The organism is Enterobacter sp. KBR-315C3_2022 (assembly GCF_041399425.1).
Lineage (GTDB): Bacteria > Pseudomonadota > Gammaproteobacteria > Enterobacterales > Enterobacteriaceae > Enterobacter.
In genome coordinates, this window is record NZ_JBGKEB010000001.1 from 226,181 (window position 1) to 282,784 (window position 56,604).

The 56,604-nt window shown below is 57.6% G+C and carries 54 protein-coding genes, 2 pseudogenes and 1 riboswitch (1 of these 57 running past the window's edge); of the genes and pseudogenes, 31 read left to right on the forward strand and 25 right to left on the reverse strand.

Features of this window, described 5'->3' with window-relative positions; all coding sequences use genetic code 11:
- Positions 1-431, forward strand: partial view of a copper homeostasis membrane protein CopD gene (gene copD / locus AB8804_RS01170; RefSeq protein ID WP_371182170.1) — the final stretch only. It extends 439 nt beyond the left edge of the window; only the last 431 of its 870 coding nucleotides appear in the window; the start codon falls outside the window, past its left edge; it ends in the stop codon at positions 429-431.
- A 9-nt stretch (positions 432-440) separates the two neighbouring features.
- Entirely contained in the window at positions 441-782 is a 342-nt protein-coding gene (locus AB8804_RS01175; RefSeq protein ID WP_371182798.1) for a YebY family protein, read from the forward strand.
- A gap of 405 nt (positions 783-1,187) precedes the next feature.
- On the opposite strand, the gene AB8804_RS01180 is transcribed toward AB8804_RS01175, so the two are convergent.
- Positions 1,188-2,129 carry a VirK/YbjX family protein gene (locus AB8804_RS01180; protein WP_371182172.1) on the reverse strand — a complete coding sequence of 314 codons (942 nt, stop codon included), beginning with the start codon at positions 2,127-2,129 and terminating at the stop codon, positions 1,188-1,190.
- 165 nt (positions 2,130-2,294) lie between these two features.
- On the opposite strand from AB8804_RS01180, the gene AB8804_RS01185 reads away from it, so the two are divergent.
- Positions 2,295-2,510, forward strand: a complete 216-nt coding sequence (locus tag AB8804_RS01185) for a hypothetical protein (RefSeq protein ID WP_371182174.1) — start codon at positions 2,295-2,297, stop codon at positions 2,508-2,510.
- Positions 2,511-2,665: 155 nt separating this feature from the next.
- On the opposite strand, the gene AB8804_RS01190 is transcribed toward AB8804_RS01185, so the two are convergent.
- The 4 genes and pseudogenes from AB8804_RS01190 to yebS form a co-directional block, all read right to left on the reverse strand.
- On the reverse strand, positions 2,666-2,905 hold the full coding sequence (locus AB8804_RS01190) for a YebV family protein (protein ID WP_006176013.1): 240 nt from the start codon (positions 2,903-2,905) through the stop codon (positions 2,666-2,668).
- A gap of 102 nt (positions 2,906-3,007) precedes the next feature.
- Positions 3,008-4,450, reverse strand: a pseudogene (gene rsmF / locus AB8804_RS01195) (16S rRNA (cytosine(1407)-C(5))-methyltransferase RsmF).
- A gap of 77 nt (positions 4,451-4,527) precedes the next feature.
- Entirely contained in the window at positions 4,528-7,161 is a 2,634-nt protein-coding gene (locus AB8804_RS01200) for an MlaD family protein (RefSeq protein WP_371182176.1), read from the reverse strand.
- Positions 7,130-8,413, reverse strand: coding sequence for a membrane integrity lipid transport subunit YebS (gene yebS, locus AB8804_RS01205; RefSeq protein ID WP_371182178.1), 1,284 nt, complete (start codon positions 8,411-8,413; stop codon positions 7,130-7,132). Before yebS ends, AB8804_RS01200 begins: the two co-directional genes overlap by 32 nt.
- Before the next feature lie 132 nt (positions 8,414-8,545).
- Here yebS and AB8804_RS01210 point away from each other — a divergent pair, with 132 nt between their 5' ends.
- The 5 genes from AB8804_RS01210 to kdgR all read left to right on the forward strand — a co-directional run bounded on the left by AB8804_RS01210 (position 8,546) and on the right by kdgR (position 13,949).
- Positions 8,546-9,043, forward strand: coding sequence for a GAF domain-containing protein (locus AB8804_RS01210; protein ID WP_371182180.1), 498 nt, complete (start codon positions 8,546-8,548; stop codon positions 9,041-9,043).
- 96 nt (positions 9,044-9,139) lie between these two features.
- Positions 9,140-9,820 carry an RNA chaperone ProQ gene (gene proQ, locus AB8804_RS01215; protein ID WP_371182182.1) on the forward strand — a complete coding sequence of 227 codons (681 nt, stop codon included), beginning with the start codon at positions 9,140-9,142 and terminating at the stop codon, positions 9,818-9,820.
- Between the two features lie 19 nt (positions 9,821-9,839).
- On the forward strand, positions 9,840-11,888 hold the full coding sequence (prc, locus tag AB8804_RS01220; RefSeq protein ID WP_371182184.1) for a carboxy terminal-processing peptidase: 2,049 nt from the start codon (positions 9,840-9,842) through the stop codon (positions 11,886-11,888).
- A gap of 192 nt (positions 11,889-12,080) precedes the next feature.
- A complete protein-coding gene (htpX, locus tag AB8804_RS01225) occupies positions 12,081-12,962 on the forward strand; it encodes a protease HtpX (RefSeq protein WP_101737478.1) in 882 nt (293 codons plus the stop codon).
- Between the two features lie 195 nt (positions 12,963-13,157).
- Positions 13,158-13,949 (forward strand): DNA-binding transcriptional regulator KdgR, encoded by a 792-nt coding sequence (kdgR, locus tag AB8804_RS01230; protein ID WP_371182185.1) that lies wholly within the window; start codon positions 13,158-13,160, stop codon positions 13,947-13,949.
- Between the two features lie 64 nt (positions 13,950-14,013).
- Here kdgR and AB8804_RS01235 read toward each other — a convergent pair whose 3' ends face one another.
- A complete protein-coding gene (locus tag AB8804_RS01235) occupies positions 14,014-14,253 on the reverse strand; it encodes a YobH family protein (RefSeq protein WP_371182187.1) in 240 nt (79 codons plus the stop codon).
- Positions 14,254-14,411: 158 nt separating this feature from the next.
- On the opposite strand from AB8804_RS01235, the gene mgrB reads away from it, so the two are divergent.
- From mgrB to rlmA, 7 genes and pseudogenes are all read left to right on the forward strand, one after another.
- Entirely contained in the window at positions 14,412-14,555 is a 144-nt protein-coding gene (gene mgrB, locus AB8804_RS01240) for a PhoP/PhoQ regulator MgrB (RefSeq protein WP_371182189.1), read from the forward strand.
- 74 nt (positions 14,556-14,629) lie between these two features.
- Complete coding sequence (locus tag AB8804_RS01245; RefSeq protein ID WP_371182191.1) at positions 14,630-14,920, forward strand: YebO family protein; 291 nt, start codon at positions 14,630-14,632, stop codon at positions 14,918-14,920.
- Between the two features lie 23 nt (positions 14,921-14,943).
- Positions 14,944-15,933, forward strand: coding sequence for an MBL fold metallo-hydrolase (locus AB8804_RS01250; protein ID WP_371182193.1), 990 nt, complete (start codon positions 14,944-14,946; stop codon positions 15,931-15,933).
- A 526-nt stretch (positions 15,934-16,459) separates the two neighbouring features.
- Positions 16,460-16,604: pseudogene (locus tag AB8804_RS01255) on the forward strand (DUF2627 domain-containing protein).
- Positions 16,605-16,616: 12 nt separating this feature from the next.
- Complete coding sequence (cspE, locus tag AB8804_RS01260; RefSeq protein ID WP_001062678.1) at positions 16,617-16,826, forward strand: transcription antiterminator/RNA stability regulator CspE; 210 nt, start codon at positions 16,617-16,619, stop codon at positions 16,824-16,826.
- Positions 16,827-17,044: 218 nt separating this feature from the next.
- Positions 17,045-18,763, forward strand: a complete 1,719-nt coding sequence (gene ftsI, locus AB8804_RS01265) for a peptidoglycan glycosyltransferase FtsI (RefSeq protein ID WP_371182195.1) — start codon at positions 17,045-17,047, stop codon at positions 18,761-18,763.
- Positions 18,764-18,831: 68 nt separating this feature from the next.
- Positions 18,832-19,647 (forward strand): 23S rRNA (guanine(745)-N(1))-methyltransferase, encoded by an 816-nt coding sequence (rlmA, locus tag AB8804_RS01270; RefSeq protein WP_371182197.1) that lies wholly within the window; start codon positions 18,832-18,834, stop codon positions 19,645-19,647.
- Here the strand turns inward: rlmA and mntP are convergent.
- From mntP to manX, 5 genes are all read right to left on the reverse strand, one after another.
- Positions 19,644-20,210 (reverse strand): manganese efflux pump MntP, encoded by a 567-nt coding sequence (mntP, locus tag AB8804_RS01275; RefSeq protein WP_371182198.1) that lies wholly within the window; start codon positions 20,208-20,210, stop codon positions 19,644-19,646. The genes rlmA and mntP overlap by 4 nt on opposite strands.
- Positions 20,211-20,220: 10 nt before the next feature.
- Positions 20,221-20,409, reverse strand: a riboswitch (yybP-ykoY riboswitch).
- Positions 20,410-20,608: 199 nt separating this feature from the next.
- The gene (locus AB8804_RS01280; protein ID WP_371182200.1) at positions 20,609-21,067 is read right to left on the reverse strand and encodes a DUF986 family protein; all 459 of its coding nucleotides are present in this window, start codon (positions 21,065-21,067) and stop codon (positions 20,609-20,611) included.
- A gap of 53 nt (positions 21,068-21,120) precedes the next feature.
- On the reverse strand, positions 21,121-21,972 hold the full coding sequence (locus tag AB8804_RS01285) for a PTS mannose transporter subunit IID (RefSeq protein ID WP_006810994.1): 852 nt from the start codon (positions 21,970-21,972) through the stop codon (positions 21,121-21,123).
- Between the two features lie 12 nt (positions 21,973-21,984).
- Positions 21,985-22,785, reverse strand: a complete 801-nt coding sequence (manY, locus tag AB8804_RS01290) for a PTS mannose transporter subunit IIC (RefSeq protein WP_112012461.1) — start codon at positions 22,783-22,785, stop codon at positions 21,985-21,987.
- 47 nt (positions 22,786-22,832) lie between these two features.
- On the reverse strand, positions 22,833-23,795 hold the full coding sequence (gene manX / locus AB8804_RS01295; RefSeq protein WP_371182204.1) for a PTS mannose transporter subunit IIAB: 963 nt from the start codon (positions 23,793-23,795) through the stop codon (positions 22,833-22,835).
- A gap of 461 nt (positions 23,796-24,256) precedes the next feature.
- On the opposite strand from manX, the gene yoaE reads away from it, so the two are divergent.
- Positions 24,257-25,816 (forward strand): CNNM family cation transport protein YoaE, encoded by a 1,560-nt coding sequence (gene yoaE, locus AB8804_RS01300; RefSeq protein WP_371182206.1) that lies wholly within the window; start codon positions 24,257-24,259, stop codon positions 25,814-25,816.
- 264 nt (positions 25,817-26,080) lie between these two features.
- On the opposite strand, the gene sdaA is transcribed toward yoaE, so the two are convergent.
- From sdaA to pabB, 3 genes are all read right to left on the reverse strand, one after another.
- Positions 26,081-27,445, reverse strand: coding sequence for an L-serine ammonia-lyase (gene sdaA / locus AB8804_RS01305; protein WP_371182207.1), 1,365 nt, complete (start codon positions 27,443-27,445; stop codon positions 26,081-26,083).
- A gap of 184 nt (positions 27,446-27,629) precedes the next feature.
- Positions 27,630-28,208, reverse strand: a complete 579-nt coding sequence (locus AB8804_RS01310; protein ID WP_371182209.1) for a CoA pyrophosphatase — start codon at positions 28,206-28,208, stop codon at positions 27,630-27,632.
- A gap of 3 nt (positions 28,209-28,211) precedes the next feature.
- Positions 28,212-29,561, reverse strand: a complete 1,350-nt coding sequence (gene pabB, locus AB8804_RS01315) for an aminodeoxychorismate synthase component 1 (protein WP_371182800.1) — start codon at positions 29,559-29,561, stop codon at positions 28,212-28,214.
- A 61-nt stretch (positions 29,562-29,622) separates the two neighbouring features.
- On the opposite strand from pabB, the gene AB8804_RS01320 reads away from it, so the two are divergent.
- Positions 29,623-29,808, forward strand: coding sequence for a YoaH family protein (locus tag AB8804_RS01320; RefSeq protein ID WP_371182211.1), 186 nt, complete (start codon positions 29,623-29,625; stop codon positions 29,806-29,808).
- Positions 29,809-29,814: 6 nt separating this feature from the next.
- Here AB8804_RS01320 and AB8804_RS01325 read toward each other — a convergent pair whose 3' ends face one another.
- Entirely contained in the window at positions 29,815-30,159 is a 345-nt protein-coding gene (locus AB8804_RS01325; protein WP_371182213.1) for a RidA family protein, read from the reverse strand.
- 133 nt (positions 30,160-30,292) lie between these two features.
- Here AB8804_RS01325 and AB8804_RS01330 point away from each other — a divergent pair, with 133 nt between their 5' ends.
- The 5 genes from AB8804_RS01330 to rnd all read left to right on the forward strand — a co-directional run bounded on the left by AB8804_RS01330 (position 30,293) and on the right by rnd (position 36,671).
- On the forward strand, positions 30,293-32,203 hold the full coding sequence (locus AB8804_RS01330; protein WP_371182215.1) for an ATP-dependent DNA helicase: 1,911 nt from the start codon (positions 30,293-30,295) through the stop codon (positions 32,201-32,203).
- Between the two features lie 66 nt (positions 32,204-32,269).
- A complete protein-coding gene (gene tsaB, locus AB8804_RS01335) occupies positions 32,270-32,965 on the forward strand; it encodes a tRNA (adenosine(37)-N6)-threonylcarbamoyltransferase complex dimerization subunit type 1 TsaB (RefSeq protein WP_371182217.1) in 696 nt (231 codons plus the stop codon).
- A 37-nt stretch (positions 32,966-33,002) separates the two neighbouring features.
- On the forward strand, positions 33,003-33,584 hold the full coding sequence (locus AB8804_RS01340; RefSeq protein ID WP_371182219.1) for a Slp/YeaY family lipoprotein: 582 nt from the start codon (positions 33,003-33,005) through the stop codon (positions 33,582-33,584).
- Between the two features lie 203 nt (positions 33,585-33,787).
- Complete coding sequence (fadD, locus tag AB8804_RS01345; RefSeq protein ID WP_371182222.1) at positions 33,788-35,473, forward strand: long-chain-fatty-acid--CoA ligase FadD; 1,686 nt, start codon at positions 33,788-33,790, stop codon at positions 35,471-35,473.
- Between the two features lie 70 nt (positions 35,474-35,543).
- Entirely contained in the window at positions 35,544-36,671 is a 1,128-nt protein-coding gene (gene rnd, locus AB8804_RS01350; RefSeq protein ID WP_371182224.1) for a ribonuclease D, read from the forward strand.
- Between the two features lie 93 nt (positions 36,672-36,764).
- Here rnd and minE read toward each other — a convergent pair whose 3' ends face one another.
- From minE to minC, 3 genes are read right to left on the reverse strand one after another with little or no spacing between them, the layout of a single operon-like run.
- Complete coding sequence (gene minE, locus AB8804_RS01355) at positions 36,765-37,031, reverse strand: cell division topological specificity factor MinE (RefSeq protein ID WP_003859937.1); 267 nt, start codon at positions 37,029-37,031, stop codon at positions 36,765-36,767.
- Positions 37,032-37,034: 3 nt separating this feature from the next.
- The gene (gene minD, locus AB8804_RS01360) at positions 37,035-37,847 is read right to left on the reverse strand and encodes a septum site-determining protein MinD (RefSeq protein WP_253377603.1); all 813 of its coding nucleotides are present in this window, start codon (positions 37,845-37,847) and stop codon (positions 37,035-37,037) included.
- Positions 37,848-37,870: 23 nt separating this feature from the next.
- The gene (minC, locus tag AB8804_RS01365; protein ID WP_371182228.1) at positions 37,871-38,578 is read right to left on the reverse strand and encodes a septum site-determining protein MinC; all 708 of its coding nucleotides are present in this window, start codon (positions 38,576-38,578) and stop codon (positions 37,871-37,873) included.
- A gap of 123 nt (positions 38,579-38,701) precedes the next feature.
- Here minC and AB8804_RS01370 point away from each other — a divergent pair, with 123 nt between their 5' ends.
- From AB8804_RS01370 to AB8804_RS01380, 3 genes are all read left to right on the forward strand, one after another.
- Positions 38,702-38,977, forward strand: a complete 276-nt coding sequence (locus tag AB8804_RS01370) for a YcgL domain-containing protein (RefSeq protein WP_371182230.1) — start codon at positions 38,702-38,704, stop codon at positions 38,975-38,977.
- Between the two features lie 47 nt (positions 38,978-39,024).
- Positions 39,025-39,684 carry a fumarylacetoacetate hydrolase family protein gene (locus AB8804_RS01375; RefSeq protein WP_371182232.1) on the forward strand — a complete coding sequence of 220 codons (660 nt, stop codon included), beginning with the start codon at positions 39,025-39,027 and terminating at the stop codon, positions 39,682-39,684.
- A 93-nt stretch (positions 39,685-39,777) separates the two neighbouring features.
- Positions 39,778-40,218 carry a YcgN family cysteine cluster protein gene (locus AB8804_RS01380; protein WP_371182234.1) on the forward strand — a complete coding sequence of 147 codons (441 nt, stop codon included), beginning with the start codon at positions 39,778-39,780 and terminating at the stop codon, positions 40,216-40,218.
- A gap of 86 nt (positions 40,219-40,304) precedes the next feature.
- Here the strand turns inward: AB8804_RS01380 and dsbB are convergent, their stop codons facing one another.
- Positions 40,305-40,835, reverse strand: coding sequence for a disulfide bond formation protein DsbB (dsbB, locus tag AB8804_RS01385; RefSeq protein ID WP_371182236.1), 531 nt, complete (start codon positions 40,833-40,835; stop codon positions 40,305-40,307).
- 143 nt (positions 40,836-40,978) lie between these two features.
- Positions 40,979-42,517 (reverse strand): sodium/proton antiporter NhaB, encoded by a 1,539-nt coding sequence (nhaB, locus tag AB8804_RS01390; protein ID WP_371182239.1) that lies wholly within the window; start codon positions 42,515-42,517, stop codon positions 40,979-40,981.
- A gap of 172 nt (positions 42,518-42,689) precedes the next feature.
- On the opposite strand from nhaB, the gene fadR reads away from it, so the two are divergent.
- Complete coding sequence (gene fadR, locus AB8804_RS01395) at positions 42,690-43,409, forward strand: fatty acid metabolism transcriptional regulator FadR (RefSeq protein ID WP_371182241.1); 720 nt, start codon at positions 42,690-42,692, stop codon at positions 43,407-43,409.
- A 107-nt stretch (positions 43,410-43,516) separates the two neighbouring features.
- Here fadR and AB8804_RS01400 read toward each other — a convergent pair whose 3' ends face one another.
- Positions 43,517-45,049: a SpoVR family protein gene (locus AB8804_RS01400; RefSeq protein ID WP_371182242.1), complete on the reverse strand. Its 1,533-nt coding sequence runs from the start codon at positions 45,047-45,049 to the stop codon at positions 43,517-43,519.
- 323 nt (positions 45,050-45,372) lie between these two features.
- Between AB8804_RS01400 and AB8804_RS01405 the strand changes: the two genes are divergently transcribed.
- Positions 45,373-46,671: a D-amino acid dehydrogenase gene (locus AB8804_RS01405; protein ID WP_371182244.1), complete on the forward strand. Its 1,299-nt coding sequence runs from the start codon at positions 45,373-45,375 to the stop codon at positions 46,669-46,671.
- Positions 46,672-46,680: 9 nt separating this feature from the next.
- Positions 46,681-47,751 carry a catabolic alanine racemase DadX gene (dadX, locus tag AB8804_RS01410; RefSeq protein ID WP_371182246.1) on the forward strand — a complete coding sequence of 357 codons (1,071 nt, stop codon included), beginning with the start codon at positions 46,681-46,683 and terminating at the stop codon, positions 47,749-47,751.
- Between the two features lie 97 nt (positions 47,752-47,848).
- Here dadX and AB8804_RS01415 read toward each other — a convergent pair whose 3' ends face one another.
- Entirely contained in the window at positions 47,849-49,582 is a 1,734-nt protein-coding gene (locus AB8804_RS01415) for a potassium/proton antiporter (RefSeq protein WP_371182248.1), read from the reverse strand.
- A gap of 97 nt (positions 49,583-49,679) precedes the next feature.
- Positions 49,680-50,594 (reverse strand): muramoyltetrapeptide carboxypeptidase, encoded by a 915-nt coding sequence (gene ldcA / locus AB8804_RS01420; RefSeq protein WP_371182249.1) that lies wholly within the window; start codon positions 50,592-50,594, stop codon positions 49,680-49,682.
- Between the two features lie 106 nt (positions 50,595-50,700).
- Between ldcA and emtA the strand changes: the two genes are divergently transcribed.
- Positions 50,701-51,312, forward strand: a complete 612-nt coding sequence (gene emtA, locus AB8804_RS01425; RefSeq protein WP_371182251.1) for a membrane-bound lytic murein transglycosylase EmtA — start codon at positions 50,701-50,703, stop codon at positions 51,310-51,312.
- 35 nt (positions 51,313-51,347) lie between these two features.
- On the opposite strand, the gene AB8804_RS01430 is transcribed toward emtA, so the two are convergent.
- Complete coding sequence (locus AB8804_RS01430; protein ID WP_371182253.1) at positions 51,348-52,079, reverse strand: flagellar brake protein; 732 nt, start codon at positions 52,077-52,079, stop codon at positions 51,348-51,350.
- Positions 52,080-52,283: 204 nt separating this feature from the next.
- On the opposite strand from AB8804_RS01430, the gene AB8804_RS01435 reads away from it, so the two are divergent.
- Positions 52,284-52,538 (forward strand): GlsB/YeaQ/YmgE family stress response membrane protein, encoded by a 255-nt coding sequence (locus AB8804_RS01435; protein ID WP_112012487.1) that lies wholly within the window; start codon positions 52,284-52,286, stop codon positions 52,536-52,538.
- A 111-nt stretch (positions 52,539-52,649) separates the two neighbouring features.
- On the forward strand, positions 52,650-54,755 hold the full coding sequence (locus AB8804_RS01440; protein WP_371182256.1) for a TonB-dependent siderophore receptor: 2,106 nt from the start codon (positions 52,650-52,652) through the stop codon (positions 54,753-54,755).
- 127 nt (positions 54,756-54,882) lie between these two features.
- Here the strand turns inward: AB8804_RS01440 and AB8804_RS01445 are convergent, their stop codons facing one another.
- Complete coding sequence (locus AB8804_RS01445) at positions 54,883-56,565, reverse strand: alpha,alpha-trehalase (RefSeq protein ID WP_371182258.1); 1,683 nt, start codon at positions 56,563-56,565, stop codon at positions 54,883-54,885.
- Positions 56,566-56,604: the final 39 nt, after the last annotated feature.

The following is a 56,604-nucleotide window of genomic DNA, read 5'->3' on the forward strand; positions in this document are numbered from 1 at the left end:
GCCTGAACCATGCCGTTCACCTGATTTGCGCCGCCGCGTGGCTGGGGGGATTACTCCCGCTGCTGTTTTGCATGCGGCTGGCGAAGGGGCGCTGGCAGAGCGCGGCTATCTATACCATGATGCGCTTTTCCCGCGTGGGGCATTACGCCGTGGCGGGCGTGCTGCTCACCGGCATCTTCAACGCGCTCTTTATCCTCGGGTTTAGCGCGCCCTGGCGCACCGAATACGGCCAGCTGCTGTTGTTCAAATGTGCGCTGGTGGCGATGATGGTAGCAATTGCGCTGGCGAATCGGTATTTTCTGGTGCCTCGCTTTCGTCCGGACGCCGGACGGGCACAGCGGATTTTTATCAGGATGACACAGGCAGAGGTGGCGCTCGGCGCGGCTGTGCTGGCAGCGGTCAGCCTGTTTGCGACCTGGGAACCCTTCTGACAAGGTTTAATTATGAAAAAGACACTGCTTTCCCTTTTACTGTTAACCTGCGCGGGAAGCGCGCTGGCCGCGCCGCAGGTAATCACCGTCAGCCGTTTTGAAGTGGGTAAAGACAAATGGGCGTTTAACCGCGAAGAGGTGATGCTCACCTGCCGTCCGGGCCACGCGCTGTACGCGATTAACCCCAGCACCCTGGTGCAGTATCCGTTAAACGACATCGCAGAACAGCAGGTCGCCAGCGGCAAAAGCAACGGGCAGCCAATCAGCGTGATTCAGATTGACGATCCGGCAAGTCCCGGTCAGAAGATGAGCCTGGCCCCGTTCATCGAGCGTGCCGATAAGCTCTGCTAGCCTTCTGGTTTCCAATAAAAAACCGCAGTCGCTTGTGAAGGCGCTGCGGTTTTTTGTTTTTGTTGATGCTCTTACGCCTTTTTTCAGCACACTTTTACTGTGGACTGGAAAACCTGGCGTCGTCATCTATTCTTAAAGGGCAAGGCGATTGAGCCTGCATTAATGCCAACTTTTAGCGCACGGCTCTCTCCCAAGAGCCATTTCCCTGGACCGAATACAGGAATCGTATTCGGTCTCTTTTTATCTGTTTGAAAGTAAACGGTTAAATCCAATAACCGCTTTCCACAGAAGCCCGGCGTCCTGCACGGCTGTTTAAACCATATCACACTACGGCGGGCGAAAGTCCAGCCCTTTTTAACAGTTTTGTTAAATTTTTGTATCTGATTGGCAAAAGCGGCGAGGCGCTTAAAAACGCGACGTCACGGACGCTTCAATCTCATCAAGCAGCTCGAAGCGGCGGCGGTATTCGGCACGTTTTTTACTGGCGATCTCCTCAAGCGATTTACGCTCAAGCTGCGGCGGCAGCTGCCAGCAGAACGGCGACAGCTTTTTGCCTTCAAGAGAGTCCCAGAACTCGTCATAGCTGGCGTGGAAATGACGGCCCTTGCTCAGGCGGTAGCGCAGCGCGCGGAACACGTGGCCCTCATCGCCGACGGCGAAAATGGCGCTGATGTGAGACTGCGCCGCCAGCTGATAGACCACCTCCAGCAGAATGCGCTTGGGGAATAACCCGTGGCACGCGCGCGTTGCCTGCTTGATGGTATCCCGGGAGACGTCGCGACGAGGGCCCTGCAGGCCGCCCACGATCAGGGCAGACTGGCCGTTTCGGCGGGTGACGGTAAACGTCAGGCTGGCAAGCAGCGTGTTTTCGCTGTCGTGCAGCCAGAGCGTGCTTTCACCTTCACGCTCCGCCTTGCGGGCGGACGACGCGGTGACGCTAAAGCGGGCGTCGTTTTTCGCATGAAAATGCACAATCGGCTGTTCTTCCGGGCTCGTCAGGGCCTGCGCCAGAGAAGCGTTCTTCAGGCTGTCGATCCAGCAGTAGTGGCTGACGATAGCTTCCGCACGGTCGCGGGCGGTCATGCCGCGCATCAGATATTGGCGATGCGTTTTGCTCGGCAGCGTGATTTGGGAGGCCAGCAGTCGATCAAAGTCACTCCGGCTGGATAACGCGTCCAGCATGCGGTGGGTGGATGACCAGAAGATAAGCGTGCGTAGTAAGAATTTCAGGCGATAATCGCGCTTCTGCCAGATTGGGCCCGGCACGCGCTGTCCTTTTACCAGCTCAGAAATGATATTTGTGCGCGGGGCATATAATGCTTCGCTTTCTAATTGTGTGTTTGACACGTCAGGTCTCCTCCCTATTTTCACCGCTATTCTAATTGCGCCGCAAATGAGGGGTAATAGGTCTGGCGGCTTTATTCTCGCTTGGTTTACCCTTCGTTGGGATTTGTGAAGTTAAGTATTATCCGATGCGTGCTAATAATAACGCTAACCCACACGGGAGGCGTTATGGACCTGAATCCTGATGGCGGACAATGGCGTCATCTCTGGTGTGTAAGCGATGTTCACGGCTGCCATCCGTGGCTGATGGACGAACGGGCTCGCCGAAAGTTTAATTCAGAAGCAGACCTGCTTATTTCTACGGGAGAAATAATCATTCTCGGCAAAACAGCATTAAATGCCAGCGGCTTTTGCAGATTAAAGAGTTCGCGCCGTCCGCGGTAATCACGAAAATGGCGTTAAACAGCCTTGAACATTATGATTTTTCGCGTTGGATCCTGAACGGCGGTATTTGATTTTCTGTGCTGAGCGGCGACGAACGAAAAAAGAGAGGGTGTTACAGTAATAAATAACCCGCCTTCGGGCGGGTTCTCTTTGGGTCAGGCCAGACGCAGGACCCAGGCATCGGTTTTACTGTCGTAATGCTCGCGGTAAAGAACAGAGTGTTCGCCATCAAGAATTGCCGGGACGCTGGTATCGGCATCCCAGGCATCCAGCTGCATGCACAAATCCGGGTCGGATTTGCAGGGAATACTTAACGTTCGATCGCCCTGAGCTTCGCCGCGCAGTTCTGCGTCGTCGATCTCAAAAGCGCCAATCCGCACGCTGGTTTTCGTCATAATGCTCTCCGGGTTTGGGAAAAATCTGGTACGACCAGTATGGTCGCCCATTTTTTAGCGTAGACAAGGAGAGCAATATCGCCAGTAAAAAAGTGCGTTTTTTTACGCCGTACGATCGTTACCGGTAAACAGTTTGCCGTCGCGCACCAGCTCGCGCGGGTAGCTATTTTTCAGCCTTGAGCCGACTTTCTTCGCCAGTCCAAGGGGATGTCCCTGATAGGTCACGATAACCTCATCCTGCTGCGGCGCATGGTCAGGATAAACGTCCCGCCCGCGATACCACTCTTCCGCCTCCTGGTGGGTGAGGGCGAACGTATTATCGCTCCCTGCAAGGGCAATAACGGCCTCATGCTGCCAGCGATAGCCTTTGTTATGTACCTCCGCTAGCCGAATGCCCAGGCGCGAGAAGCGCACCTTGCCGATCAGCGGCTCAACGTTGGCCGGGAAAAGCCAAATCTCTTTGTCACGCGACCAGAGGTGCAGGCTATCGTCCCAGACCAGCCCGACCCTGCTGGCGGCGTCTTCGACCTGCGCCGCTTCCCGGCCTTTTAGCGGTACAAACGGGAATTTACCAACCTTATAGCCGGGCGCCGGCAGCGCGGGAACCGCGTGGGTTTTGCGCATGCGCGCAACAAAGAAGCCTTCGCAGTCATAGATTTGTGGGAAGACGTGAAGGAATCCTTCAGGTGTGACGGCCTCTTTTGCTGAGGTAAAAAGCTCGCTCAGCGGCAGAAACTCAACGGCATCGGGATACTGCGCCTTCAGCCACAGGCACACCGCTTCGTTCTCGTCGCGGTTAAGCGTACAGGTTGAGTAGACCAGCGTGCCGCCGGGCTTCAGGGCGTGGAACGCGCTGTCAATCAGCTCGCGCTGCGTAGAGGCGATCTCCAGATTGCTTGCAACCGACCAGTTCTTCAGCGCGTCCGGATCTTTACGCACCACGCCTTCACCCGAGCAGGGGGCATCCAGCAGAATGGCGTCAAACGCTTCCGGCAGCGCCGCGCCAAACACGCGGCCGTCGAAGTGGGTGAGGGCGACGTTGTGAATGCCGCAGCGGCTGATGTTAGCATGCAGAACCTTAACGCGGCTGGCGGAAAATTCGTTGGCGAGGATCGCACCGCGGTTGCCCATTCTGGCCGCGATTTGCGTCGTTTTCGAGCCCGGCGCGGCGGCAACGTCCATCACCCGCTCGGGCGCGGCGCCATCGGCGAACAGCGCCGTGACCGGCAGCATCGAGCTGGCTTCCTGAATATAAAACAGGCCGCTCAGGTGTTCGGCCGTGCTGCCCAGCGGCAGCGTATCCTCGTCGTCACGCTCGATCCAGAACCCCTCTTCGCACCACGGCACGGGCGCGAGCTACCAGCCGTAGGGCGACACCAGGTTCAGGAAATCATCGACGCTGATTTTTAAGGTGTTCACGCGGATGCTGCGGCGCAGCGGGCGCTGGCAGGCCGCGACAAAATCGTCGAAGGAGAGATGAGCGGGAAGCGCCTCGCGCATCTGCGCCAGGAATTGTTCAGGAAGAAATACGGAGTTTTGAGCCACGGGCACACCACAGGGAAAAATTCAGGTGCGCAGTGTAGCATAAAGGCTCCGGCGCGTTGACACCGGAGCCTTGCTGATTAGCGCGGCAGGGCGGTTCCCCACTCGCGCCACTCTTTCGGCTCGCTTTCCAGCAGCAGGAAGTGTTTGCCCGGCTGCGCCTTAGGTGCCAGCGGCGTGCCCGGCGGGGTAGCAAACGCGATCCCGCCGCGAATGAACTGGTTGAAGGTACCGGTTTTCACCACGCCGCCCGTCAGGCCGAAGTCCAGCGAATACCCGGAGGCCAGCCAGAACACCGAGTTATTGCGCACCAGATGCTGATAGCGCTGGCTGATGCGCATGCCCACCATCACGCGGTCGGACAGCGTGCCGAGCGTCAGGCCGGTGACCGTACCCACTTCGATGCCGCGGAACAGAACCGGCGTGCCGATATTCAGCGAACCGGCTTCCGGAACTTCCACCACGATGCTCAGGCCGTCAAGGTAGCGCGAGTCGGTAATGGTCGCTTCCTGCAGCTCAAAGTCGCGGCGGGCGTTGCCGCGCCCCGGCTCGACGTTGATGTACGGCTGCAGAATGGTATCGAGGTGCTCAACGCCCGCCGCGGAAATTTGCGGCGTAACGACCGAGAAGCGGGTGCCGTTGCGGGCAAACGTCTGGACGTATTCCGGGTAGAGCACGGCGGTGGCCTGCACTTCATTACGCGCGGTCAGCAGCGTCAGCTTCTGGATCTGACCGATATCGATGCCGAGATAGCGGATTGGCATGCCCTCAGCCAGCTTGCCCGCGTCAAACGCGTGGAGCGTAATCTGCCCGCCCACGGCGCGCGCAGCGGTTTCGGAAGAGTAGAGGATGCGCTTGTCGCCCTTACGGATGTTAGCGCCCGCGCCGCTCAGGTTATCGAAGCTGATTGCGCCGCGCAGGGCGCGGGAAAGCGGCGACGCCTGCACCGTTAAGCCGCTGCCGTTGAGCTGGACTTTCGCTCCGCCTTCCGCCCAGAACACGCTGTTTGGCGTGAGCAGCTTGCGGTACTCGGGCTTGATGTGCAGCTCAATATCGAACGCATCGGCGCGCGGGCGAACGACGATCACCTCGCCGACCTCAAACTTACGGTAGAGCACGACGGAGCCCGCCTGCACGTCCGGCAGGGTTTCGGCGCTGAGCGTGAGCGTGGTGGTCGGCATGTCGCTCATGCTGTTTTCAATCGCTTTATCGAGATTGGCGTAAAGCGGGTAGTTCTCCCGCATGGCGCCTTTATCGCCGGGCAGGATGCGAATACCGCCGTTCACCCATTCGCTGGCGCTGGCACCGAGGAACTCAACGCCGTCTAAGCCTACCTTCACGTCAACGCGGCTGTTGACCACGAATTTGGCATCGCCGTGAATCAGGTCCCGATACGTCGGATCGATGGCAACCGAGAAGTTGACTCCTTTTTCGGTCAGCTCGCGCTCAAGAACTTGTCCAACCTGAACGCCGTGTAAAATCAGCGGCTGGCCGGCTTCGATGCCGTAGCTTTCCGGGGCGTTAAGCGCCAGCGTCAGCACGCCGGGCTTTTGCAGCAGGGCTTTATCCGCCGGAGCAATGGTGAAGCTATTGCTCGGCTGGCCTTCGCCCGGAATTAACTCGAACGTGTTGCCGGTCAGCAGCGTGCTGAGGCTGGCATCGTTCAGCGACAGTTTCGGGCTGCGCATCTCAATGCGGGTTTTATCGCGCAGGAGATCGACAACGCTCGGGTCGACGGTCATTTCACCGGTCACGGATCCGCCCGGGTTGAGCGTCATTTTGGTTAACTGGCCGACCTGCAACCCTTGATACATCAGCGGGGTGGAGCCTGCTTTTAGCCCTTTGGCATCGGGAAGGGCCAGCTTGACGATCACGCCGCGCTGGCTGTGCGCCAGGTCGGCATACAGCCCGAACGTATCGTCGGCGGTAGCGGGGTTAGAGTTTTCCGGGGAGTCGAAGGCAATCGCGCCGTTAACCAGCGCGGCCAGGCTCTCAAGCTTCACTTTCGCGCCGCTCAGGCTCAGGTCCGCATCCACGCCGGAGACGTTCCAGAAGCGGCTGCCTTTCTTCACCAGGTTAGTAAACCGGCGCTCAATCAGCACGTCGATGGTGACGCCCTGTTTGTTCGGGTTAATGGCGTAGTCATAGACGCGCCCGACGGGAATTTTGCGGAAGTAGACCAGCGAACCGCTGTTCAGCGAGCCCAGATCGGGTGCCTGCAGATGGATCATCAAATCCCCGTTGTTCAGGCGATACTTCGGCTGGGTATCCAGCGCAACGAAATGATCCTGCGGCTCGCCTTTGCCCGGCATCATCCCGATGTAGTTACCGCCCACCAGCGCGTCCAGGCCGGAAACCCCGGCGAGAGACGCTTTTGGCGTCACCAGCCAGAACTGCGTTTCGCTGCGCAGCGCGTCCTTCATGTCGGATTTTATGCTGGCGCGGACCTGAATTTTATTCAGCCCCTTGCCGAGCGAAATATCCTGAACGGTACCGACCTCAACGCCCTGGAAGCGCACGGGCGTGCGTCCGGCGACGATCCCGTCAGCGGACTGGAAATCAATGGTGATGGTGTTTCCGCGATCCTCGTAGCTCGTCCAGATCAGCCAGCCAGCAATCATCAACGCGATGACGGGCAGCAGCCAGAAAGGTGAAATGCGGCGTTTTGTTTTAATTCTCGCTTCAGTCGGCGAAGCGGGCGTTTCCTGACTCATGTGCGTCCCAAAGTAAGCGGCTGTCAAGCCATTCAACTGCAAGAATAGTCAATATCACCGCTGAGCCGAAATAAAAAGCCGCGGGTCCCATAGTAAAGGCAAGTAGCTGATCGCGATTGATGAGCGACATCATCAACGAAATCACAAACAAATCCAACATCGACCAGCGACCTATCCAGGTGACAAATCGCAGGAGCAGAATGCGCGTTCTCAGTCCTTGCTCGCACTTAAAGTGAATGCTGATGAGCAACGTAAACATAACGATGACCTTGGTGAACGGCACCAGAATACTGGCGATGAACACAATCGCCGCCACGCCAACGTTGCTGTGAGCGAGGGAGATGATCCCCGAGAGTATAGTGTCTTCCTGGCGTCCACCGTTGACATAAATAATAGAAATCGGCAGCAGGTTGGCCGGGATCAGGAACACCAGCGAGGCAATCAGCGCGGCCCAGCATTTTTGCAGGCTGTTGTTGCGTCTGCACAGCAGCGGGATATGGCAGCGCGGGCAGCGTCCGCGCGCGTCGGGCAGGCCGGTGTAATGGCAGCCCAGGCAGACGCGGAGATTTTCATCCGGCCGGGTGGCGGGGCGCTGCGGGTAAAAGCGTTCCCAGAGCTGCTCAATGTTCAGGTGGATAAGCGTGAGAATGCTGAGCAAAACGAGCGAGATAAAGGCGAACAGTCCGATGCCGGGCTGTAAAAACGCGTAGTCCTGCACCTTGATGGAAGCAACGCCGACGCCGACCAGATAAATATCCAGCATCACCCACTCTTTGAGCTTCTCAAGCATCAGCAGGACGGGGCGCAGGTTCATACCCAGAATATTGCCAAACCAGAGGTAAGCGATAGCGGCAACCAGCACCAGCGGCGCGCCAACGGTGCAGAAAAGCACCATTGCGCCGGTCAGCGGATCGCCCTGGCGCGTCATCTGCCAGATCCCCTGCAGGACGTTGGCGTCGATGCGCTGGCCAAGCAGATGCAGCTTAAGCAGCGGCTCGCTCCAGGCAAAGGGCATCAGCAGCAGCATCGCCATGGCCATCGCCGCGAGACGGGTTAAGGACCAGTCGCGCCCGTCGCGGATTTTGGCGTCGCAGCGGGGGCAATAGGCGCTTTGATGCGATTTCATTTTTGGCAGCATAAAAAGCGTATCGCATTGCGGACAACGCTGATAATGTGCACGAGGCAACGCTTCGCTGACCGTGTGAACGGTAATTTTCTTTGCCGGCGTAAATCTGGGTGTTTTTAAGGCCATCGGTTGCACGAAGAAATGTATTGTTGATAGTTATAATAACTCATGAACGGATTCATCTTGAGCATGAGCGCATTTAATGCTTATTTTAATAGGCTGTGCGAAAAATTTGTAAGATAACTAAATGGTTTAAGAATGAGCAAAACAGAATTTTACGCGGATCTCAACCGCGATTTTAAGGCATTAATGGCAGGTGAAACCAGTTTCTTAGCGACTCTGGCTAATACCAGCGCGCTACTGTTTGAACGTCTTTCTGAGGTTAACTGGGCTGGCTTTTATCTTCTTGAAGGTGAAACGCTGGTGCTCGGACCGTTCCAGGGCAAAATTGCCTGCGTGCGCATTCCGGTTGGTCGCGGAGTATGTGGTACCGCGGTGTCAACGAAACAGGTTCAGCGCGTTGAAGATGTGCATGCGTTCGACGGGCACATTGCCTGCGATGCGGCCAGTAACTCTGAAATCGTACTGCCGCTGGTGGTTAAAAATCAGATTATTGGCGTTCTGGACATCGACAGTATCGCATACGGCCGCTTTAGCGCCGAGGATGAGCAGGGCCTGCGCGAGCTGGTGGCGAATCTGGAGACGGTGCTCGAAGCTACCGATTATCAAAAATTCTTTGCGAGCGTCGCAGGATAATCAACGGATAACGTAGCATTTACGGATGACGTCATTATAATGTCGCCTGTTCATGCCTGCGCGAGTTGGCAACGTCCGTTGTAATCAGGAAATTTCATGGAAAATCAACCTAAGTTGAATAGCAGTAAAGAAGTTATCGCATTTCTGGCAGAGCGTTTCCCACAGTGCTTCAGCGCTGAGGGTGAAGCGCGTCCCCTGAAGGTCGGTATTTTTCAGGATCTGGTAGCGCGCGTTGAGGGTGAGATGAATCTCAGCAAAACTCAGCTCCGCTCTGCTTTACGTCTTTACACTTCGAGCTGGCGTTACCTTTACGGTATTAAACCGGGCGCAACGCGTGTCGATCTTGATGGCAACCCGTGCGGTGAGCTGGATGAACAGCACGTAGAGCATGCCCGCAAGCAGCTTGAAGAAGCCAAAGCGCGCGTTCAGGCACAGCGTGCTGAACAGCAGGCGAAAAAACGCGAAGCCGCAGCGGCAAACGGCGAAGAAGCGCCGCGTCGTGAACGTAAACCGCGTCCTGCTCCGCGCCGTAATGAAAATAACGATCGTAAACCGCGTGCTGACAAACCGGCAAAAGCCCCGCGTGCGCCGCGTGAAGAACAGCAGCATACGCCTGTCTCTGACATCAACGCGCTGAACGTAGGTCAGGCGCTGAAGGTCAAAGCCGGTAACAATGCGATGGACGCCACCGTTATGGAAATCACCAAAGATGGCGTTCGTGTACAGCTGACTTCTGGTATGTCAATGATTGTACGCGCAGAACACTTGTTGTTCTGAAACGGAGGCCAAGCCTGGCATGAACACTTTTTTTAAGCTCACCGCGCTGGCTGGCCTGTTTGCTATAACAGGTCATGCTTTCGCTGTGGACGATATTACGCGTGCCGATCAGCTTCCGGTGTTAAAGGAAGAGACTCAGCACGCGACGGTGAGTGAGCGCGTGACGTCGCGCTTTACTCGTTCGCACTATCGTCAGTTCGATCTTGATCAGGCCTTTTCGGCCAAAATTTTCGACCGCTATCTGAACCTGCTGGATTACAGCCATAACGTGCTGTTGGCCAGCGACGTCGAACAGTTTGCCAAACGCAAAACCGAAGTGGGTGATGAGCTGCGCTCCGGCAAGCTTGACCTGTTCTATGACCTCTATAACCTGTCGCAAAAGCGCCGCTTCGAACGTTATCAATACGCGCTGAAAGTGCTGGAACGTCCAATGGACTTCACCGGCAACGACAATTTCAACCTGGACCGCAGCAAAGCGCCTTGGCCGAAAGACGAAGCCGAGCTGAACGCGCTGTGGGACGGGAAAGTCAAATACGACGAGCTCAGCCTGAAGCTGGCGGGGAAAGACGAAAAAGAAATTCGTGAAACCCTCAATCGTCGTTACAAGTTTGCCATTCGCCGTCTGGCGCAAACCAACAGCGAAGACGTGTTCTCCCTGGCGATGACCGCGTTCGCGCACGAAATCGACCCGCACACGAACTATCTGTCTCCGCGTAACACCGAGCAGTTCAATACTGAAATGAGCCTGTCTCTGGAAGGTATCGGCGCGGTGCTGCAAATGGACGACGATTACACCGTTATTAACTCGATGGTCGCCGGTGGCCCGGCCGCGAAAAGCAAAGCGATCAGCGTGGGTGACCGTATTGTCGGCGTCGGCCAAACCGGCAAGGGCATGGTCGACGTGATCGGCTGGCGTCTTGATGACGTGGTCGCGCTGATCAAAGGCCCGAAAGGCAGCAAGGTGCGCCTTGAGATCCTGCCTGCCGGCAAGGGCACTAAAACCCGTATCGTTACCCTGACCCGTGAACGTATCCGTCTGGAAGATCGTGCGGTGAAAATGTCGGTGAAAACCGTGGGTAAAGAGAAGGTTGGGGTCCTGGATATTCCTGGCTTCTACGTCGGCCTGACGGACGATGTGAAAGTACAGCTGCAGAAGCTTGAAAAGCAAAATGTCAGCAGCGTTATCATCGATCTGCGCACCAACGGCGGCGGGGCGTTAACCGAAGCGGTTTCCCTTTCTGGCCTGTTTATTCCGTCTGGACCGGTGGTTCAGGTGCGGGACAATAACGGTAAGGTGCGTGAGGATGCGGACACCGACGGCGTGGTGTACTACAAAGGTCCGCTGGTGGTCTTAGTGGATCGCTTCAGTGCGTCTGCCTCTGAAATCTTTGCCGCGGCCATGCAGGATTACGGACGCGCGCTGATCGTCGGTGAGCCGACGTTCGGCAAAGGTACCGTTCAGCAGTATCGTTCGCTGAATCGTATTTACGACCAGATGCTGCGCCCGGAATGGCCTGCGTTGGGTTCAGTACAGTACACCATTCAGAAGTTCTACCGCGTGAACGGCGGCAGTACCCAGCGTAAAGGCGTGACGCCGGACATTCTGATGCCAACGGGCACGGAAGAGACCGAAACGGGCGAGAAGTTTGAAGACAACGCGCTGCCGTGGGATAGCATCAACGCCGCGACGTTCGTGAAGTCCGGTGATATGACGCCGTTTGGTCCTGAGCTGATGAAGGACCATAACGAGCGTATCGCTAAAGATCCTGAGTTCCAGTACATCATGAAGGACATTGCTCGCTTCAATGCCCTGAAGGATAAGCGGAATATTGTTTCTCTGAACTACGCGCAGCGTGAGAAAGAGAACAATGAGGACGACGCGACGCGCCTGGCACGAGTCAACGATCGCTTCAAGCGCGAAGGTAAACCGCTGCTTAAGAAACTGGACGATCTTCCAAAAGATTACCAGGAGCCGGATCCTTACCTCGACGAAACGGTACATATCGCACTCGATTTGGCCCATCTGGAAAAAGATAAGCCCGCCGTGCAGCCCGCACCGGCAAAATAATCCCCCAACAGGCACAAGAAATTGTGCCTGTTTTTTTATTTCTGCATCGTCCCGTCAGTCCATGTTTCAATTGTGTAAAGTTGTGTCTTTCTGGTGACTTACGCCCCCTGAATCCTTGAAAATAGCCGTAATACCCATACGATGTGGGTAATCGCATAGTGCGTTTTGTTAAACAGAGGTTAAAAGAATATTATGATGCGAATCGCGCTCTTCCTGCTCACCAACCTGGCGGTTATGGTGGTCTTCGGGCTCGTGCTAAGCCTGACAGGAATACAGTCGAGCAGCGTTCAGGGCCTGCTGATTATGGCGCTGCTGTTTGGTTTTGGCGGATCCTTCATTTCCCTGCTGATGTCAAAGTGGATGGCCCTGAAGTCCGTTGGCGGTGAGGTGATTGAACAGCCGCGTAACGATATGGAGCGCTGGCTGATGAATACGGTCGCCCAGCAGTCCAAACAGGCTGGAATCGCTATGCCGCAGGTGGCGATTTACCATGCGCCGGATATTAACGCCTTTGCAACGGGTGCCCGTCGCGATGCGTCTCTGGTGGCAGTGAGCACCGGGCTGCTGCAGAACATGAGCCGTGACGAAGCTGAGGCCGTTATCGCCCATGAAATCAGCCATATTGCCAACGGTGACATGGTGACCATGACCCTGATTCAGGGCGTGGTGAACACCTTCGTTATTTTCATCTCGCGTATTCTGGCGCAGATTGCGGCAGGCTTTATGGGCGGCAACCGTGATGAGGGCGAAGAGAGCAACGGTAACCCGCTGATCTATTTTGCGGTGTCGATGGTGCTTGAGCTGGTGTTCGGCATTCTGGCCAGCATCATCACTATGTGGTTCTCCCGTCACCGTGAGTTCCACGCGGATGCGGGCTCTGCGAAGCTTGTCGGCCGTGAGAAGATGATTGCGGCGCTCCAGCGTCTTAAAACCAGCTACGAGCCGCAGGAAGCGAACAGCATGATGGCGTTCTGCATCAACGGTAAATCAAAGTCGCTGAGCGAGCTGTTCATGTCCCACCCGCCGCTGGATAAGCGTATCGAAGCGCTGCGCAGCGGTGAGTATTTGAAGTAACCGTAAACGTAAAGCAAGCCGGGCGACTGCCCGGCTTTTTTATGCCTGCCACAATCCCTCTGCTACAGCACGCTCCTGCACGTTATGTCGCAGATTTCTAACGAAGTCCGCGCAGACTGATTGCGGCTGAGTCCGCTTGAAATTATAATAAAAAATCGTTCTGATTTTTATAAAACACTCTCCATGAGGTGATAAATGGCAATTGCAGATTTGGATAAGCAGCCAGATTCTGTTTCTTCCGTGCTGAAGGTGTTTGGCATCTTACAGGCGCTCGGAGAAGAGCGTGAAATTGGTATTACAGAGTTATCACAGCGTGTGATGATGTCGAAAAGCACCGTTTATCGCTTTTTGCAAACCATGAAGTCGTTAGGCTATGTCGCCCAGGAAGGAGAGTCCGAAAAGTATTCCCTGACGTTAAAACTGTTCGAATTAGGCGCTCGCGCGTTGCAGAACGTGGATCTGGTTCGCAGCGCAGACATTCAGATGCGTGAGCTTTCTCGCCTGACGAAAGAGACCATTCACCTCGGCGCGCTGGACGAAGACAGCATTGTCTACATCCACAAAATCGACTCGATGTACAACCTGCGCATGTACTCACGCATTGGTCGCCGCAACCCGCTGTACAGCACCGCCATCGGTAAAGTGCTGCTGGCGTGGCGCGATCGTGAGGAAGTGAAGCAGATCCTCGAGGGCGTTGAGTATAAGCGCAGCACCGGGCGCACGATCACAACCACTGACGAGCTGTTAACGGTTCTCGATCAGGTCCGTGAGCAGGGCTATGGCGAAGACAACGAAGAGCAGGAAGAGGGGCTGCGCTGCATCGGCGTACCGGTGTTCGACAGGTTTGGCGTGGTGATTGCCGGCCTGAGCATCTCCTTCCCGACGCTGCGCTTCTCGGAAGAGCGTTTGCATGAGTACGTTGCCATGCTGCACACCGCCGCGCGCAAAATCTCGGAGCAGATGGGCTATAACGACTATCCGTTCTAAGCGCTGACGGACATAAAAAACGCCGCATTAATTGCGGCGTTTTTTATGCGTCTGGCTGGCAGAATTAGCCGTTATCATTCACAACGGATGTTTTACGCAGCACCGGGCAGTTGGTTAACCCGATGATGCCGCTGTCCGAATGAATATACTGCGCGGTGCTGATACCCTGCGCGGTCAAAAATTTGCACTGGATGCCTAAGCCTGCGGCATTTTCCGTGCTTCCCACAAGCACGCCATAGCCCGTTAACAGCAGGCCAATCCATAAAATAGCGACCGCGATAACGGCGCGAATGATTAAACGCATTATTGCCTCTTTCTCGTTGTTTTCATGCAGTAAGCGTAAAGCGTTTGATGCGGGAAACAAGTACATGATTCTGAAATGAGTCCGTTGGGTTACAGTTAGTTTCTGTTTAAGGTGACCGTGTTAACCTGGTCGCATCGGGTCATAAGACGGAGTGTGGAGTGAAAAAAATACGCTGGGTAGTTCTGATTATTGTGTTGATTGCATGCGTGATGCTGTGGACGCAAACGATCAACGTGATGTGCGATCAGGACGTACAATTCTTTAGCGGCGTTTGCGCAATTAACCAGTTTATTCCGTGGTAGCCAGCATTTTTTTTGCAGATGATTCTCTTCCTTCACGCCAGTGGTAAACTAGCCGTTTTTATTGAGGTGGTAAAATGGGTGAGTTAATCAATTCGGGGCTGCTGGGTCTGGCCTCCCTGGTCGTGTCGTTCGTTGTTCTGGTCGTTGGGCTGATCCTGTGGTTCTTTGTTAACCGCGCCAGTTCCCGTACGAATGAGCACATCGAGCTGCTGGAAGCGCTGCTCGATCAGCAAAAGCGTCAGACCGCTTTGCTTCGCCGTCTGTGTGAAGCGAACGAGCCGGAAGAGAAGGCTGAAGCTAAAGAGACAGTGACAGGCGGTGCAGAAGACGAAGACGATTTTATCCGCCTGGTGGCGGAGCGCTAATCTGTGTACTGCTGGAGGTGGCCGTGGTCTGGAAGAATCCCTGGTACGACCCCTCTCTGAAACATCATACCGCTGAGGGCTTTCGTAATACCGCGTCAGTCGGGCATCAGCCTGGCGACGTTGCACGGTGGCGCAAGGTACGTAAGGCCGCCGGGTTGCCAAATCCCCCCTCGCTGGGCTACGACGCGTTTCTTCAACGCTGGTGGCAGCCCGCAGCGCTTAATGATAACGCTGAGGACGGTGCATGGTGGCTAGGCCATGCCAGCGTGCTGCTGCGTATGGACGGCAACATTATCCTGACCGACCCGGTCTTCTCCCATCGCGCTTCCCCCGTGCCGTTTCTGGGGCCCCGGCGCAGAACGCCACCCTGCATCACCCCCGAGCGCTTACCGCATCTTGATGCGCTGGTCATTTCCCATAACCATTACGACCACCTCGATACCGCAACGGTGCGCCGACTCCTCAGGCGATTTCCCGACCTTACCGTTTTCGTCCCGCTTGGCCTGGCAGAGTGGTTTCGTCGTCGGGGAGCGAAAAATATCGTCGAGCTCGACTGGTGGCAAAGCATGACGTGGCAGGGGATGACCTTCACCGCCGTCCCGGCACAGCACTGGAGCATGCGCACGCCATGGGATCGTAATCGTTCCCTGTGGTGCGGCTGGGTATTTGAAGGGCGTCAGCGCCGCTTCTGGTTTAGCGGCGACACAGGGTATTCCCCCGAGCTGATGACCATTCCCGAGCGGCTGGGCAAGATAGGCGCCGCTGCGCTGCCGATTGGTGCATATGCACCGAGATGGTTCATGTCCGCACACCATATGGACCCGCAGAGCGCCGTGGCGCTATGGGAAGCCTTGGGCCATCCTCTGGCATTTCCCATCCACTGGGGCGTGTTCGAGCTGGGGGATGAGTCGCTTGATGAACCCGTAAATGAACTTACGCAGGCGCTGAAAGATTTAGCATCGGTTAAACATTCTTTCATGACACTGAAAATTGGCGAATATTTATCCTTGTAAATTACATGACATCCATCGCATATATTCTGTATTTGAAAACTTCAACGAGAAGTTTATTTTTATCGAAACGTTTTGCTTGCCTTTTTTTTGAGGCAGAGTCATAAAACTTTCATTATTTTAGTGCATAAGGGCTGTTATTAATCGCTGCTTTTTAATACAAATATTGCGTGTTTTATAGCGCACGGCTAACAGGCGCACATTTTCTTCGTATTGCAACTTTTACTGCATAACTTTTCACATTTTGTTCTAACTCAATCAGCGGATTAAAGAAACTTCTCATTTCGCCTGGACGGTTTGTAATGATTGAGCTATGGTAAAAATGTCTTAGATTACAGCGGTTGTGTATGCAACGGTTGGGCGGTCAGGGCTGGCAGCGTGAACCTATCCTGTGCGCATAAATGCGCAAAGTGGTACAGGGGAGTGCCAGAATTTGTGCGGCGGATCGAGACACGTTTAAAAATGGCTTGCCATATTTAACGTTGTATGTGATAACACGTTTTGGGTCAAACGAGGTACAGTTCTGTTTATGTGTGGCATTTTCAGTAAAGAAGTCCTGAGTAAACACGTTGTCGTTGAATACCGCTTCTATGCCGAACCTTATATTAGTGCCTCAAGCAGTAATGTCTCAGTTTTATCTAAGTTAATGCCTGCGGGCTAAGAAAACACTCTAAGGAATTTTGCAAATGGCAAAGATTAAAGGTCAAGTTAAGTGGTTCAACGAATCTAAAGGTTTTGGCTTCATTACTCCTGCTGACGGCAGCAAAGACGTGTTCGTACACTTCTCTGCAATCCAGGGTAACGGCTTCAAAACTCTGGCTGAAGGCCAGAACGTAGAGTTCGAAATTCAGGACGGCCAGAAAGGCCCTGCTGCAGTTAACGTAACTGCTATCTGATCGAATCGCTGCTGACTGAAGGGCGTAAGCGCTTCAATCTCAGACATAAAGCCTCGCTTAAGCGGGGCTTTTTTATGGCTGAATTTTTCAAAGTATGTCGAACGCCTCCCTCATTCGTACCTTGTTGCAAATGTGCGACGTTATTAGCATTGTCACATCCCCTTCATTAAGGTTTTTCTCGTTAAATCAGGGCGTTGATCAACAGTCCTGAGGTTCAGGTGAAAAAGAATACGATATTAAACACCGGAAGCTTCACGCCGGTGCGCTTTGCTCTGCTTTGTTTTGCTATTTTTTGCAGTCTGGCCTTCCTTTTGGGGCGTGTCGCCTGGCTGCAGATTATTAAGCCGGATAACCTGGTTAAGCAGGAAGATATGCGCTCGCTGCGTGAAGTGGCGATTGACGCACCGCGAGGCATGATTATTGACCGGGAAGGGCGGCCGCTTGCCGTGAGCGTGCCGGTCCGGGCCGTCTGGGCCGATCCCAAAACCGTGCTGGCGAAGGGGGGCGTTGGCTACGACGACCGCTGGCAGGCGCTGGCGAACGCGCTGCATTTGTCGCTCAGCACGCTGGCGGCGCGCATTAACAGTAACCCTCAGGGGCGGTTTATTTATCTGGCGCGGCAGGTCGATCCGTCTCAGGCGCAGTGGATCGACAAGCTTCGCTTGCCCGGCATCAACCTGCGCGATGAATCCCGGCGCTTTTATCCGGCCGGACACGTGGCGGCGAACCTGATTGGCTTCACCAATATCGACGGGCAGGGCATTGAAGGCGTAGAAAAAAGCTTCAACGCGCAGCTGACGGGCAAGCCCGGCGTCAGGCAGGTGAGGAAAGACCGCTACGGCCACGTGGTTGAAAACCTGACGGAAGTGGCTGCCGTTCCCGCGCATAACATCCAGCTCAGTATCGACGAGCGTCTGCAAACCATTACTGAAGACGCGCTGGATAACGCGGTAGCGTGGAACAAGGCCGAGTCCGGGGCGTCGGTGCTGATTAACATTCAGACCGGGGAGATCCTGGCGATGGCGAGCTTCCCGGACTTTAACCCTAACAACCGGGACGGCGCGACGCTGAATGATTTCCGCAACCGGGCGATCAGCGACACCTTCGAGCCCGGCTCAACGGTTAAGCCGCTGGTGCTGATGACCGCGCTTCAGCAGGGCCTGGTGCAGCCGGACAGCGTCATCGATACCCGACCCTATACGCTCGATGGCCACCGCATCCGCGACGTCGGCTATTATCCCGAGCTCACGATGACCGGCATTCTGCAAAAATCCAGCGACACGGGCGTTTCCCGGCTGTCGCTGGCGATGCCCATCCAGCGCCTGCTTGAAACCTATAAGAACTTTGGATTCGGTAGCAACACGGGGCTTGGCCTTACGGGAGAAAGCGGGGGGCTGTTGCCGCAGCGTAAATACTGGAGCCAGCTCGACCGGGCGACGTTTGCGTTTGGCTATGGCCTGATGGTGACGCCGCTGCAGCTGGCGCACGTCTACGCCACCATCGGCAGCTACGGTCTTGCTCGCCCCTTATCCATCACCCGCATCGATCCGCCCGTCATAGGGCAACGGGTTATGCCAGAGGAAATTGCCCATGAAGTGGAGCACATGATGGAAAGCGTAGCGCTTCCCGGCGGCGGGGGAATCAAGGCCGCGGTGCGGGATTATCGGGTGGCGGTGAAAACCGGTACGGCGAAGAAAATCGATGAAAACGGAAAATACGTCGACAAATACGTCGCGTACACCGCGGGCGTTGCCCCGGCGAGCAATCCGCGCTTTGCGCTGGTGGTGGTCATCAACGATCCGCAGAACGGCGCTTACTACGGCGGCGCCGTTTCCGCGCCGGTATTCAGCGAGATCATGGGCAACGTGCTGCGCCTGGAAAACGTTAAGCCTGACGGCCTTCCGGCAGATTCTGACCATCTGATCGTCATGCGCTGATCCAGCCGTTTATAACCCGGGCGAATAGCGTTACACTTTCGCCCTTTACATCACCTCCCGGAGTATTCATGTCTTTCAGCTGTCCTCTTTGCCACGCGCGCCTGACGCGCGCTGAGAAAAGCTTCACCTGTCCTGAAGGGCACCAGTTTGATATGGCGAAGGAAGGGTATGTGAATCTTCTGCCGGTTCAGCACAAGCGATCTCGCGATCCGGGTGACAGCGCAGAGATGATGCAGGCGCGCCGCGCGTTTCTGGACGCCGGGCATTATCAGCCGCTCAGGGATCGCGTGTCGACCCTGCTGGCGGAAAGGCTGACGGCAGGATCTGAAGCGCTGCTGGACATCGGCTGCGGCGAGGGCTATTACACCAGCGCTTTTGCGGCGGTGGCAGTTGAAAAGGGCGCGCAAACGTTCGGGCTGGATGTCTCAAAGGTGGCTATCCGCGCGGCGGCTAAGCGCTATTCAACGGTGACCTTCTGCGTGGCCTCCAGCCACCGCCTGCCGTTCGAGAACGCCAGCATGGAAGCCGTGGTGCGTATCTATGCGCCCTGCAAGGCCGAAGAGCTCGCGCGCGTTGTGAAGCCTGGCGGCTGGGTGATCACCGTTACGCCAGGACCGCGCCATCTCATGGAGCTTAAAGGGCTGATCTACGATGACGTGCGCCTGCACGCGCCGCACTCTGAACAGCTCGCGGGCTTTGCGCTAAGGCAGGAGCAGTCGGTAGCGTATGAAATGTGCCTGACGGGGACCGAGGCCGTTGCATTGCTGCAAATGACGCCGTTTGCGTGGCGGGCAAAACCGGAAGTGTGGGAAACGCTAGCGCTCAAAACAGAATTTCGCTGCCAGACGGACTTTAGCATCCACTGCTGGCAGCGCGAAGGTTAACCGGCGAAGTGTGACCAAAGGATCTGGGCGCCAATACCGATTAACACAATACCGCCCAGAATTTCGGCTCGCTTGCCCAGCAGTGGGCCAATAAAGCGGCCGACCATCATGCCCAGCGTGGACATAATGAGCGTCGCACAGCCGATGGCCAGCGCGGTCGCAATAATATTCACCTGCAGGAATGCCAGACCGACGCCTACCGCCATCGCGTCAAGGCTGGTGGCAATCGCCGTGGTGACCAGCAGCCAGAATCCGTGGCGATGCTGCGGCTCCTCGTCTTCATCACCGTTACCGCGAAAACCTTCGATCATCATTCGGCCGCCGAGGAAAATCAGCAGGACGAACGCGATCCAATGGCTCCACTCCAGCACGAACTGGCTGGCGAGCATACCCAGACCCCAGCCAATCAGCGGGGTGATGGCTTCAATTGCGCCAAAAATCAGGCCGGTGCGCAGCGCTTCTGAAAATTTAGGTTTGTGGAGCGTGGCGCCCTTGCTGATGGAGACAGCAAACGCGTCCATAGACATGCCGAAAGCGAGAAGAATTGTAGCGGAGATATTCATAACAGCATCCAGACCGGGAGATATCCATATGACACATCACTGCCCCCAGTAAACAGCAGTTGATGTATCTATGGTCTCGCCTGATCGCACTACACAAAAGGTGCCCGGTGCGATCCGTACGTGCCACGTTTTTCAACGAGTATGTTGACACGTACATTCCCTGCGAACAGGAAATCGGCTACTCCCCAACGACGGGCGCAACCTTAACATAATTTGAGAATATAAAACAATAAACGAGATAGTTTATTTTATCTTACTTATTGATAACGATTTTCATTAAGAGTTAAGGGTGAGTATATCGTTAATAAATATAAGTGAATTAATCGAAGGGTTATAGCTTTGGCTATATTTTTTACATCCACATGTCGGGAAATATAGCCAGTGCTATGAGATGTAACTTACTGAGTTTCAACCATTAATTTGTATATTTTTTCGAGGTCATCAATATTCTTAACGCGCACAAGCAGGCGGCGCTGCTCTAATTGCATCACCAGCACGCCGTCTTCAGATAAATTCATCTCTTTAATGCGGCGATATTCTATCCACGCATTGGCGAAGAAAAAGCCGCTGCTTTTGAAAATGATTTTGGGCGTGCGGATCCAGAAAAGATAAACGGCCATTAATGCCAGCGCACATAATAACCATGTGGTTAATATTGCACCGTGCGCGGTGACGTTATTGTAAATCAGAATGACGACCAGACCGGCGAAGATAAAACCGTCGACGCGGCTGCGGCGAAGAAGGGGAAGGGAGAGCAGCGTCTCGCCGTGGCGGCGGGGCATGATGAATTCGTCATAGATGGCGTAAGCCAGAAGGGCGGCAATAAATAAAACCAGTGCGAGGTCCGTGACAGTCATTCATCCTCCAGAAAAAAAAGACCGGGGGCATGCCCCCGGCTCATAACGCGTTCTTACAGGCCCAGCAGGCCGACAGCGTACCCGGCGATACCGATGACGAAGAAGCCAACGATGATCCACAGCGGGTTAACTTTCTTACGCAGCAGCCACATACAGGCGAAGGTCAGCAGCAGCGGCACCAGGCCAGGCATCAGCTGGTCCAGAATCGTCTGCACGGTGGTCACGCGGGTCTGACCATCCTGACCGGTGATGGTTGAAACCACCAGCGGGATGTTCACGTGCGTCCACTTGTTAACCAGCGCCCCCATGACAAACAGGCCGAGAATTGACGCCCCCTCGGTCAGTTTCTGCAGGAAGCCGCCGCCCATGTCCTTAACGATGTCCACACCTTTACGGTAGCCGTAAGCCACGCCGTAGTAGCGGGTCAGCAGGCGCACGGCGTTGAACAGAATGAAGAACAGCAGCGGGCCCAGCAGGCTGCCGCTCATCGCGATACCCGCACCTAATGCTGCAAATACCGGACGCACCGTACCCCAGAAGATTGGGTCACCCACGCCCGCCAGCGGCCCCATCAGACCCACTTTGATACCGTTGATGGCACCATCGTCAATCTCGGCGCCGTTTGCGCGCTGCTCTTCCATCGCCAGGGTCACGCCGAGAACCGGCGCGGCTACGTAAGGATGGGTGTTGAAAAATTCCAGGTGACGCTTAATCGCCTGGCGACGCGCTTCGTTGTTTTCCGGATACAGGCGCTTAATCGCCGGCACCATGGAGAAGCAGAAGCCCAGCGCCTGCATGCGTTCGAAGTTCCATGAACCCTGAAACAGGTTAGAACGGATGAACACGCCACGAATATCACCCGGAGTGAGTTTTTTCTCAGTGGTAGTTTTTGTCATATCAACCATGTCGCTCACCTGCTAGTCCAGTTCGTTATCGAGATCGTTATTACCAGCTGCCTGCGCCGGAGCACCCGCTACGCGGTTATATTTCGGGCTGAGCTGGATGTAGAGAATCGCCATGACCGCACCAATCACACCCAGCGCAACCAGGTTGAAGTTGGTGAAGGCCGCGGTAACGAAGCCGAGGTAGAAGAACGGCATCAGGTAGCCTGCGCGCATCATGTTGATCACCATCGCGTAACCGACGACGACGATCATACCGCCCGCGATGTTCAGACCGCCGGTCACCACTTCTGGAATGGCGTTCAGCATGCTCTGCACTTCGCTCGTACCGACGGAGATCGCAACGATAACCGCCGGGATCGCGATACGCATCGCCTGCAGGAACAGGGACGAGACGTGGAGCCATGAAAGCGCCGTCAGGTTGCCATTGTCCGCCGCCTTATCCGCCGCGTGCTGGAAAGCCACGGTAATAGTACGCACGATGATGGTCAGCACCTGGCCCGCAGCGGCCAGAGGGATGGCCAGCGCGATGCCTGCACCGATACTCTGATGCCCGGCGATAACCAGAACGGTAGAAATAATGGATGCCAGCGCCGCATCGGGCGCAACCGCCGCACCGATGTTCATCCAGCCGAGGGCGATCATTTCCAGGGTACCACCGATGATGATACCGGTTTTCATATCACCGAGAACGGCACCGATCAGCGTACAGGCCACCAGCGGACGGTGGAACTGAAATTCATCAAGTACGGATTCCATACCCGCAATACATGCGACGACGAACACCAGCACAATCTGAAGAGTGGTAATCTCCATTGTACTTCTCCTATTACATTATCTTTATGTGAAAAACCGGCGCGGGCTTATTTCCCCACTTTGCCGATCAAGTCCATCATTTTCAGCTTCTGATCGGTGGAAACCTTGCGGGCCTCCAGCTCGATACCGCGCGCATTCAGCTTGTTGAATGCTTCGATATCCTTCGCATCGACTGAAATGGCGTTGTTGACCTGCGTTTTGCCCTGACGGAAAGCCATACCGCCGATGTTAACGGAGGTGATTTTCACGCCGCCTTCAACAATGCGCTCGACGTCTGTCGGGTTCGTGAACAGGAGCATCACGCGCTCGCCAGCATATTTCGGGTTGTTATACACGCGGATCATCTTGTCGACGTCCACCACGTGCGCGGTCACGCCCGGAGGAGCAACCTGGGTCAGAAGGGTTTTACGCACGGTGTCGGCGGCCACTTCGTCGCTGACAACGATGATACGCTTGACGTTTGTCTCCTTGGTCCAGCGCGTCGCCACCTGGCCGTGGATCAGACGGTCATCGATACGCGCAAGGCCGATCACCATATAATCGTTCGGGCCCATCGGTTTTGCCGGTGCCGCGGCTTTCGGCGCTGCCGCAACCGGGGCAGGCTTCTCAACCGGCTGTGCTTTCAGCGCTTTCACGCCTTCGCGACCGGTTTCCACCGCCAGTGCCACCAGCTCGTCGAACGACGGATTGTCGTCACGCGCCATGAAGGTTTCCACCAGCATTGGGATGTTTACCCCGGCGACGACTTCATAGTGCTCTTTATCGACAACAATGCGGCTGGCAGCATTAAACGGGCTGCCGCCCCATGTATCAACGAGAAACAGCACGCCTTTGCTGGTATCCAGCTTCTCAAGCTGAGCGTTGTACTTTTCGATCAACGTTTCGGCGTTTTCTCCGGGAACGAAATCGATCCAGCCGACGTTTTCCTGCTCGCCCAACAGCATTTCTGCCGTTTTGAGTAGCTGCTCTGCAGCCCAACCATGTGTGCCTATGACAATAGCAATGGTCACTTGCTACCTCCTTTTATTATCATTAATACGCCTGCCGGGCAGTCGTACTGAGAATCGTATTCGCTCACCGAATCGATTCAGATAAGGGTTAGAGTTAAATTAACGAAGACTTCCGCGATTTATTTTAGACAGTGAAAAAATAATTTATGTGATGAAGATCCGTAATTTAGGTTTCGTAACATAGAAATTACGCGGCGAAAATTTAGTCTTTTCCAGCGATTGCAAAGGAAAGTAAATCTTTGCCAAAAGATTATTCTCTCTGATATGTTTAGCCTCCGTTTAATCGATCAGGAGTATAGGGCTACAGCCCACTATATGGACCGTCACCGACGTCAGTCATCCTTCAGGCCATCCCGCGCCTCTTACACCGGCGATTCTCGCCACGCTTCAACGCCGTTTGCCTTCGATTTGCCCACGCTTAGCCGGGCACCGTTTTGTCATTCCTTTAGCAGGAGCTTGTCATGGAATTTCTAATGGACCCGTCAATCTGGGTGGGATTACTCACGCTGGTTGTGCTGGAAATCGTTCTCGGTATTGATAACCTGGTGTTTATCGCCATCCTTGCAGACAAACTGCCGCCAAAGCAGCGTGATAAAGCGCGCCTGATTGGCCTTTCGCTGGCGCTGATCATGCGACTGGCGCTGCTGTCTGTTATCTCGTGGATGGTCACGCTGACAAAACCGCTGTTCTCCGTGATGGATTACACCTTCTCAGGGCGCGATCTGATCATGCTTGTCGGGGGTATATTCCTGCTCTTCAAGGCGACAACGGAGCTACACGAGCGGCTCGAAAACCGTCAGCACGATGATGGGCACGGAAAAGGCTACGCCAGCTTCTGGGTGGTGGTACTGCAGATCGTGGTGCTTGATGCCGTCTTCTCGCTGGATGCCGTGATCACCGCAGTCGGTATGGTGAACCATCTCCCGGTGATGATGGCCGCCGTTGTGATTGCCATGGCGGTAATGCTGCTGGCCTCCAAGCCGCTGACGCGATTCGTCAACGAACATCCAACGGTGGTGGTGCTCTGCCTGAGCTTCCTGCTGATGATCGGTTTGAGCCTGGTCGCGGAAGGTTTTGGCTTCCATATTCCGAAAGGCTACCTGTACGCCGCGATTGGCTTCTCGATCGTTATCGAACTGTTTAACCAGATTGCGCGCCGTAACTTTATCAAGCACCAGTCTACGCTGCCGCTGCGCGCCCGTACCGCCGACGCGATTTTGCGCCTGATGGGCGGTCGTCGTCAGGTGAACGTGCAGTCTGATAACGAGAATCGCAATCCGGTGCCGGTACCGGAAGGGGCCTTCGTTGAAGAAGAACGCTACATGATTAACGGCGTGCTCTCTTTAGCCTCCCGCTCTCTGCGCGGGATTATGACTCCGCGCGGTGAAATCAGCTGGGTCGATGCCAGCCTGAGCGTGGATGAAATCCGACAGCAGCTGCTCTCTTCACCGCACAGCCTGTTCCCGGTGTGCCGCGGCGAGCTGGACGAAATTATCGGCGTGGTCCGCGCAAAAGAGATGCTGGTGGCGCTGGAAGAGGGCGTGAACGTTGAAGCCATCGCCGCTGCCTCACCTGCGATTGTGGTGCCGGAAACGCTCGATCCGATCAACCTGCTTGGCGTGCTGCGCCGCGCGCGCGGTAGCTTCGTCATCGTCACCAACGAGTTTGGCGTGGTGCAGGGGCTGGTCACGCCGCTGGACGTGCTTGAAGCGATTGCCGGTGAGTTCCCGGATGCCGATGAAACGCCGGAGATCGTCGCGGACGGCGACGGCTGGCTGGTGAAAGGCACCACCGATCTGCACGCACTCTCGCATACGCTGGGCGTCGAAAACGTGGTGAACGATGAAGAAGACATTGCCACCGTGGCGGGCCTTGTCATCGCCGTGAACGGGCAAATCCCGCGCGTTGGCGACGTCATCGAAATGCCGCCGCTGCATATCACGATCGTTGAAGCCAACGACTACCGCGTTGATATGGTCAGAATTGTTAAAGAACAATCGGCGCATGACGAAGAAGAGTAACCTTTACTAACGCAACGATATCAGGGGCACCATGTGTCCCTGATGCGCTGGCGGGGAGCTCTCCCCGCCATCAATCTATCCGGCCAGTACCCCTTACCGTGATGCAAAAGCGAAGCGGACAGCCGCCCGCCGACAGCCAGCATCGACAGACAGTGACTCATGAGAACGCCGTGCATCTTTGAAAAATTGTAGTGGGGAAACGTCAGGGGGACGAGAAGCGGGAGGAAATTTCGCCCACCCGTAGCGGATGGGCGAAAGGAGGGATTAGTCGCACTGCACCTTGATTGCCAGGCCGCCGCGCGACGTCTCGCGGTACTTCGCGTTCATGTCTTTGCCGGTCTCGTACATGGTTTCAATGACCTTATCCAGCGATACGCGCGGCTCGCTGGTACGGCGCATGGCCATCCGCGAGGCGTTGATCGCTTTTACCGAGGCGATTGCGTTACGCTCGATGCACGGCACCTGAACCTGACCCGCAACCGGATCGCAGGTTAAGCCAAGGTTGTGCTCCATGCCGATTTCCGCAGCCACGCACACCTGCTCCGGGCTTGCGCCCAGCAGCTCGGCCAGACCCGCCGCCGCCATTGAGCACGCGACGCCAACCTCACCCTGGCAGCCAACTTCCGCGCCAGAGATAGAGGCGTTCATCTTGTACAGCGCGCCGATCGCACCTGCCGCGAGGAAATAGCGAATAAAGATATCCTGCGTGACGGGCTCGATGAAGTGATCGTAGTACGCCAGCACGGCAGGAACGATGCCGCACGCGCCGTTGGTTGGCGCGGTGACCACGCGGCCACCCGCGGCGTTCTCTTCGTTTACGGCCAGGGCAAACATGTTCACCCAGTCCACCACGTTCATCGGATCGTTAGAGAACTTGTCCGTCGTCACCAGCATGCGGCGCAGGGCGGAGGCGCGACGCGGCACGCGCAGCGGCCCCGGCAGGACGCCTTCGGTATTCATCCCGCGGTCGATACAGGCGCGCATGGTCTGCCAGACGTTGGTGAAATAGTCTTCAATCTCTTTTTTGCTGTGCAGCGCCAGCTCGTTCTGCATCACCATGCCGGAGAGCGACAGGCCGGTCTCTTTGCAGTAGCCCAGCATTTCCGTCGCGGATTTGAACGGATACGACACGTTCACGTCGCTCGCGCTGTCTTTGCCGAAATGCTCTTCATCGACGATGAAACCGCCGCCGATGGAGTAGTACGTTTTGCTGTAAATTTTTTTGTCGCCGCTAAACGCGTGGAGGGTCATCCCGTTTTCGTGCAGCGGCAGGTTGTCGCTGCGAAAACGCATGCCGTCGTCCTGCGGGAAATCCACTTCGCGCTGGCCGTTGGCCAGCAGCAGGCGACCGCGCGTTTCTACGTCGCGAATAAATGCCGGAATGGCATCAATGTCAACCGTGTCCGGCATATTGCCTGCCAGACCCATAATAATGGCGATATCGGTGTGGTGGCCTTTACCCGTTAATGACAGCGAGCCGTAGACATCCACGGCGACGCGGGTAACGCTTTCCAGTAATCCTTTTTCGACCAGATCATCGACGAACTGTTTACCGGCCTTCATCGGCCCTACGGTATGGGAAGAAGAGGGGCCAATTCCCACTTTGAACATGTCGAATATACTAATCACTTTCACACTCCTGACAGGGTTACCAGACTATTCGGTAACGATGTTTTAACTGCGCATAGTGTATGAGGGAACGTCAGCGTCGGCTTAACTATTCACATGAATTAAACTAATGAATTAGCCCTGAATTACTAATGCTGAGACGCGCCTCGCAAACTTACGTCAAATTCCGGAATGTAAAGTATAGTCAAGGTTTCAGGCCGATTTGCAGCGCCAGCTCACGAATGATGCCTGCCGTCATGCCCCAGACAAAATAATGCTGATACCACGACAGCCAGACCCGATGATCGTGTCCGCGGCGCTGAATATCCAGGGGGTGATAGCGGCCCAGGCGAAGGGCTTCTTCCAGCGGCATTTCGAACACCGCGGAAACTTCATCTACGCTGGCATGGTATTGAAGATTGGGCGGAATAATGCCGACCACGGGCGTAACCTGAAAACCGGTCACGCTGTCGACCGGCGGCAGAACGCCAATCACCTCAACGGCCTCGGGAGGAATGGCAACCTCTTCCTGCGCCTCGCGCAGCGCCGCGGCGATTAACGAGGCGTCGGTGCTGTCGACCGCGCCGCCGGGGAAAGCCACCTGACCGGCATGCTTGCGCATGTGCGGCGCGCGCTGCGTCAGCAGCAGGCCCGGCTGCTCGCGGCGCACGACGGGGATCAACACCGCGGCCTGACGGCGATTGAGCGTTTCCCGGCTCACCTGCGGACGCAAAAGCTGAAAGCGCGATAAAAAATCATCCAGCGTCAGGTTCTCTTTCTTCACCCGTCAATTCTCCAGTTGCTTGAGGATACGGTTAACTTTATCAAAGGTTTCCTGATATTCAGCCCCAACTTCGCTATCGGCGACGATGCCCCCGCCCGCGGAGCAGTAGAGTTTGCCCTGGCTTGCGGTGACCGTGCGGATGGTGATGCTGGTATCCAGCGTGCCGCAAAGGCTCACGTAGCCGATGCTGCCGCACCAGGCGCTGCGCCGGTGCGGCTCCAGCTCATCGATAATTTCCATCGCCCGCACCTTGGGCGCGCCGGTGATGGAGCCGCCCGGAAACGCGGCGCGAAGCAGGTCGCAGGCGGAGCGCGACGCGGGCAGCCGCGCGGTAACGGTGCTGACCAGATGGTGCACGGCAGGGAAGGGCTCGACGACGAACAGCTCGGGCACGGCGACGCTTCCCGGCTCGGCCACGCGGCCAATGTCGTTGCGCATCAGATCGACAATCATCAGGTTTTCTGCACGATCCTTTGGCGAAGCGGCCAGCTTTTCTGCCTGCATGCGGTCCGCGTCGGGATCGCTCAGGCGCGGAAGCGTGCCTTTAATCGGACGCGTCTGGATGATGCCTTCGGCCAGATGGATGAAGCGCTCCGGGGAGACGCTCAGAATGGCGCCTTGCTCCAGGCGGATAAAGGCGCTGAACGGCGCGCGGTTGCTGGCGTTAAGCTGCCTAAACGCCTGCCACTCGTCGCCCGCGTAGGTCGCCTCAAAGCGCTGGGCGAGGTTCACCTGATAGCAATCGCCGCTTTGCAGGTAGCTCTGCACGCGTTCGAACTTCTCGGCATACGCCTGCTCGCTCATGTTTGAGCGCCATGGCGAGGTGAGCGTAAAAGCCTCGCGCTCGGCGGGCGTCTGGGCTTCCAGCCAGGCCAGGCGCGTTTTTGCATCCTGATGGCTCACCAGCGAGACGACCTCTTTGCGGTGGTCGACGATCAGCGCCCAGTCGTACAGGCCGACGGCCATATCCGGCAGCGAAATATCGCCTACCGCGTTTTCGGGCAGCGTTTCGAAGCGTCTGCCCAGATCGTAGCCAAACAGCCCCAGCGCGCCGCCCTGAAACGGCAGATCGGCGTCGGGCAGGGCGGACAGGTTCAGCGCGTCAATTGCCTGCTGCAGCAGCGCCAGCGGATCGTCCGTGGACGGTCCGCGTTCAGTCTGCGTGATCTCGCCCTGGGTCGTCAGCGTGCTGACCGGATCGGCGACCAGAATATCGAAACGGCTGTAGGGATGATCCGCGTGGCCGGAATGCAGCAGCATCGCATACGGCAGATGGCTCAGGCGGTCAAACCAGAACTCGGCGGCGTCAGCGCGCCAGGGCAGGGTAATAACAGTGGGGAAGCGCATGTTCATGTGTGGCATACTACCGGGCAGCGTGAAATAATTAGCGCGAACAATTTAGCAGGAGTTAACGATGTTTGCAGGTTTACCTTCTCTGAGCCACGAGCAGCAGCAGAAAGCCGTAGAGCGCATTCAGGAACTGATGACCCAGGGCATGAGCAGCGGCGAGGCGATAACCGTTGTCGCGCAGGAAATTCGCGCCAGCCATACCGGCGAACGGATCGTGGCGCGATTTGAAGACGAAGATGAAGATGAGTAATCGGGCTTAAACCGCCGCGATAATCTTAATCTCTACCTTATATTCCGGTTTCATCAGCGTGGCCTGTACGGTGCAGCGTACAGGCGCGTGACCCGCCACGACCCACGCATCCCAGGCTTTATTCATCGCCGCGAAATCCTCTTTGTTCGCCAGGAAAATCGTGGCGTCCAGAATGCGGGACTTATCGCTGCCCTGTTTTTCCAGCACGGCGTCAATTTGCGCCAGCGTGTTGGCCGTCTGCGCGAAGGCGTCGGCGTCGAGGTTGGCCGGTACGCCGGTGTAGTAAAGCGTCTGGTTATGAATCACCACATCAGACCAGCGGGCTTCGGCATCAATGCGCACAATTGTCATAAACGTTTCCTCGTTATTTAGCGTATTCAGGCGGCAAGACTGCCATATTGTTCTCGCGCCGTCACTATTTGGGGTGGCACACGAGAGGATGGGCTGACATAATCCCTGTGCAAAAATACAGTGAGAGAGCACCGTGGCAGACGATTTTTCCCCCGAAGGTCAGTTAGCAAAGGCGATCCCCGGCTTTAAGCCGCGCGAACCGCAGCGGCAGATGGCGCATGCCGTTGCGCACGCCATCGATAAAGCACAACCGCTGGTGGTTGAGGCCGGTACCGGCACGGGGAAAACCTACGCCTACCTCGCGCCTGCGCTGCGGGCGAAGAAAAAAGTCATCATCTCCACCGGATCGAAGGCGCTGCAGGATCAGCTCTACAGCCGCGATCTGCCAACGGTGGCGAAAGCGCTGAAGTACAAAGGCCGCCTGGCGCTGCTGAAGGGGCGCTCGAACTATCTTTGCCTCGAGCGCCTTGAACAGCAGGCGCTGGCCGGTGGCGATCTGCCCGTGCAAACCCTCAGCGACGTGATCGTGCTGCGCGCGTGGGCGAACCAGACCGAAGAGGGTGATATCAGCACCTGCGCCAGCGTACCGGAGGATTCGCCCGCCTGGCCGCTGGTCACGAGCACCAACGATAACTGCCTCGGCAGCGACTGCCCGCTGTATAAAGATTGTTTTGTGGTGAAAGCGCGTAAAACCGCGATGGACGCGGACGTGGTGGTGGTCAACCACCATCTGTTCCTCGCCGACATGGTCGTTAAAGACAGCGGTTTTGGCGAGCTTATCCCGGAAGCGGACGTCATGATTTTCGATGAAGCGCACCAGCTTCCCGATATCGCCAGCCAGTATTTTGGCCAGTCGCTCTCCAGCCGTCAGCTTCAGGACCTGGCGAAAGATTTCACCATTGCCTACCGCACGGAACTCAAAGACACCCAGCAGCTGCAAAAGTGCGCCGACCGCCTGGCGCAAAGCGCGCAGGATTTCCGCCTGCAGCTCGGCGAGCCGGGCTACCGGGGCAACCTGCGCGAGCTGCTGGCGGACAAAAACATTCAGCGCGCGCTGCTGCTGCTCGACGACGCGTTAGAGCTCTGCTACGACGTGGCAAAACTGTCGCTCGGGCGTTCGGCCCTGCTGGATGCCGCCTTTGAGCGCGCCACGCTCTATCGCACGCGGCTGAAAAGGCTGAAAGAGATTAATCAGCCCGGATACAGCTACTGGTACGAATGCACCTCCCGCCACTTCACGCTGGCGCTGACGCCGCTGACCGTGGCGGACAAATTCAAAGAGGTGATGGCGCAAAAGCCGGGGAGCTGGATTTTCACCTCCGCGACGCTCTCCGTTAACGACGAACTCCATCACTTTACCGAACGCCTGGGCATCGAGCAGGCGGAATCGCTTCTGCTGCCGAGCCCCTTTGATTATGAAAAGCAGGCGCTGCTCTGCGTTCCGCGCAATCTTCCGTTGCCTAACCAGCCGGGGGCGGCGCGCCATCTGGCGGCGATGCTCAGGCCGATGATCGAGGCCAACAACGGCCGCTGCTTTATGCTTTGCACCTCCCACGCCATGATGCGGGATCTGGCGGAGCAGTTCCGCGCCACCATGACGCTGCCCGTTCTGCTGCAGGGCGAAACCAGCAAAGGCCAGCTGCTACAGCAGTTCGTCTCCGCCGGTAACGCGCTTCTGGTGGCGACCAGCAGCTTCTGGGAAGGGGTGGACGTGCGCGGCGATACCCTTTCGCTGGTAATCATCGACAAGCTGCCGTTTACCTCTCCGGACGATCCGCTGCTGAAGGCGCGCATGGAGGACTGCCGGCTGCGCGGGGGCGATCCGTTCGACGAGGTCCAGCTTCCCGATGCGGTCATTACCCTCAAGCAGGGGGTAGGGCGTCTTATCCGCGACGTTACCGATCGCGGCGTGCTGGTGATTTGCGATAACCGCCTGGTGATGCGCCCCTACGGCGCCACCTTCCTCGCGAGCCTACCGCCCGCGCCGCGCACGCGGGACATTAAACGCGCGGTCCGCTTCCTGGCGAACCCAACGGCGGAGTAATTTGTGCGTAACTGTGCTAAGATGCGCGCCATTTTGTGACTGACCATTGCGAGAGCGCGACGACTGATGCGAATTCTGGCTATTGATACCGCAACGGAAGCCTGTTCCGTTGCCCTGTGGAACGACGGCGCTATCTGCGCGCATTTCGAAGAGTGCCCGCGCGAACACACCCAGCGGATCCTGCCTCTGGTAAAACAGATCCTCACCGAAGGGAACGCCAGCCTGGCCGGGCTTGACGCGCTGGCCTATGGCCGCGGCCCGGGCAGCTTCACCGGCGTGCGCATTGGCATTGGCATTGCGCAGGGGCTGGCGCTGGGGGCAACTCTGCCGATGATCGGCGTCTCTACGCTGGCAACGATGGCGCAGGGCGCGTGGCGTATGACCGGCGCGACCCGCGTGCTGGCCGCCATTGACGCGCGCATGGGCGAAGTCTACTGGGCCGAGTACGTCCGCGATGAGCAGGGCGTCTGGCACGGCGAAGAGACCGAAGCGGTGCTCAAGCCGGAAGCGGTGACCGAACGCCTCAAGCAGCTCTCCGGCGAGTGGGCGACGGTCGGAACCGGCTGGCCAGCGTGGCCAGAGATGGCCAGCGGCACGGGGCTAACGCTGGTGGATGGCCAAATGCTCCTGCCCGCTGCAGAGGACATGCTGCCCATCGCCTGTCAGCTGTTCGCGGCGGGAAAAACCGTGGCCGTTGAGCATGCTGAGCCTGTTTATTTGCGAAACACCGTTGCGTGGAAGAAACTTCCGGGCCGCGAGTGAATCTCAGTAACAGGAACTGAGAAAAAGGAGTCGCACCATGGCGGTTAAAAATAATGCTTTACGCCTGATAATGGCAGGCGCGTTTGCCATAGCACTGAGCGGTTGCGTAACCGTACCTGATGCGATTAAGGGCAGCAGCCCGACGCCACAGCAGGATCTGGTACGCGTGATGAATGCCCCCGAGCTGTACGTCGGGCAGGAGGCGCGCTTCGGCGGTAAAGTTGTTGAGGTGATAAACCAGCAGGGCAAAACCCGCCTTGAGATCGCCACGGTGCCGCTGGACAGCGGCGCGCGGCCTGCATTGGGCGAACCTTCACGCGGGCGAATCTACGCTGACGTCGGCGGCTTCCTCGATCCGGTTGATTTCCGCGGACAGCTGGTGACGGTTGTTGGCCCGATCACCGGCACGGTGCAGGGTAAAATCGGCAGCACGCCGTACAAATTTATGACCATGCAGGTCAACGGCTACAAGCGCTGGCGGATTGTCGAGCAGGTTGTCATGCCGCCGCAGCCGATCGATCCGTGGATGTGGGGCCCGCATCCGTACCGCTATGGCTACCCGGGCTGGGGCTGGTATAACCCGGGCCCGGCGCAGGTCCAGACGATCGTAACTGAGTAACTTACTGTTATTGTTAGGAAAGAGACAGCGGCTCAGCCGCTGTCTCTGTTTTTTTACGGATAAAACGAAAAAAAAGAGTGACGCGCTTCGCAACCTTAAATCCGAACAATTAATAAACTGGTACGCTGAGTTAATATAATGTTAACAAACTGTTTATTATCGGGGTTGTGATGACGACGAACACTCATTTCAGAGGTGATGCATTGAAAAAGGTTTGGCTTAACCGTTATCCCGCGGATGTCCCTGCGGAGATCAATCCTGACCGTTATCAATCCCTGATTGAATTATTTGAGCATTCGGTACGGCGCTACGCCGATCGGCCCGCATTTGTGAACATGGGCGAGGTCATGACCTTCCGCAAGCTGGAAGAGCGTAGCCGGGCGTTTGCCGCCTATTTACAGGAAGGGCTGGGGCTGCAAAAAGGGGACCGCGTCGCGCTGATGATGCCGAACCTGCTGCAGTATCCGGTAGCGCTGTTCGGCATCCTGCGCGCCGGGATGATCGTCGTGAACGTCAACCCGCTGTACACCCCGCGCGAGCTGGAGCATCAGCTCAACGACAGCGGCGCGGCGGCCATCGTCATTGTGTCGAACTTTGCCCACACGCTGGAAAAAGTCGTCGATAAAACCCCGGTTAAACACGTTATCCTCACCCGCATGGGCGACCAGCTCTCCACGGCCAAGGGCACGCTGGTCAACTTCGTCGTGAAGTACGTGAAGCGCCTGGTGCCGAAGTACCACCTGCCGGATGCAATTTCATTCCGCAGCGCGCTGCACGCGGGCTACCGGTTGCAGTACGTGAAGCCGGAGGTCGTGGCTGAAGATCTCGCGTTCCTGCAATACACCGGCGGGACCACGGGCGTCGCCAAAGGGGCAATGCTCACGCACCGCAACATGCTGGCGAACCTTGAGCAGGTGAATGCGACCTACGGGCCGCTGCTGCACCCGGGTAAAGAGCTGGTGATCACCGCGCTGCCGCTGTACCACATTTTTGCGCTCACCATGAACTGCCTGCTGTTTATCGAACTGGGCGGTCAGAACGTGCTGATCACCAACCCGCGCGATATTCCGGGCCTGGTGAAAGAGCTGGCGAAATACCCGTTCACCGCCATGACCGGGGTGAATACCTTGTTCAATGCGCTGCTCAACAACAAAGAGTTCCAGCAGCTCGATTTCTCCACGCTGCATCTTTCCGCAGGCGGCGGCATGCCGGTTCAACAGGCGGTCGCCGAGCGCTGGGTGAAGCTCACCGGACAGTATCTGCTGGAAGGCTACGGCCTGACGGAGTGCGCCCCGCTGGTCAGCGTTAACCCGCACGATATCGACTACCACAGCGGAAGCATTGGCCTGCCGGTGCCGTCTACCGAAGCGAAGCTGGTGGACGACGAGGATAACGAGGTCGCGCCGGGGGAACCGGGTGAGCTTTGCGTGAAGGGGCCGCAGGTGATGCTGGGCTACTGGCAGCGCCCGGACGCCACGGATGAGATCATTAAGGACGGCTGGCTGCACACCGGGGATATTGCGGTTATGGACGAGGAGGGCTTCCTGCGCATCGTCGACCGTAAAAAAGACATGATCCTCGTCTCCGGGTTTAACGTTTATCCGAATGAAATTGAAGACGTCGTGATGCAGCACCACGGCGTGCAGGAGGTTGCAGCCGTTGGCGTGCCTTCCGGCAGCAGCGGAGAAGCGGTGAAGATTTTTGTGGTGAAGAAAGATCCCGCCCTTACCGAAGAGGAGCTGGTGACGTTTTGCCGCCGCCAGCTTACGGGATATAAAGTGCCTAAGCTGGTCGAGTTCCGGGTCGAACTGCCGAAATCGAACGTCGGGAAGATATTACGACGAGAATTACGTGACGAAGCCCGCGCCAACGTGGACAATAAGGCCTGAGCTCCACGCTAATCGCCCAGACGCCGGTTATGCCGGCGTTTTTTTTGGCGCAAACAAAAGAGAACCCGTTTTGAATTACCAGATAATCACAACAAATGACGAGCTGGCTTCGCTGTGCGAAGTTACGCGCGATTTTCCTGCCATCGCACTGGATACCGAGTTTGTACGCACGCGCACCTACTATCCGCAACTGGGTCTTATCCAGATGTATGACGGTAAGCATGTGTCGCTGATCGACCCGCTCGGCATTACCGACTGGGCCCCGATGCGCGAGCTGCTGCTCGATACCGCGGTGACCAAATACCTGCACGCAGGCAGTGAAGATCTGGAAGTGTTCCTGAATACCTTTGGCATCATGCCGCAGCCGCTCATCGACACGCAGATCCTCGCGGCCTTTAGCAATCGCCCGCTCTCCTGGGGATTCGCGGCGATGGTTGAGGAATATACGGGTGTGAAGCTGGATAAAAGCGAATCCCGCACCGACTGGCTGGCGCGCCCGCTGTCCGAGCGTCAGCTTGAATACGCGGCGGCGGACGTTTTTTACCTCCTGCCGATTGCCGGACAGCTGATGAAAGAGGCGGAAGCCTCCGGCTGGCTGGATGCGGCCCTCGACGAGTGCCGCATGACGCAGCAGCGTCGTCAGGAAGTGCTTGACCCAAAAGAAGCGTGGCGCGACATCACCAACGCCTGGCAGCTGCGCACGCGTCAGCTCGCCTGCCTGCAGCTGCTGGCTGACTGGCGCCTGCGCAAAGCGCGCGAGCGCGACCTGGCCGTGAACTTCGTCGTGCGCGAGGAGCATCTGTGGGCGGTTGCCCGTTATATGCCGGGCAGCCTCGGCGAGCTGGACAGCCTCGGCCTTTCAGGCAGCGAAATTCGCTTCCATGGGAAAAGGCTGCTGGAGCTGGTAGAGCAGGCTCAGCAAACGGCGGATGAAGACCTGCCGGAGCCTCTGCTGAACCTGATGGATATGCCGGGCTACCGTAAGGCGTTTAAGGACATCAAAGCGCTGGTGCTGGACGTGGCGACGGAAAGTAAGCTCAGCGCGGAGCTGCTGGCTTCGCGTCGTCAGATTAACCAGCTGCTGAACTGGCACTGGAAGCTGAAGCCACAGAATGGCTTACCGGAGTTGATGACGGGATGGCGGGGTGAATTGATGGCCGGTCGCCTGAAAACGCTGCTGGAAGGCTATCCGCGCTAAAGAACTGTACCCCCGGTAGGCACAGCGCCACCGGGGATATGGCCGGGCGGCGCGATGCTTGCCCGGCTTACAAACTACGCAATCACAAACGGATTAACGCGACTCTTCCGCTTCCGGCAGCGTCACGTTCAGCTCCAGAATCGAAATATCCCCGTCTTTCTGCTCCAGCTGCACGGTGACCATTTCCGGGTCAATCTGCACGTATTTACAGATCACTTCCAGGATGTCCTTGCGCAGCTGCGGCAGGTAGTGCGGCTCGGCGTCGCTGCGACGGCGCTCCGCAACGATGATTTGCAAACGTTCTTTTGCGATGTTGGCGGTGCTTTTTTTCCGCGAGAGAAAAAAGTCCAGTAATGCCATAACTTATCCTCCGAACAGGCGTTTGAGGAAACCTTTCTTCTCTTCTTCAATGAAGCGGAAAGGACGTTCTTCTCCCAGCAGACGGTCTACGGTATCCGCATACGCTTTACCCGCGTCTGCCATGGTATCCAGGATGACAGGCTCGCCCTGGTTAGAGGCGCGCAGTACGGACTGATCTTCCGGGATCACGCCGACCAGCTTAATGCGCAGGATCTCCAGCACGTCTTCCATGCTCAGCATGTCACCTTTGTTCACGCGGCCCGGGTTGTAGCGGGTCAGCAGCAGGTGCTCTTTAATCGGTTCCTGGCCATTTTCCGCACGGCGGGACTTCGAGGCCAGAATGCCCAGAATACGGTCAGAGTCACGTACAGAGGAGACTTCAGGGTTGGTGGTGATAATCGCTTCGTCAGCGAAGTACAGCGCCATCAGGGCACCGGTTTCGATACCGGCAGGGGAGTCGCAGACCACAAAGTCGAACTCCATCTTTTTCAGCTCGTCGAGCACCTTTTCCACGCCTTCACGGGTCAGCGCGTCTTTATCACGCGTCTGCGAAGCCGGAAGGATGTAGAGATTCTCGGTGCGCTTGTCTTTAATCAGCGCCTGGTTCAGCGTGGCATCGCCCTGAATGACGTTAACGAAGTCATAAACGACGCGGCGCTCACAGCCCATGATCAGGTCCAGGTTACGTAAGCCGATATCAAAGTCGATAACGACCGTTTTCTTTCCCTTCTGGGCCAAACCTGTAGCGATGGCCGCGCTGGAGGTGGTCTTGCCAACGCCTCCTTTACCCGAAGTCACAACAATAATGCGTGCCATAGAAATTCCTTGTTAAAAAGGGATCAATTCAACGGTTGAACGGTCAAAGCGTTGTCTGCCAGCTGCAGACGCGCCGCTTTGCCATAAAATTCGGCTGGGATTTTATCGCTCAGCCAATATTCACCTGCGATGGACACCAGTTCCGCCGTCAGGTGAGTACAAAATATTTGTGCATCTCGATCGCCGCTTGCGCCCGCGAGTGCTCTGCCACGCATCATACCGTAGACGTGTATGTTGCCATCCGCAATCAACTCAGCGCCAGCGCTAACGTGACTGGTAACAATCAAATCAGAGTTTGGCGCATAAATCCGCTGACCGGAACGAACCGGCACATCAATCAATCGCGTTTTTGTGAGTTGCGTAACGTTTTGCGCCGGAGGCGGTGGCGCAGCGGGTGCGGCAGGCGCAGAACGCGGGGCTTTTTCCTTTCCTTCAGTCAGGAGCGGCAAACCTGCGCGTTCGATTTCCGCTTTCAGCTCAACGTCTTTGCAGCCGCTTATGCCGACAATGCGCAGCCCGGTTGATGAAACGGCCTGCTGGAGATGCGCCCAGTTGACGGGCGTATTCAGACCGCTAACGTTAACCACAACAGGCGCATGCTTAAGAAAAGTGGGAGCCTGGGCGATTTTGTCTTCTAACGCCTGACGAATAACCTCGGGTTTTGCATCGTGCAAATGTACCACTGATAAGGTGAAGCTACTGCCTTTAAGCTCGATGGGCGTGTTTGACATCCTGGCCTTACTCAATTTGCTATTAACCGCAACAACGCGCTGCGATATTCCGAAGAGTATCAGGCATGTTATAGTCAGGAGTATATTGAGGCAAGCCGCCACCCATTAATTCAGAGTAAAAACATGTTTTGTGTGATCTACAGAAGTACAAGCCGTGACCAGACCTACCTTTATGTCGAAAAGAAAGACGATTTTTCCCGCGTGCCTGAAGAATTAATGAAAAGTTTTGGGCGTCCGCAGCTGGCGATGCTGCTGCCGCTGGACGGCCGTAAGAAATTAGTCAATGCTGATTTGGAAAAAGTAAAAATGGCTTTGGCCGAGCAAGGCTATTATTTACAGCTTCCACCACCGCCCGAAAATTTATTAAAACAGCACCTTGAGGTGAACGGAAAGAAATAGATCCGCGGACTTTCGGGCGTAACACAACAACCGTTTAGGGAGCGACTATGTATCAACATCATAACTGGCAGGGCGCATTACTGGATTATCCCGTGAGCAAAGTGGTCTGCGTGGGCAGCAACTATGCAAAACATATCCAGGAGATGGGCAGCGCGACGCCGGAAGAGCCGGTGCTGTTCATCAAGCCGGAAACCGCGCTGTGCGACATTCGCCAGCCGCTGGCGCTGCCGCAGGGGCTGGGTTCCGTTCATCATGAGGTAGAGCTGGCGGTGCTGATTGGCGCAACGCTGCGCCAGGCTTCCGAAGAGCACGTGCAGAAAGCGATCGCCGGTTACGGCGTGGCGCTGGATCTCACCCTGCGCGACGTGCAGGGCAAAATGAAGAAGGCCGGGCAGCCGTGGGAAAAGGCCAAGGCGTTCGACAACGCGTGCCCGATTTCCGGCTTTATCCCCGCGGCTGATTTTGAGGGCGACCCGCAAAATACCGCGCTGGGCCTGAAGATCAACGGCCAGGTGCGCCAGCAGGGCACGACGGCAGACATGATCCACAAGATTGTGCCGCTGATAGCCTACATGAGCCGCTTCTTTACCCTGAAGCCGGGCGATGTGATCCTGACCGGCACGCCGGACGGCGTCGGCCCGCTGAACGGCAGTGATGAACTGGAGGTCAGTTTTAACGGCCTGTCGCTGAAAACCCGCGTACTGTAAAAGCCTCTTGCCGCCGTAAATGGGCGGCAAAACTTGCATCAACGTGCCAGACTCGTTATAAGGTGCGCTTTCTTTTGACGTGTGGACATCCTGATGAACGAACTCCCTTTCTGGCAAACCAAAACGCTCGACGACATGACGGACGCGGAGTGGGAATCGCTGTGTGACGGCTGCGGGCAGTGCTGCCTGCACAAGCTGATGGATGAAGACACCGACGAAATCTACTTTACCAACGTCGCCTGCAGGCAGCTCAACATCAAAACCTGCCAGTGCCGTAACTACGAGCGCCGCTTTGAGTTTGAGCCAGACTGCATCAAGTTAACCCGCGATAACCTGCCAACGTTTGAATGGCTGCCGCACACCTGCGCGTATCGCCTGCTGGCGGAAGGGAAGGCGTTGCCGGACTGGCACCCGCTGCTGACGGGGTCTAAAGCGGCGATGCACGGCGAGCGCATCTCCGTTCGCCACATTGCGGTGAAAGAGTCCGAGGTGCAGGACTGGGAAGACCATATCCTGAATCACCCGACCCGCTGATGCTAAAAAACCCGCCGAGGCGGGTTTTTATCAGGCGCTGTTGTGTCGGGTGGCGCTGCGCTTACCCGACCTGCACCGTTTTGCTTTTACCTTCCGAACAGATCGCGTTTTTTCGGCTTGAACGGCTGGGCAATCAGCACCAGCAGCGCAACCGCGAAGTAGGCAACAAAAATGCCCACCAGCCACTGCGGCATCTCCAGCGTTAAAAATTCCCACTGGCGAACGGAGCAGTCGCCGGACGCGACGAACACCTGCGGCAGCCATTTGTCCAGCGGCAGCCAGCTCGGGAAGCGGGCGGCGAAGTCACAGGTCATAAACGGCGAGGGATGCAGCTGCATCGCGGTGTGCTGCCAGGCAAGCTGAATGCCCTGCCACGCGCTGTAAAGCCAGATAGCGATACCGGCATAGCGAAGCGGGGATTTCGGCGCAATGGCACCCACCAGACCGGCACCCATGATGCCGAACAGCGCGCAGCGCTCGTAGATGCACAGCACGCAGGGCTTGAGGCCCATCACGTGCTGGAACCACAGCGCGACCATCTCCAGCGCAAAGGCGGTCAGGGCCATCAGCAACCACGCTCCGCGACCGCGGGAGCACTGGTTTAAAAATCTCAACATAATCATTTCCCTGGAACATGCTTAGAAAGCGCAGTGTAAACCAATTCGTTTTTCACGCCACCGTTAGCGAAAGAAATAAAGCGTAATCGGATGTTTATCGCGCGAAAAGGCAAACGGGCAGCGAACTGCCCGAAACATAAGGTTTAAGGCGCAGCCAGTATACCCGCATGTATTAACCATTGCGTATAGGGAATGAGGGTAATTTTGACGCACAGCAGCCCGACCAGGGTAAGCACCAGCGTGTACGGCAGCGCCATCCAGACCATTCTTCCATAAGAAAGCCGTATGAGTGGCGCCAGCGCGGAGGTCAGCAGGAACAGAAAGGCGGCCTGTCCGTTCGGGGTGGCCACCGATGGCAGATTGGTGCCGGTGTTGATCGCCACCGCCAGCAGCTCAAACTGTCCGGCGCTTATCGTCCCGTGCTCCATCGCCGCTTTTGCCTCGTTGATATAAACCGTACCGACAAACACGTTATCCGAGATCGACGAGAGCAGGCCGTTGAACAGATAAAACAGCGTCAGCTGCGCATCCGTCTCGGCCTGCAGCACGTAGGCAATGATGGGCGAAAACAGCTGCTGGTCGATAATCACCGCCACAACGGCGAAAAACACCGCCAGCAGGGCGGTAAACGGCAGGGCCTCGGTAAACGCTTTGCCGATGGCGTGCTCGTCCGTCACGCCGGTAAAGGTGGTGGCCAGAATGATAACGGACAGCCCGATCAGGCCGACCTCCGCCAGGTGAAACGCCAGCGCGGCGATCAGCCACACGCCGATAATGCCCTGGGCGATAAGGCGCAGCGTCTCCTGGCGGGTGCGCTGGCTGCGGCTCTGCCGGTCGAACTTCTCCAGCTCCTGACGCACCGGCTCCGGCAGCTGCGTGCCGTAGCCGAAGGCCTTAAACCGCTCCAGCAGGATGCAGGTGGCGATTCCGCACACCAGCACCGGCACGCTGACCGGCGCCACGCGCAGGAAGAACTCGCCGAAGTTCCAGCCCATCGCTTTGGCGATGATCAGGTTTTGCGGCTCGCCCACCATGGTCATCACGCCGCCGAGCGCGGTGCCGACGCCCGCATGCATCATCAGGCTGCGCAGAAACGCGCGGAACTGCTCCAGCACCTCGCGATTGTGCGCGTCTACGTGGCTGTCGTCCTGCAGATCCTCTCCCGGACGGGAAGAGGCCACGCGGTGATAAATACCGTAAAACCCGACGGCAACGCTAATCACCACCGCAACCACCGTCAGCGCGTCAAGGAACGCGGACAGGAAGGCGGCGGCCAGGCAGAAGGCCACGGACAGCATTGTCTTAGACGGGATGCTCAGCAGCAGGCGGGTGAAGATAAACAGCAGCAGCTGCTTCATAAAGTAGATCCCCGCCACCATAAACATCAGCAGCAGCAGAACCTCAAGATTGCTCGCCAGCTCTTCTTTAACGTGCTCCGCGCTGGTCATGCCGATAACGACCGCTTCGAACGCCAGCAGCCCGCCCGAGAGCAGGGGATAGCATTTCAGCGCCATCGCCAGCGTGAAGATAAACTCGCCGACCAGCAGCCACCCCGCAGCGAAAGGATTAACCAGAAAGATAAGGGGATTTACCACCAGGAAGACCAGCAGCGTCAGTTTGTACCAGTCAGGTGACTGACCTAAAAAGTTGCGCCACAGCGCGCGTCCAACAGAAATTTCCACGACAGATGTCCTTCACCGTCAACGAAGACAAACCCTAAGTATACGCCGCTGCGTAAATTTCATAAAAATGAAACGACGATCCCTTTTTTCTCTCTTACCTGCGCTATCTGCCTCTGCGCGCCTCTGGTATGATGAGTACCATTTGCTAAAGCTGTGTAATGGAAATCTCACTATGGTTATTAAGGCGCAGAGCCCGGCGGGTTTCGCGGAAGAGTACATCATTGAAAGCATCTGGAATAATCGTTTCCCCGCGGGATCAATTCTACCTGCTGAACGCGAACTCTCTGAACTGATTGGCGTCACCCGTACCACGCTGCGCGAAGTGCTGCAGCGCCTGGCGCGCGATGGATGGCTGACCATTCAGCACGGCAAGCCAACCAAAGTGAACAACTTCTGGGAAACCTCCGGGCTGAATATTCTTGAAACGCTCGCGCGCCTCGATCACGAGAGCGTCCCACAGCTGATTGATAACCTGCTCTCTGTGCGTACCAACATCTCCACCATCTTTATCCGCACCGCGTTTCGCCAGCACCCTGAAGACGCGCTTAAGGTGCTGGCCAGCGCCAGCGAAGTGGAAGATCATGCCGACGCCTTCGCGACGCTCGACTACAACATCTTCCGCGGTCTGGCGTTCGCCTCCGGCAACCCGATTTATGGCCTAATCCTCAACGGCATGAAGGGGCTCTATACCCGCATTGGCCGCCACTATTTCGCCAATCCGGAAGCCCGCAGCCTGGCGCTGGGGTTCTATCACAAGCTGAGCGAGCTGTGCTCCTCCGCCCAGCACGATCAGGTGTATGACACCGTTCGCCGCTATGGCCGAGACTCCGGCGAGATCTGGCACCGGATGCAGAAAACCCTGCCGGGTGATTTAGCCATCCAGACGCGCTAAAAGAAAAACCTCTCAGATGAGAGGTTTTTTTTCGTCGGGTGGGTGGCGCTGCCTACAAAATCCGTAGGCCGGGTAAGGCGCAGCCGCCACCCGGCAAAAATCCCCCACTACAGCGTATTCAACCGCGCCGGGCAGCGATCCAGCAGCTCTACGCTGCCGTCCTCGTTTTGCTGCTCCAGCAGCACGTCGAACCCCCATAGGCGGTGGACGTGTTTCAACACTTCCTTGCGCCCCTTGTCCAGCGGCGCGCGGTTGTGCGGGATATAGCGCAGCGTCAGAGAGCGATCCCCGCGCAGATCCACGTTCCAGACCTGAATATTCGGCTCAAGGTTGCTCAGGTTGTACTGAGAAGAGAGGCGGGAGCGGATCTCGCGATATCCTTCCTCGTTGTGGATGGCGGAAATTTCCAGAAAGTTATTTCTGTCGTCGTCCAGCACGGTAAAGAAGCGGAAGTCGCGCATGATCTTCGGCGACATAAACTGGCTGATAAAGCTCTCGTCCTTAAAGTCGCGCATCGCAAAATGCAGCGTCTCCAGCCAGTCCGACCCGGCGATATCCGGGAACCAGTACTTATCCTCTTCCGTCGGTGACTGGCAGATGCGCTTGATGTCCTGGAACATGGCAAAGCCGAGCGCGTACGGGTTAATCCCGCTGTACCACGGGCTGTTATAGGCCGGCTGGAACACCACGTTGGTATGGCTGTGCAGGAACTCCATCATGAAGCGCTCGCTGACTTTCCCTTCGTCATAGAGGTGGTTAAGGATGGTGTAGTGCCAGAAGGTCGCCCAGCCTTCGTTCATCACCTGCGTCTGCTTCTGCGGGTAGAAATACTGGCTCACCTTGCGCACGATGCGCAGGATCTCGCGCTGCCACGGCTCCAGCAGCGGGGCGTTCTTCTCCATGAAATAGAGCAGGTTTTCCTGCGGCTCCGACGGATAGCGGCGCGCCTCGGCGACGGTTTTCTCTTCCTCACGCTTCGGCAGGGTGCGCCACAGCATGTTCACCTGGCTCTGCAGATACTCCTCGCGGCTCTTCTGCCGCGCCTTCTCCTCCTGGAGGGAGATCTTCTGCGGACGCTTGTAACGGTCAACGCCGTAGTTCATCAGCGCGTGGCACGAGTCGAGCAGCTTTTCCACCTCGTCCACGCCGTAGCGCTCCTCGCAGTCGGTAATGTATTTGCGGGCGAAAATCAGGTAATCGACGATGGAGCTGGCGTCCGTCCAGCTGCGGAACAGGTAGTTATTTTTAAAGAAGGAGTTATGCCCGTAGCAGGCGTGCGCCATCACCAGCGCCTGCATGGTAATGGTGTTCTCTTCCATTAAATAGGCGATGCACGGGTTGGAGTTAATGACGATCTCATACGCCAGCCCCTGCTGGCCGTGCTTGTAGAGCCGCTCGGTCTCAATGAATTTCTTACCGAACGACCAGTGAGGGTAGTTAATCGGCATCCCGACGCTGGAATAGGCATCCATCATCTGTTCGGAGGTAATGACTTCGATTTGATGCGGATAGGTATCGAGGCGGTAGAGTTTGGCGACCCGGTCGATCTCGGCGAGGTAGACGTCCAGCAGCTCGAAGGTCCAGTCGGGTCCATCGCTCAGACGAGTGTTGTCCTTAGATATGGAATCAATAGTAGCCATTAGCGCGCCCTCATTGTGGATGGCTCTCTCTGACTGGAGAACCTCTTTTCAAGCATAGAACAACGCGTTGAAAAGCGTGCTTAAGCAGAAATTTTTTCTTTGCGATTTCGCGTTTTCGATACCGCAAAAAGCGCCGCGTCGACAGAATTTTATTCTGGTTAAAAATAACGCGCAGCAGGAGATTCCAAATAACCGCCATCCCATCCAGCAGGGGAGGATGTGAGATATGTCACCATAAAAAAGCCGTATGTTGAATAATATTTTCATCTAGGTTATCAATCTGTAATTAGAAGATTGTTCTTTTGCTCATTAACGGAGTGGCTATGCGTGTTGTCATACTGGGAAGTGGTGTGGTTGGCGTAACCAGCGCCTGGTATTTAAGTCAGGCGGGGCATGAGGTTACCGTCATCGATCGTGAACCAGGCCCCGCGCTGGAAACCAGCGCGGCGAACGCCGGGCAAATCTCTCCCGGCTATGCCGCTCCGTGGGCGGCGCCGGGCGTGCCGCTGAAGGCGATCAAATGGATGTTCCAGCGCCACGCGCCGCTGGCTATCAGCCTCGACGGCACCCAGTTCCAGCTGAAGTGGATGTGGCAGATGCTGCGCAACTGCGACACCCGCCACTACATGGAAAACAAGGGGCGGATGGTGCGCCTGGCGGAGTACAGCCGCGACTGCCTGAAGGCGCTGCGGGCCTCTACCGGCATCGCTTACGAAGGCCGTCAGGGCGGAACGCTTCAGCTTTTCCGCACCGCGCAGCAGTATGAAAACGCCACCCGCGATATCGCCGTTCTCGAAGACGCGGGCGTCCCGTATCAGCTTCTCGAGGCGAGCCAGCTTGCCCAGGTTGAACCCGCGCTCGCGGAAGTGGCGCACAAGCTGACCGGCGGCCTGCGCCTGCCGAACGACGAGACCGGCGACTGCCAGCTCTTTACCCAGCGTCTGGCGCAGATGTGCGAGCAGGCGGGCGTAACGTTCCGCTTTAACACCTCCGTCGACAGGCTGCTCAGCGAAGGGCAAAACATCTACGGCGTGAAGTGCGGTGACGAGGTGATCAAGGCCGACGCCTACGTGATGGCCTTTGGCTCTTACTCCACCGCGATGCTGAAGGGCATTCTCGATATTCCCGTCTACCCGCTGAAGGGCTACTCGCTGACGCTGCCGGTAAAAGAGGACAGCGGCGCGCCGGTCTCCACCATTCTGGATGAAACCTACAAAATCGCGATCACCCGCTTTGATAACCGCATCCGCGTGGGCGGCATGGCGGAGATCGTTGGCTTCAACACCGAGCTGCTGCAGCCGCGTCGCGAAACGCTGGAGATGGTGGTCGGCGATCTCTTCCCGCGCGGCGGCGCCGTCGAGGAGGCAACCTTCTGGACCGGCCTGCGGCCGATGACCCCGGACGGCACGCCGATCGTGGGCCGCACGCCGTTTAAAAACCTGTGGACCAACACCGGCCACGGCACGCTCGGCTGGACGATGGCCTGCGGTTCCGGCCAGCTGCTGAGCGACCTGATCTCCGGGCGCACGCCGGCAATTCCGTTTGACGATCTCAGCGCCGCGCGCTATCAATCGGGGTTTACCCCTTCGCGCCCGCAGCATCTGCACGGCGCGCACAGCTAAGGAGTCGTCATGTCCCGTCCTGTTCTGGCTCAGCTGGACCTGCAGGCCCTGAAGAATAACCTGCAAATCGTCCGCCGCGCCGCGCCGGGCTCGCGCGTCTGGTCGGTGGTGAAGGCGAATGCCTACGGCCACGGTATCGACCGCATCTGGAGCGCGCTCGCCGCCACCGACGGCTTTGCCCTGTTGAATCTTGAAGAGGCCATTCTGCTGCGCGAGCGCGGCTGGAAGGGGCCGATTCTCCTGCTGGAAGGGTTCTTCCACGCGGGCGATCTCCCGCTGCTGGATAAGTACCGGCTCACCACCAGCGTGCACAGCAACTGGCAGGTGAAGGCCCTCCAGGATGCGAAGCTGCACGCGCCGCTGGATATCTACCTCAAAGTCAACAGCGGCATGAATCGCCTCGGCTTCCAGCCCGAGCGGGTGCACACCGTCTGGCAGCAGCTGCGCGGGTTAAAAAACGTCGGCGAGATGACCCTGATGGCCCATTTTGCCGATGCGGAAAAACCGGACGGCATTGACGATGCGATGGTGCGGGTGGAGCAGGCGGCGGAAGGGCTGGACTGCCCGCGCTCGCTCTCCAACTCTGCCGCGACGCTCTGGCATCCTGAAGCGCATTACGACTGGGTGCGTCCCGGCATTATCCTCTACGGCGCCTCCCCGTCCGGCCAGTGGCAGGACGTTGCCAACAGCGGTCTCAGGCCGGTCATGAGCCTGCGCAGCGAAATCATCGGCGTGCAGACGCTGAAGGCGGGGGACACGGTTGGCTACGGCAGCCGCTATCGCGCAGCGGGCGAGCAGCGCATTGGGATCGTCGCGGGCGGGTATGCGGACGGCTATCCGCGGGTTGCGCCAACCGGCACGCCGGTATGGGTTGACGGCGTGCGGACGGGAACGGTCGGCACGGTATCAATGGACATGCTGGCCGTAGACCTGACGCCGTGCCCGCAGGCGGGGATCGGTTCGCCGGTCGAGCTGTGGGGCAATGAGGTTAAGATTGACGACGTGGCCTCTGCGGCGGGCACGGTAGGGTACGAACTCATGTGCGCTCTTGCGCCGAGAGTGCCGGTTGTGACGGTGTAACTAGCGTATGTGTCGGGTGGCGGCTGCGCCTTACCCGACCTACAAAATCCTCGAACGTAGGCCGGGTAAGGCGAAGCCGCCACCCGGCAAAAAAATCTTACTCCGACTCCTCATCCATCGGCTTCACGCCGACTTTCCGCACCGCATTATCCTCTTTCTCCGCCACCGTCCAGACCATTCCGGCGAACTCGACCTGGTCGCCCACCACCGGCGCAGCGCCCAGCAGCTGCTGGATAATCTCGCCCAGCGTCTGCTGCTTATCGCGGTACTCCAGCCCTTCGTCCAGGCCGTAAATCAGCGCCACGTCGGCGAACTTGGCGCTGGCTTCCAGAATAAAGTCGCCGAAGAAGCGCTGGTCCAGCGCGACGGGCGGCGACTGGCTGAACAGCTTGCCCAGCGCGGGAAGATCCGCCTCGCGGCCAATAACGCACAGAATATCGCCCTCGCGCAGGCGGGTGCTGCCGGTAGGATGCTGCAGGGCGTTGTCGCGGAACAGGGCGGCAATGCGCGTTTCGGCAGGCATATGCAGATCGCGCAGCGACGCGCCCACGCACCATTTGTCCGCGCTGAGCTGGTAAACAAACTGCTCCCACGGGTTTTCCGGGTGAATATCCAGCCCCACGCGCGAGACGGGCAGCCCCACCGGCGGCACCACAACCTTCGCCCTTTTCGCCGCCCAGCCGAGCGAGGTGCCCTGGAACAGCAGCGAGATCAGCACCACGAAGAACGCCACGTTGAAGAACAGCCTGGCGTTTTCCAGCCCGGCCATCATCGGGAAAACGGCAAGGATGATCGGCACCGCGCCGCGCAGCCCAACCCAGCTGATAAAGACGCGCTCGCGCAGGTTAAACCCGCGAAACGGCAGAAGGCCGGCAAACACCGACAGCGGGCGGGCGAAGAAGATCATCCACGCCGAAAGAATCAGCGCCGGGATGGCAATCGGCAGCAGGTCGGACGGCGTCACCAGCAGGCCGAGGACCAGGAACATGGCGATTTGCGCCAGCCAGGCCAGCCCATCGAAGTTCTGCAAAATGGCGTGGCGGTTGCGAATAGGGCGATTGCCGAGCAGGAAGCCGCAGAGATAGACCGCCAGAATGCCGCTGCCGTCGAGCGCGGTCGTCAGCGCGAAAATCAAGATCCCGCCGCTCAGCGCCAGCAGGGGATAGAGGCCCGCAGGCAGGGAGATGCGGTTGATCATCTGCTGCAGCAGGTAGCCGCCGCCGAGGCCGAGGATAATCCCCAGCCCAAACTGCTGCAGGATATGCCAGGCAAAGAGCCAGCTCAGCCCGGTTTCGTGCTGCTGAATCATCTCAATCAGGGTGATGGTCAGAAAGACCGCCATCGGATCGTTGCTGCCGGACTCAATTTCGAGCGTAGAGCCGACGCGCTCGTTCAGCCCCTTGCCGCCGAGCAGTGAAAACACCGCCGCCGCATCCGTCGAGCCGACGATGGCCCCGATCAGCAGGCCTTCCATGATGTCGAGATGAAACAGCCACGCCGCCATCATGCCGGTCAGGCCGGAGGTAATCAGCACGCCGACGGTCGCCAGCGACAGTGCCGGACCGAGCGCGACGCGAAACGAGCTGGCCTGGGTGCGCATCCCGCCGTCCAGCAGGATCACCGCCAGCGCCAGGTTACTCACCATATAGGCGAAGGGATAATTATCGAACGGGATACCGCCGATGCCGTCGATACCGGCGAGCATGCCGATAGCGAGAAAAATCACGAGAATGGGTATGCCGAGGCGCGATGAGAAAGAACTTAATAAAATGCTAAAGGTCACGAGGACCGAACCGATAATGAAAAGGCTAATTATTGCTGCGGCATCCAATGTTGTTGTACTCCCACCTTAATCAAGCTGTCTCTATTAAAACCCTAACATATTAACGGCACGAGCAGCGTTTAATTAAGGCGGTATGATTGGTTTTTTATGCCTTTATGACCGGATGTCCGCTTATCGTTAATCGACAGCCGGAATTATCGTGCACAAAGGATGCCTGCGCGCCGAGCGGCAGAGTCACGGTTTGCTGCTCGTGGCCGAAATTAAGCCCGGTAATGACCGGAATATCCAGGCGCGAGCGGATAAAATCCACCATCGTTTCCAGCGTGTAGCCGTCGTCATAGTCGTTGGGCTCTGAGCCGCTAAAGCTGCCTAAAATAATCGCCGACTGTTTCGCCAGGATCCCGGCGTAATACAGCTGCAGCAGCATGCGCTCGACGCGGAACGGATGTTCGTTAATATCTTCCAGCACCAGAATGCCGTCCTCAATCTGCGGCAGCCACGGCGTGCCGAGAAGCGAGACCAGCATCGCCAGGTTTCCACCCCACAGCTGGCCCTCGCACGCCCACTGCGGCCCGCTGCCTTGCCACTCCACGCTGAAGGTCGGGTTTTGCAGCGCGCGCCAGAAGTGCTCCACGGTGAACGCGTTAAGCTCCGGCGCGCCGAAGTTCCCGGCCAGCATCGGGCCGCTGAAGGTGATGACGTTATGCGTTGCCAGCAGGCCAAGCTGGATGGCGGTGAAATCGCTGTGCCCGCAGATTAAAAGCGGATCGCGCTGCTGGCGCGCGGCCAGCCCCTGCCAGTCGATGCTCTCAAGAAGCCGGCTCGCGCCGTAGCCGCCGCGCACCGCCAGCACGACGTTATTCGCGCCCTCAAGGTTCGTCAGGCCGTTGATATCGTTCAGCCTTTGCGCTTCCGTCCCGGCAAAACGCTGCGCGCGGCGGGGAAGGATTGTCTGATTTTCTACCCGATGGCCGGATTCGAGCAGGCGCTGCACGCCCCGCTGCGCCGCGTCCTGGTTAATGCAGTAGCCGGAGGGGGCGATAAGATGAATCTGAGACATGGCAATTCCTTGCTGAATGAGAAGCGAATAGTCTATATCATGCCGCTTATCCGCTGCCCGCTTCAAGGGGGGCGTACCGCGATGACCGGCTATAAGGACAGATGACGTGAAATTGAGATGGTTTGCTTTTTTAATTGTGCTGCTTGCTGGCTGTAGTTCGAAACAGGATTATAAAAATCCCCCCTGGAATCCCGAGGTGCCGGTGAAGCGGGCCATGCAGTGGATGCCGATCAGCGAGCAGGCCGGGAAAGCCTGGGGCGTGAGCCCGCGCCTGATCACGGCGATCATCGCCGTGGAGTCCGGCGGCAACCCGACGCTGGTGAGCAAATCGAACGCGGTGGGTCTGATGCAGCTTAAGGCGTCAACGGCGGGGAAAGAGGTTTACCGCTACATGGGCTGGAGCGGGCAGCCGTCGACCAGCGAGCTGAAAAACCCGGAGCGTAACATCTCGATGGGCACGGCGTACCTGAGCATACTGGAACACGGCGTGCTGAAGGGGATAGAAGATCCCGAGGTGATGCAGTACGCGCTGGTGGTCTCCTACGTGAACGGGGCAGGGGCGCTGCTGCGGACCTTCTCGTCCGACCGTAAGGAAGCCATCGAGGAGATTAACGATATGGACAAGGACGAGTTCGTCGAGCACGTCGCGAAAAATCACCCGGCACCGCAGGCGCCGCGCTACATCTGGAAAGTGCAGAAGGCGATGGACGCCATGTAATGCCGCCGTCGGGCGGCCCGCCTGCCCGACGCGCTTTACAACACCTTGCTGGCGCGCTCGCGCGCGTCGCGCTCCAGAGAAAAGATAATGCGCTGAAGCTCGCGCTCGGCCGCTGGCCCCACGTTCAGGAAGCGAAAGCTCAGGCGCGGGGTGGTAATGGTCTCATTTTTACCGTCCACCACCTTACGCTCGCTGATGGCAATCAGCTGGGCGTCAAACCAGAAGCGCCCAAATCCCCCCATATCCAGCTCGATCTGCGTAAAGCGCATCCCTTCGACCAGTCCGTCGGGCTTCGGCACGTCCATTAGCGCGCCCATGCCGCCCAGCGACAGGTCGAAAAGGCGAAAGCGGATCTCTTTTTTATCCGGCATTTTGGCTTTGCAGAAGTAGGCGGGATGCAGAGGCGCGCTGATGCGGAAATATTCCCGGCGCTGCACGAACCAAAGGTTCAGCGGCAGCGAGGAGGTGAACGCGGGCAGCCCCTGATAAACGCTCGGCGACAGGCGCGGCAGAACGAACTCCACCTTCGCGCCCTGGGTTTCCGCCATCACCGAAATGTGCTCCGCGCGCAGCACGGCGCGGTTCTCCTGCTCCTGACTGCCAAGGTCGATAATCAGCGCATCCGGCGAGGCGTCCAGAATTTTGCTGATGAACTGGCTGTCGGCCCAGCTGATGCGCAGCGGCACTTCGCCCTTTTGCAGGTCGCGCAGCACCCCCAGTACAGCCAGCGGATTTTGCTTCAGAAACTGCTCACTGTAATTACTCACGCCAGATGGCTCCTCGATGTATCACGGACTGTCTGTGGGTTATCGGCAGCCCGCGGTGAAACTTAATACAAACCGGTGAGTTTTTTTAAGCGTAGGCCAATTTAAGTCGGTGAGTTGAAACTGATTTTCTGACGATGGCCTATACTTAAGCTACTGGCGCAGGAGGGTTTCTGCGCAGGCATTCATCTGCAAGAGGGCATCGCTATGGGTATCATCGCCTGGATTGTTTTTGGTCTTATTGCCGGGGCTATCGCCAAACTGCTTATGCCGGGGCGCGACGGCGGCGGCTTTATTTTGACCTGTGTCCTGGGTGTCGTGGGTGCGGTTGTTGGCGGCTGGCTGGCGACGATGTTCGGCGTCGGCGGGAGCATCAGCGGCTTCAACCTGCACAGCTTCCTGGTGGCCGTGGTCGGCGCCGTCGTGGTGCTGATCGTGTTTCGACTGCTCAGGCGGGCATAAAAAATCTCAGGCGGCTCTCTTCGGAGGGCCGTTTTTTTATTTGCGTATTGATTTGCTAATTGAAATGATAATAATTGTCGTTCACAATATTATATATATCAAGACGACACTATGAACACCACACGTTTCGCGCAAGGCGCGCTGGCAGGAGCCGTAGCGCTGGCATTGCAGGTTCCCGCGTTCGCTGAAGAATCCACCATTCTCGTCACCGGATCGGAGCAGGGAAGCGAGCTGCCCGCCTGGACCAACAGCGCCACCAAGTCCGCGGTGGCCGAAAGTAAAACGCCGCAGGTGATCAACACCGTGTCGGCTCCGCAAATCGAGCAGCGCCACGCCAGCTCCGTAAACGAGATCCTGCGCTACGCCCCTGGCGTGTCGACAGAGGTGCGCGGCAATACCTCCTACATGAGCGAATATAAAATCCGCGGATTCACCGTCGATCAGGAGTTCTACAACGGGCTACAGCTGCCGTACAACGTCACGGGGAACACCAAGGCGCGCATCGATCCGCTGCTGATTGAGAGCGTCGATATCCTCAAGGGGCCATCTTCGGTGCTGTACGGCGGCGGCTCGCCGGGCGGCCTGGTCAATATTCAAAGCAAGAAGCCGCAGAAGGCGGCGAAAACCGAGCTGGGCTTCACCACCGGGAACCGCAATCTGAAGGAGGGCTATCTCGACTCCACCGGCCAGATTGCCGACAGCGACTGGAGCTATCGTCTGCTGGGCAAAGCGACCGAGAACGACGACCAGCCGCACACCACGCGCTATGAAAACTATCTGGTGGCCCCGTCCGTGACCTGGCAGCCGGACGGCAAAACGCGGCTCACCGTCGACGCGCTGGCGCAAAATACCCCGAGCCTGTCGCCGTCTAACCCGCTGCCGCTCTCCTACCTGCGCTCGCAGTACGCCGATCGCCGCGCCTTCGCCGGGGATGAGTGGAGCGGCTTTAAGCAGCGCCAGTGGATGCTGGGCTACAGCTTTGAGCACGAGTTCGACAGCGGCTGGGGCTTCAGCCAGAAGGCGCGCTACTTTGACGTTGATACCCACCAGCGCAGCGTGTACGCCACGGGCACCGGCAGCGAGGTCTATGAGCTGAACCGCTTTGCCTACACCACGGATGAGGATCTTAAGAGCTTTAACATCGACAACCAGGTGACCAAAACCGTGGCGCTGGGCGAGTGGCAGCACCACCTGCTGGCCGGCTTTGACTACCAGAAGATGGACTCGCACTTCCACTACCGCTACGCGTCGGCCGCGACGCCGGGCATCGATATGCGCAACCCGGACTATTCGCAGATTGACGAAGGGGCGCTGGGGCTCTACACCGCGCAGAAAAACCGCCTGAGCTATCAGCAAAACGGCTACTACGTTCAGGATCAGGTTGAGTATGGCGGGCTGAACCTGCTGGCGAGCCTGCGCTACGACGATTACCGCTCCGTCACGACCGACTACCTGAAAAACGGCGACAAGGCGTGGGTTTCTCAGGACCGCGTGACCAAGCGCCTGGGCGCGCTCTACGCGTTCGACAACGGCCTTTCCCCGTTCATCAGCTATTCGGAAGGCTTTGCGCCCGTCTCGCCGCAGGGCACGCTGACGGCAAAAGACGTCAAGCCGACCACCAGCAAACAGGTTGAGGGCGGGGTGAAATACCTGCTGGCCGACTACGCGACGACCTTTACCGCCTCGGTATTTAACATTCGCCAGAAGAACGTGGTGACGTCCGATCCGGGCTTCCTGAACTACCGTCAGACCGGGGAAGTGGAATCGAAGGGGGCAGAGCTGTCGGCAGTGAGCCGCCCAACGGACAGCCTGACGCTGATTGCTAACTACGCCTACACCCACGCCATCAATACTCAGGACGATAAGTATCAGGGCAAACGCCCCACGCAGGTGCCGGAAAATGCGTTCAACCTGTGGGGAGACTACGCCTTCGACAGCACGCTGCTGAAGGGGCTGACCCTGGGCGCGGGCGCGCGCTACACCGGGCCGATGGAGATATCGCCGACCAACGACGCGGGCAGGCTGGGCGGAACGACGCAGTACGATCTTGCGGCGTCGTACCAGATGGGGGAAATCTCGCCATCGCTCAAGGGGCTGACGCTTAAGGCCAGCGCGCAGAACGTCACCAACAAGGAGACGCTGACCTGCTACGACGCGACCAACTGCTGGATCGGGCGCGACCGGACGTATCAGCTCGGGGCGAGCTACAGCTTCTAAAAAAACGCCCGGTGGCGCTGCGCTTACCGGGCCTACAAATAAAAACGCCCGGTGACGCTAACGCGTACCGGGCTTGCACATTCACCGTAGGCCGGGTAAGGCGCAGCCGCCACCCGGCAATGCTCGCTTACTGCGCTGCACTCTTCACGGGTGCCGCTTCGTCATTCGCCGCAGGCTGATTCTCCGGCACGCTGTCGCACGGCTTCTCTTTCGGGCAGACCAGATCCAGCATCTTGAGCGTCACGCCGTTGCTCCAGCCAAACCCGTCCTGCAGCGGATATTCCCCGCCGCCGCCGCCCGTCCCGGTGGAAGACACGTCATATTTCTCCACCAGCTTTTTCTCACGGTCGTAGGTGTGCTGCACGTTTTTCAGGAATCGCCAGGTCACGTCCATCGCCACTTTGTCCTGCCCGTAGTTTTGCAGCCCTTCAACCGCCACCCACTGCAGCGGCGCCCAGCCGTTCGGCGCGTCCCACTGCTGCCCGCTGTTGACGGTGGTGGTCGAAATGCCGCCCGGCTTCAGCAGGCGCGAGGAGGCAACCGCCGCAACCTTATCCGCGCGATCCTGCGCCGCGGCCTTCACGTAAAGCGGGAACAGCGCCGCGGCCGTCAGCTGATTGCGCACCTTTTTGCTCTTGAGATCGTAATCCGCGTACCAGCCTTCCTTGCTGTTCCACAGGTGGCTTTCAATCGCCTTTTGCCGCGCGCTGGCCGCCGCGTCGTATTTGCTGGCGCTGGCGGCATCGCCCTCGTCCTGGCTGGCGCGCGCCAGCAGCTTCTCCATTTTGAACATCAGCGCGTTCAGGTCGACGGGAACGATGCTGGTGGTGCGGATGGTGCCAAGCTTCTGCGGATCGTCCATCCAGCGGGAGCTAAAGTCCCAGCCGGACGCGGCGGCGGAGCGCAGATCGCGGTAAATCTCCGTTGCCGGGCGGTTTGGGTTGCCTTTTGCGGTCGTCACGTCGTCAAGCCACGACTCCGGGCGCGGCGTGTCGCTGTCGTCCCAGTAGCGGTTGAGGATCGTGCCGTCATCCAGCTTGACCACGCGCTTGTTGGCCTGTCCGGGCTGCAGCGCATCGACGCCGTCCATCCAGTAGGCGTACTCTTTTTCCATCTGCGGACGGTATTTTTTCAGCGCGCCCTCGTCGTGGGTCGCCAGCAGTTCAACCATCAGCGAGAAGAACGGCGGCTGGGAGCGGCTCAGGTAGTAGCTGCGGTTGCCGTTGGGAATATGCCCGTAGGTGTCGATTTCATAGGCGAAGTTGTCCACCATATCGCTGATTTTGTCCCAGTGGCCGCTCTCGGCCAGGCCCAGCATGGTGAAGTAGCTGTCCCAGTAGTAGACCTCGCGAAAGCGTCCGCCGGGCACAACGTACGGCTTAGGCAGCGGCAGGAGCGAATCCCACTTCTCGGCCTTGTCGGTGGTGCGGGTCAGCACCGGCCAGAGGCCGTCAATATGTTCGCGCAGGGTCTGGCCCGCGGGCGGGACGTACTTTTCACCCTCTTTCGGCAGGGTAAAGTTCACGTCAACAAAGTGGCGAAGATCGAAACCGGACTGGGCGCGCTGCATCCGGTAGTCCGCGAGGATCATCAGCGGATCGCTGTTCGGCACGGCGTCGGCGAAGGTTTTTTGATCCGGGAACAGCTTCGCGCTCTGCACGTCATTAAAGAGAGGACCGAGCAGAACGTCGGGGGAATTTTTCTGCCCCGCGGGCAGATCGTCTGCATAACCCCACGCGGAAAATCCCAGTAGAGCGCCTCCTAGTGCAAGATGCAAAAGCGCAGGGCGGAGTGTATGAGGTTTTGTCATCGGTTATTCTCCTGTATTCGATGAGCAGCGTGGCCACTG

What these genes read in the sequence shown, in the direction of transcription:
- AB8804_RS01185 (WP_371182174.1), top strand. Translation starts at nt 2,295, where the DNA reads ATGGACCTGAATCCTGATGGCGGACAATGGCGTCATCTCTGGTGTGTA.
- AB8804_RS01190 (WP_006176013.1), bottom strand. Translation starts at nt 2,905, where the DNA reads ATGACGAAAACCAGCGTGCGGATTGGCGCTTTTGAGATCGACGACGCA.
- AB8804_RS01200 (WP_371182176.1), bottom strand. Translation starts at nt 7,161, where the DNA reads ATGAGTCAGGAAACGCCCGCTTCGCCGACTGAAGCGAGAATTAAAACA.
- yebS (WP_371182178.1), bottom strand. Translation starts at nt 8,413, where the DNA reads ATGGCCTTAAAAACACCCAGATTTACGCCGGCAAAGAAAATTACCGTT.
- AB8804_RS01210 (WP_371182180.1), top strand. Translation starts at nt 8,546, where the DNA reads ATGAGCAAAACAGAATTTTACGCGGATCTCAACCGCGATTTTAAGGCA.
- proQ (WP_371182182.1), top strand. Translation starts at nt 9,140, where the DNA reads ATGGAAAATCAACCTAAGTTGAATAGCAGTAAAGAAGTTATCGCATTT.
- prc (WP_371182184.1), top strand. Translation starts at nt 9,840, where the DNA reads ATGAACACTTTTTTTAAGCTCACCGCGCTGGCTGGCCTGTTTGCTATA.
- htpX (WP_101737478.1), top strand. Translation starts at nt 12,081, where the DNA reads ATGATGCGAATCGCGCTCTTCCTGCTCACCAACCTGGCGGTTATGGTG.
- kdgR (WP_371182185.1), top strand. Translation starts at nt 13,158, where the DNA reads ATGGCAATTGCAGATTTGGATAAGCAGCCAGATTCTGTTTCTTCCGTG.
- AB8804_RS01235 (WP_371182187.1), bottom strand. Translation starts at nt 14,253, where the DNA reads ATGCGTTTAATCATTCGCGCCGTTATCGCGGTCGCTATTTTATGGATT.
- AB8804_RS01245 (WP_371182191.1), top strand. Translation starts at nt 14,630, where the DNA reads ATGGGTGAGTTAATCAATTCGGGGCTGCTGGGTCTGGCCTCCCTGGTC.
- cspE (WP_001062678.1), top strand. Translation starts at nt 16,617, where the DNA reads ATGGCAAAGATTAAAGGTCAAGTTAAGTGGTTCAACGAATCTAAAGGT.
- rlmA (WP_371182197.1), top strand. Translation starts at nt 18,832, where the DNA reads ATGTCTTTCAGCTGTCCTCTTTGCCACGCGCGCCTGACGCGCGCTGAG.
- mntP (WP_371182198.1), bottom strand. Translation starts at nt 20,210, where the DNA reads ATGAATATCTCCGCTACAATTCTTCTCGCTTTCGGCATGTCTATGGAC.
- AB8804_RS01280 (WP_371182200.1), bottom strand. Translation starts at nt 21,067, where the DNA reads ATGACTGTCACGGACCTCGCACTGGTTTTATTTATTGCCGCCCTTCTG.
- AB8804_RS01285 (WP_006810994.1), bottom strand. Translation starts at nt 21,972, where the DNA reads ATGGTTGATATGACAAAAACTACCACTGAGAAAAAACTCACTCCGGGT.
- manY (WP_112012461.1), bottom strand. Translation starts at nt 22,785, where the DNA reads ATGGAGATTACCACTCTTCAGATTGTGCTGGTGTTCGTCGTCGCATGT.
- yoaE (WP_371182206.1), top strand. Translation starts at nt 24,257, where the DNA reads ATGGAATTTCTAATGGACCCGTCAATCTGGGTGGGATTACTCACGCTG.
- pabB (WP_371182800.1), bottom strand. Translation starts at nt 29,561, where the DNA reads ATGAACATGCGCTTCCCCACTGTTATTACCCTGCCCTGGCGCGCTGAC.
- AB8804_RS01320 (WP_371182211.1), top strand. Translation starts at nt 29,623, where the DNA reads ATGTTTGCAGGTTTACCTTCTCTGAGCCACGAGCAGCAGCAGAAAGCC.
- AB8804_RS01325 (WP_371182213.1), bottom strand. Translation starts at nt 30,159, where the DNA reads ATGACAATTGTGCGCATTGATGCCGAAGCCCGCTGGTCTGATGTGGTG.
- tsaB (WP_371182217.1), top strand. Translation starts at nt 32,270, where the DNA reads ATGCGAATTCTGGCTATTGATACCGCAACGGAAGCCTGTTCCGTTGCC.
- AB8804_RS01340 (WP_371182219.1), top strand. Translation starts at nt 33,003, where the DNA reads ATGGCGGTTAAAAATAATGCTTTACGCCTGATAATGGCAGGCGCGTTT.
- minE (WP_003859937.1), bottom strand. Translation starts at nt 37,031, where the DNA reads ATGGCATTACTGGACTTTTTTCTCTCGCGGAAAAAAAGCACCGCCAAC.
- minD (WP_253377603.1), bottom strand. Translation starts at nt 37,847, where the DNA reads ATGGCACGCATTATTGTTGTGACTTCGGGTAAAGGAGGCGTTGGCAAG.
- minC (WP_371182228.1), bottom strand. Translation starts at nt 38,578, where the DNA reads ATGTCAAACACGCCCATCGAGCTTAAAGGCAGTAGCTTCACCTTATCA.
- AB8804_RS01370 (WP_371182230.1), top strand. Translation starts at nt 38,702, where the DNA reads ATGTTTTGTGTGATCTACAGAAGTACAAGCCGTGACCAGACCTACCTT.
- AB8804_RS01375 (WP_371182232.1), top strand. Translation starts at nt 39,025, where the DNA reads ATGTATCAACATCATAACTGGCAGGGCGCATTACTGGATTATCCCGTG.
- AB8804_RS01380 (WP_371182234.1), top strand. Translation starts at nt 39,778, where the DNA reads ATGAACGAACTCCCTTTCTGGCAAACCAAAACGCTCGACGACATGACG.
- dsbB (WP_371182236.1), bottom strand. Translation starts at nt 40,835, where the DNA reads ATGTTGAGATTTTTAAACCAGTGCTCCCGCGGTCGCGGAGCGTGGTTG.
- fadR (WP_371182241.1), top strand. Translation starts at nt 42,690, where the DNA reads ATGGTTATTAAGGCGCAGAGCCCGGCGGGTTTCGCGGAAGAGTACATC.
- AB8804_RS01400 (WP_371182242.1), bottom strand. Translation starts at nt 45,049, where the DNA reads ATGGCTACTATTGATTCCATATCTAAGGACAACACTCGTCTGAGCGAT.
- AB8804_RS01405 (WP_371182244.1), top strand. Translation starts at nt 45,373, where the DNA reads ATGCGTGTTGTCATACTGGGAAGTGGTGTGGTTGGCGTAACCAGCGCC.
- dadX (WP_371182246.1), top strand. Translation starts at nt 46,681, where the DNA reads ATGTCCCGTCCTGTTCTGGCTCAGCTGGACCTGCAGGCCCTGAAGAAT.
- ldcA (WP_371182249.1), bottom strand. Translation starts at nt 50,594, where the DNA reads ATGTCTCAGATTCATCTTATCGCCCCCTCCGGCTACTGCATTAACCAG.
- AB8804_RS01435 (WP_112012487.1), top strand. Translation starts at nt 52,284, where the DNA reads ATGGGTATCATCGCCTGGATTGTTTTTGGTCTTATTGCCGGGGCTATC.
- AB8804_RS01440 (WP_371182256.1), top strand. Translation starts at nt 52,650, where the DNA reads ATGAACACCACACGTTTCGCGCAAGGCGCGCTGGCAGGAGCCGTAGCG.
- AB8804_RS01445 (WP_371182258.1), bottom strand. Translation starts at nt 56,565, where the DNA reads ATGACAAAACCTCATACACTCCGCCCTGCGCTTTTGCATCTTGCACTA.